52 protein-coding genes and 3 tRNA genes (2 of these 55 only partly in view) are annotated in these 55,059 nt (G+C 71.9%); 30 read left to right on the top strand and 25 right to left on the bottom strand.

The features are described from left to right. Positions 1-277, bottom strand: partial view of a glycosyltransferase family 4 protein gene (locus QSJ33_RS07540; RefSeq protein ID WP_285724165.1) — the 5' portion only. The gene continues 2,006 nt to the left of window position 1, outside the view; only the first 277 of its 2,283 coding nucleotides appear in the window; it begins with the start codon at positions 275-277; its stop codon lies off the left edge, out of view. Between the two features lie 113 nt (positions 278-390). Beyond that, positions 391-1,329 (bottom strand): methylmalonyl Co-A mutase-associated GTPase MeaB, encoded by a 939-nt coding sequence (gene meaB / locus QSJ33_RS07545; protein ID WP_285724167.1) that lies wholly within the window; start codon positions 1,327-1,329, stop codon positions 391-393. Positions 1,330-1,521: 192 nt separating this feature from the next. Here meaB and QSJ33_RS07550 point away from each other — a divergent pair, with 192 nt between their 5' ends. Then, positions 1,522-1,920 (top strand): hypothetical protein, encoded by a 399-nt coding sequence (locus QSJ33_RS07550; protein WP_285724169.1) that lies wholly within the window; start codon positions 1,522-1,524, stop codon positions 1,918-1,920. 12 nt (positions 1,921-1,932) lie between these two features. After that, positions 1,933-3,012 carry a hypothetical protein gene (locus QSJ33_RS07555; RefSeq protein WP_285724171.1) on the top strand — a complete coding sequence of 360 codons (1,080 nt, stop codon included), beginning with the start codon at positions 1,933-1,935 and terminating at the stop codon, positions 3,010-3,012. On the opposite strand, the gene QSJ33_RS07560 is transcribed toward QSJ33_RS07555, so the two are convergent. Further along, on the bottom strand, positions 3,013-3,330 hold the full coding sequence (locus QSJ33_RS07560) for a hypothetical protein (RefSeq protein WP_285724172.1): 318 nt from the start codon (positions 3,328-3,330) through the stop codon (positions 3,013-3,015). Between the two features lie 96 nt (positions 3,331-3,426). Between QSJ33_RS07560 and QSJ33_RS07565 the strand changes: the two genes are divergently transcribed. Next, positions 3,427-3,503 (top strand) — tRNA-Pro (locus tag QSJ33_RS07565). Between the two features lie 654 nt (positions 3,504-4,157). Here QSJ33_RS07565 and QSJ33_RS07570 read toward each other — a convergent pair. Further along, positions 4,158-4,892, bottom strand: a complete 735-nt coding sequence (locus QSJ33_RS07570) for a hypothetical protein (RefSeq protein WP_285724174.1) — start codon at positions 4,890-4,892, stop codon at positions 4,158-4,160. A 151-nt stretch (positions 4,893-5,043) separates the two neighbouring features. Here QSJ33_RS07570 and QSJ33_RS07575 point away from each other — a divergent pair, with 151 nt between their 5' ends. From QSJ33_RS07575 to QSJ33_RS07590, 4 genes are all read left to right on the top strand, one after another. Then, positions 5,044-5,916, top strand: a complete 873-nt coding sequence (locus tag QSJ33_RS07575; protein ID WP_285724176.1) for a hypothetical protein — start codon at positions 5,044-5,046, stop codon at positions 5,914-5,916. After that, complete coding sequence (locus QSJ33_RS07580; protein ID WP_285724178.1) at positions 5,913-6,770, top strand: phosphatase PAP2 family protein; 858 nt, start codon at positions 5,913-5,915, stop codon at positions 6,768-6,770. Before QSJ33_RS07575 ends, QSJ33_RS07580 begins: the two co-directional genes overlap by 4 nt. 80 nt (positions 6,771-6,850) lie before the next feature. Next, positions 6,851-7,375, top strand: a complete 525-nt coding sequence (locus QSJ33_RS07585; protein ID WP_285724180.1) for a DUF2155 domain-containing protein — start codon at positions 6,851-6,853, stop codon at positions 7,373-7,375. Positions 7,376-7,424: 49 nt separating this feature from the next. Then, a tRNA-Arg gene (locus QSJ33_RS07590) sits at positions 7,425-7,501 on the top strand. Between the two features lie 184 nt (positions 7,502-7,685). Here QSJ33_RS07590 and QSJ33_RS07595 read toward each other — a convergent pair. From QSJ33_RS07595 to QSJ33_RS07610, 4 genes are all read right to left on the bottom strand, one after another. Continuing rightward, on the bottom strand, positions 7,686-8,819 hold the full coding sequence (locus tag QSJ33_RS07595) for a hybrid sensor histidine kinase/response regulator (protein ID WP_285724183.1): 1,134 nt from the start codon (positions 8,817-8,819) through the stop codon (positions 7,686-7,688). 15 nt (positions 8,820-8,834) lie between these two features. Next, on the bottom strand, positions 8,835-11,411 hold the full coding sequence (locus tag QSJ33_RS07600) for an ATP-binding protein (protein ID WP_285724185.1): 2,577 nt from the start codon (positions 11,409-11,411) through the stop codon (positions 8,835-8,837). 64 nt (positions 11,412-11,475) lie between these two features. Then, positions 11,476-12,954, bottom strand: a complete 1,479-nt coding sequence (locus QSJ33_RS07605; RefSeq protein WP_285724187.1) for an aminotransferase-like domain-containing protein — start codon at positions 12,952-12,954, stop codon at positions 11,476-11,478. 63 nt (positions 12,955-13,017) lie between these two features. Next, positions 13,018-14,172 (bottom strand): TIGR03118 family protein, encoded by a 1,155-nt coding sequence (locus QSJ33_RS07610; RefSeq protein WP_285724189.1) that lies wholly within the window; start codon positions 14,170-14,172, stop codon positions 13,018-13,020. A 214-nt stretch (positions 14,173-14,386) separates the two neighbouring features. Here QSJ33_RS07610 and QSJ33_RS07615 point away from each other — a divergent pair, with 214 nt between their 5' ends. Continuing rightward, positions 14,387-15,445: a hypothetical protein gene (locus tag QSJ33_RS07615; RefSeq protein WP_285724191.1), complete on the top strand. Its 1,059-nt coding sequence runs from the start codon at positions 14,387-14,389 to the stop codon at positions 15,443-15,445. 2 nt (positions 15,446-15,447) lie between these two features. On the opposite strand, the gene QSJ33_RS07620 is transcribed toward QSJ33_RS07615, so the two are convergent. Next, positions 15,448-16,128: a cupredoxin domain-containing protein gene (locus QSJ33_RS07620; RefSeq protein WP_285724193.1), complete on the bottom strand. Its 681-nt coding sequence runs from the start codon at positions 16,126-16,128 to the stop codon at positions 15,448-15,450. A 55-nt stretch (positions 16,129-16,183) separates the two neighbouring features. On the opposite strand from QSJ33_RS07620, the gene QSJ33_RS07625 reads away from it, so the two are divergent. The 3 genes from QSJ33_RS07625 (at position 16,184) to QSJ33_RS07635 (ending at position 19,857) form a co-directional block, all read left to right on the top strand. Beyond that, positions 16,184-18,343 carry a serine/threonine-protein kinase gene (locus QSJ33_RS07625; RefSeq protein WP_285724195.1) on the top strand — a complete coding sequence of 720 codons (2,160 nt, stop codon included), beginning with the start codon at positions 16,184-16,186 and terminating at the stop codon, positions 18,341-18,343. A gap of 173 nt (positions 18,344-18,516) precedes the next feature. Then, positions 18,517-19,065: a QcrA and Rieske domain-containing protein gene (locus tag QSJ33_RS07630; protein ID WP_285724197.1), complete on the top strand. Its 549-nt coding sequence runs from the start codon at positions 18,517-18,519 to the stop codon at positions 19,063-19,065. Positions 19,066-19,080: 15 nt separating this feature from the next. Next, complete coding sequence (locus QSJ33_RS07635; protein WP_285724199.1) at positions 19,081-19,857, top strand: DUF5777 family beta-barrel protein; 777 nt, start codon at positions 19,081-19,083, stop codon at positions 19,855-19,857. A 504-nt stretch (positions 19,858-20,361) separates the two neighbouring features. Here the strand turns inward: QSJ33_RS07635 and QSJ33_RS07640 are convergent. Then, positions 20,362-20,438 (bottom strand) — tRNA-His (locus QSJ33_RS07640). 109 nt (positions 20,439-20,547) lie between these two features. Here QSJ33_RS07640 and QSJ33_RS07645 point away from each other — a divergent pair. From QSJ33_RS07645 to QSJ33_RS07675, 7 genes are all read left to right on the top strand, one after another. Then, entirely contained in the window at positions 20,548-22,077 is a 1,530-nt protein-coding gene (locus tag QSJ33_RS07645) for a trypsin-like peptidase domain-containing protein (protein WP_285724201.1), read from the top strand. A 96-nt stretch (positions 22,078-22,173) separates the two neighbouring features. After that, complete coding sequence (locus QSJ33_RS07650) at positions 22,174-23,805, top strand: hypothetical protein (RefSeq protein ID WP_285724203.1); 1,632 nt, start codon at positions 22,174-22,176, stop codon at positions 23,803-23,805. Positions 23,806-23,817: 12 nt separating this feature from the next. Continuing rightward, positions 23,818-25,131, top strand: a complete 1,314-nt coding sequence (locus QSJ33_RS07655; RefSeq protein WP_285724205.1) for a hemolysin family protein — start codon at positions 23,818-23,820, stop codon at positions 25,129-25,131. Next, on the top strand, positions 25,115-25,945 hold the full coding sequence (locus tag QSJ33_RS07660; RefSeq protein ID WP_285724207.1) for an NTP transferase domain-containing protein: 831 nt from the start codon (positions 25,115-25,117) through the stop codon (positions 25,943-25,945). The genes QSJ33_RS07655 and QSJ33_RS07660 overlap by 17 nt, the downstream gene beginning before the upstream one ends. A gap of 41 nt (positions 25,946-25,986) precedes the next feature. After that, positions 25,987-26,970, top strand: a complete 984-nt coding sequence (locus tag QSJ33_RS07665; protein WP_285724209.1) for a phosphotransferase — start codon at positions 25,987-25,989, stop codon at positions 26,968-26,970. A 105-nt stretch (positions 26,971-27,075) separates the two neighbouring features. Beyond that, positions 27,076-27,432, top strand: a complete 357-nt coding sequence (locus QSJ33_RS07670) for a DUF1304 domain-containing protein (RefSeq protein ID WP_285724211.1) — start codon at positions 27,076-27,078, stop codon at positions 27,430-27,432. 132 nt (positions 27,433-27,564) lie between these two features. Continuing rightward, entirely contained in the window at positions 27,565-28,515 is a 951-nt protein-coding gene (locus QSJ33_RS07675) for a hypothetical protein (RefSeq protein ID WP_285724213.1), read from the top strand. On the opposite strand, the gene QSJ33_RS07680 is transcribed toward QSJ33_RS07675, so the two are convergent. Further along, positions 28,512-29,441 (bottom strand): MBL fold metallo-hydrolase, encoded by a 930-nt coding sequence (locus QSJ33_RS07680; protein ID WP_285724214.1) that lies wholly within the window; start codon positions 29,439-29,441, stop codon positions 28,512-28,514. The genes QSJ33_RS07675 and QSJ33_RS07680 overlap by 4 nt on opposite strands. Positions 29,442-29,452: 11 nt before the next feature. Then, positions 29,453-30,019, bottom strand: a complete 567-nt coding sequence (locus QSJ33_RS07685) for a TetR/AcrR family transcriptional regulator (RefSeq protein WP_285724216.1) — start codon at positions 30,017-30,019, stop codon at positions 29,453-29,455. A gap of 122 nt (positions 30,020-30,141) precedes the next feature. On the opposite strand from QSJ33_RS07685, the gene QSJ33_RS07690 reads away from it, so the two are divergent. The 3 genes from QSJ33_RS07690 to QSJ33_RS07700 are packed head-to-tail and all read left to right on the top strand — an operon-like array spanning position 30,142 to position 34,418. After that, positions 30,142-31,443, top strand: a complete 1,302-nt coding sequence (locus QSJ33_RS07690) for a hypothetical protein (protein ID WP_285724218.1) — start codon at positions 30,142-30,144, stop codon at positions 31,441-31,443. Between the two features lie 52 nt (positions 31,444-31,495). Next, positions 31,496-33,418 (top strand): CocE/NonD family hydrolase, encoded by a 1,923-nt coding sequence (locus QSJ33_RS07695; RefSeq protein ID WP_285724220.1) that lies wholly within the window; start codon positions 31,496-31,498, stop codon positions 33,416-33,418. Between the two features lie 37 nt (positions 33,419-33,455). Continuing rightward, a complete protein-coding gene (locus QSJ33_RS07700; protein WP_285724222.1) occupies positions 33,456-34,418 on the top strand; it encodes a hypothetical protein in 963 nt (320 codons plus the stop codon). Positions 34,419-34,438: 20 nt separating this feature from the next. Here the strand turns inward: QSJ33_RS07700 and cobB are convergent, their stop codons facing one another. Genes cobB through QSJ33_RS07730 form a run of 6 tightly spaced genes read right to left on the bottom strand, consistent with a single transcriptional unit; the run spans position 34,439 to position 38,834 of the window. Beyond that, positions 34,439-35,143: a Sir2 family NAD+-dependent deacetylase gene (gene cobB, locus QSJ33_RS07705; protein WP_285724224.1), complete on the bottom strand. Its 705-nt coding sequence runs from the start codon at positions 35,141-35,143 to the stop codon at positions 34,439-34,441. Further along, positions 35,140-36,768, bottom strand: a complete 1,629-nt coding sequence (locus QSJ33_RS07710; protein WP_285724226.1) for an alkaline phosphatase family protein — start codon at positions 36,766-36,768, stop codon at positions 35,140-35,142. The genes cobB and QSJ33_RS07710 overlap by 4 nt, the downstream gene beginning before the upstream one ends. Beyond that, complete coding sequence (locus tag QSJ33_RS07715; protein ID WP_285724228.1) at positions 36,768-37,430, bottom strand: hypothetical protein; 663 nt, start codon at positions 37,428-37,430, stop codon at positions 36,768-36,770. The genes QSJ33_RS07710 and QSJ33_RS07715 overlap by 1 nt, the downstream gene beginning before the upstream one ends. Positions 37,431-37,454: 24 nt before the next feature. Further along, the gene (gene thpR, locus QSJ33_RS07720; RefSeq protein ID WP_285724230.1) at positions 37,455-37,976 is read right to left on the bottom strand and encodes an RNA 2',3'-cyclic phosphodiesterase; all 522 of its coding nucleotides are present in this window, start codon (positions 37,974-37,976) and stop codon (positions 37,455-37,457) included. 8 nt (positions 37,977-37,984) lie between these two features. Continuing rightward, on the bottom strand, positions 37,985-38,263 hold the full coding sequence (locus QSJ33_RS07725) for a hypothetical protein (protein ID WP_285724232.1): 279 nt from the start codon (positions 38,261-38,263) through the stop codon (positions 37,985-37,987). A 19-nt stretch (positions 38,264-38,282) separates the two neighbouring features. Next, positions 38,283-38,834: a thioredoxin family protein gene (locus QSJ33_RS07730; RefSeq protein ID WP_285724234.1), complete on the bottom strand. Its 552-nt coding sequence runs from the start codon at positions 38,832-38,834 to the stop codon at positions 38,283-38,285. Positions 38,835-38,953: 119 nt separating this feature from the next. Here QSJ33_RS07730 and QSJ33_RS07735 point away from each other — a divergent pair, with 119 nt between their 5' ends. The 6 genes from QSJ33_RS07735 to murI all read left to right on the top strand — a co-directional run bounded on the left by QSJ33_RS07735 (position 38,954) and on the right by murI (position 45,758). Continuing rightward, positions 38,954-40,417: a sigma-54 interaction domain-containing protein gene (locus QSJ33_RS07735; RefSeq protein WP_285724236.1), complete on the top strand. Its 1,464-nt coding sequence runs from the start codon at positions 38,954-38,956 to the stop codon at positions 40,415-40,417. A 263-nt stretch (positions 40,418-40,680) separates the two neighbouring features. Further along, positions 40,681-42,798 carry an Ig-like domain-containing protein gene (locus tag QSJ33_RS07740; protein ID WP_285724238.1) on the top strand — a complete coding sequence of 706 codons (2,118 nt, stop codon included), beginning with the start codon at positions 40,681-40,683 and terminating at the stop codon, positions 42,796-42,798. Between the two features lie 26 nt (positions 42,799-42,824). Then, positions 42,825-43,526 (top strand): hypothetical protein, encoded by a 702-nt coding sequence (locus QSJ33_RS07745; RefSeq protein ID WP_285724240.1) that lies wholly within the window; start codon positions 42,825-42,827, stop codon positions 43,524-43,526. Next, complete coding sequence (locus QSJ33_RS07750) at positions 43,513-43,947, top strand: hypothetical protein (protein ID WP_285724241.1); 435 nt, start codon at positions 43,513-43,515, stop codon at positions 43,945-43,947. Before QSJ33_RS07745 ends, QSJ33_RS07750 begins: the two co-directional genes overlap by 14 nt. Positions 43,948-44,100: 153 nt before the next feature. After that, positions 44,101-44,970 (top strand): 50S ribosomal protein L11 methyltransferase, encoded by an 870-nt coding sequence (locus tag QSJ33_RS07755; RefSeq protein WP_285724243.1) that lies wholly within the window; start codon positions 44,101-44,103, stop codon positions 44,968-44,970. Then, positions 44,934-45,758: a glutamate racemase gene (murI, locus tag QSJ33_RS07760; RefSeq protein ID WP_285724245.1), complete on the top strand. Its 825-nt coding sequence runs from the start codon at positions 44,934-44,936 to the stop codon at positions 45,756-45,758. The genes QSJ33_RS07755 and murI overlap by 37 nt, the downstream gene beginning before the upstream one ends. On the opposite strand, the gene QSJ33_RS07765 is transcribed toward murI, so the two are convergent. Both QSJ33_RS07765 and QSJ33_RS07770 read right to left on the bottom strand, forming a co-directional pair. Next, positions 45,755-47,389: a sensor histidine kinase gene (locus tag QSJ33_RS07765; RefSeq protein ID WP_285724247.1), complete on the bottom strand. Its 1,635-nt coding sequence runs from the start codon at positions 47,387-47,389 to the stop codon at positions 45,755-45,757. The genes murI and QSJ33_RS07765 overlap by 4 nt on opposite strands. Beyond that, positions 47,386-48,297, bottom strand: a complete 912-nt coding sequence (locus QSJ33_RS07770) for a CHAD domain-containing protein (protein ID WP_285724248.1) — start codon at positions 48,295-48,297, stop codon at positions 47,386-47,388. The genes QSJ33_RS07765 and QSJ33_RS07770 overlap by 4 nt, the downstream gene beginning before the upstream one ends. Before the next feature lie 184 nt (positions 48,298-48,481). Here QSJ33_RS07770 and uvrA point away from each other — a divergent pair, with 184 nt between their 5' ends. Next, positions 48,482-51,358 carry an excinuclease ABC subunit UvrA gene (gene uvrA / locus QSJ33_RS07775; protein ID WP_285724250.1) on the top strand — a complete coding sequence of 959 codons (2,877 nt, stop codon included), beginning with the start codon at positions 48,482-48,484 and terminating at the stop codon, positions 51,356-51,358. Positions 51,359-51,361: 3 nt separating this feature from the next. Here uvrA and QSJ33_RS07780 read toward each other — a convergent pair whose 3' ends face one another. Genes QSJ33_RS07780 through QSJ33_RS07795 form a run of 4 tightly spaced genes read right to left on the bottom strand, consistent with a single transcriptional unit; the run spans position 51,362 to position 53,223 of the window. After that, on the bottom strand, positions 51,362-51,550 hold the full coding sequence (locus tag QSJ33_RS07780) for a YjfB family protein (RefSeq protein ID WP_285724252.1): 189 nt from the start codon (positions 51,548-51,550) through the stop codon (positions 51,362-51,364). A gap of 18 nt (positions 51,551-51,568) precedes the next feature. Further along, on the bottom strand, positions 51,569-51,847 hold the full coding sequence (gene csrA, locus QSJ33_RS07785) for a carbon storage regulator CsrA (protein WP_285724255.1): 279 nt from the start codon (positions 51,845-51,847) through the stop codon (positions 51,569-51,571). A 24-nt stretch (positions 51,848-51,871) separates the two neighbouring features. Further along, a complete protein-coding gene (gene fliW / locus QSJ33_RS07790; protein WP_285724256.1) occupies positions 51,872-52,279 on the bottom strand; it encodes a flagellar assembly protein FliW in 408 nt (135 codons plus the stop codon). Beyond that, positions 52,276-53,223 carry a ribonuclease D gene (locus QSJ33_RS07795; protein WP_285724258.1) on the bottom strand — a complete coding sequence of 316 codons (948 nt, stop codon included), beginning with the start codon at positions 53,221-53,223 and terminating at the stop codon, positions 52,276-52,278. The genes fliW and QSJ33_RS07795 overlap by 4 nt, the downstream gene beginning before the upstream one ends. Before the next feature lie 60 nt (positions 53,224-53,283). Here QSJ33_RS07795 and QSJ33_RS07800 point away from each other — a divergent pair, with 60 nt between their 5' ends. Together QSJ33_RS07800 and QSJ33_RS07805 are read left to right on the top strand one after the other, a co-directional pair. Beyond that, complete coding sequence (locus QSJ33_RS07800) at positions 53,284-53,553, top strand: TMEM165/GDT1 family protein (protein WP_285724260.1); 270 nt, start codon at positions 53,284-53,286, stop codon at positions 53,551-53,553. After that, on the top strand, positions 53,532-53,954 hold the full coding sequence (locus QSJ33_RS07805; protein ID WP_285724262.1) for a thiol-disulfide oxidoreductase DCC family protein: 423 nt from the start codon (positions 53,532-53,534) through the stop codon (positions 53,952-53,954). Before QSJ33_RS07800 ends, QSJ33_RS07805 begins: the two co-directional genes overlap by 22 nt. On the opposite strand, the gene QSJ33_RS07810 is transcribed toward QSJ33_RS07805, so the two are convergent. Continuing rightward, positions 53,930-55,059, bottom strand: partial view of a metallophosphoesterase gene (locus QSJ33_RS07810; protein ID WP_285724264.1) — the 3' portion only. The gene runs 79 nt beyond the window's last position; the window shows 1,130 of its 1,209 coding nt (coding positions 80-1,209); its start codon lies off the right edge, out of view; its stop codon occupies positions 53,930-53,932. The two genes, QSJ33_RS07805 and QSJ33_RS07810, sit on opposite strands and share 25 nt — an antisense overlap.

Below are 55,059 nucleotides of genomic sequence, written 5' to 3' on the forward strand. Positions count from 1 at the left end.
ATTCGTGCTGGACGCACAGCACGTCCGCATTCTCGAAGTTCAGGAAGTCCGCCGCACGCCGGTAGGAGTCGAGATCCTTTTCCGCCAGTTCGAAGCGGACGCGAGGGGGGTAGTCGTAGTCCTCGAGGCGGTCGTTCACGGCACAGGCGTAGCAGTGCGAGGCCGGGGCAGCCTCGGCCACGGCCTCGCAGAGATCGTGGGTGAAGGTGGCGATGCCACAGAGCCTCGGCAGGTATCCGCCCAGGAAGGCAATGCGATCCGGCAGCGTGGATTCCATCGGGAGGTTCCCCTCGATCCCTGTGCCACGTTCAACGCGCCCAGTTGTCAGAAACAGATTACCACTGCCGGGAATGTCGGAAGGTGCGGATGCGCCAGGATCCCCCGCCAGGGTCATCCCTCTCCGAGAATCCCCGCCACGGCGGCATAGGGATCGGCCTGGCCCTCGGCGATGGCCCGGACGGCGGCCTCGATGCGGGCCGGACCCGCCTGGGCCTTGGCCCGCCGCACGGCGGCCTCGGCCAGCAGCGACTCGAAGCGCAGCCGTGCGCGTTCCCGGGCCTTGCGGGCCAGGCCCCCGTGGGTCCGGAGCCAGGCGCCGTGCGCCCGGACCGCCGCGAGGAGGTCGGCCACGCCCTCGCCCTGGGCGGCCACGGTGCGGAGCACGGGCGGATCCCAGTCCCGGGTGGGCGAGAGGGACTTCATGGCCTCGATCTCCCGTTCCACCTGGTCGGCGCCGTCCCGGTCGGCCTTGTTGATCACGAAGAGGTCGGCCACCTCCATGATGCCGGCCTTGATGGCCTGGATCTCGTCGCCCATGCCGGGCACCAGCACCACGCAGCAGGAATGCACGCAGCTCACCACGTCTACCTCGTCCTGCCCCACGCCCACGGTCTCCACGATCACCGTGTCGAAGTTCGCGGCGTCCAGCAGGTCGATGGCGTCCTGGGTGGCCCGGGCCAGGCCGCCCAGGGCCCCCCGTGTGGCCATGCTGCGGATGAAGATGCCCGGATCCGCGGCGATCCGCTGCATGCGGATGCGGTCGCCCAGGATGGCGCCGCCGCTGAAGGGCGAGGTGGGGTCCACGGCGAGGATCCCCACCCTTTGGCCTTCGGCCCGGAGGGTCCGGGCCAGCTGGTCCGTGAGGGTGCTCTTCCCGGCACCGGGGGAACCCGTCAGCCCGATCACCATGGCGCGGCCCAGGTGGGGCCAGAGGGAGGCCATGAGGGCCCGGGCCTCCGGGTGACCGTTCTCCATCCAGGTGATGGCCCGCGCCAGGGCCCGCGGGTGGCCGCGGCGCAGGGGCTCCAGCAGCTGGTCGGCGGTGTCCATGCCCCCAGCATGGCAGGGCCCTCCCCCGAGCGGGAGCGGTGGCATCCCTGTGACAGAAGCGCGGGTTCACCTGTGACGAAGGCCCGGATTGCCTGGCATCCCGACTCGCCCGGGGGGGGACGATGGGGTACCCTGGACCTTCGGCCGCGGGGCCGAATGGAACCCAACCAGATGATCCGAAGGCCTTCTCCGTTGCCCGATCCGGTCCCCGGGGACCCGGCCCCCGCCGATGCGGCGAAGCCGGTCCCGGCGCCGACCCAGCCGCCCGTCCGGCTCACCAAGCGTGTCGCCGTGGCCCCCCCGGAGCCCTCCGCGCCCCGGGAGAAGATCTGCGCCGAATGCGGGATCAAGTTCCACCTCGAAAGCGGCAAGAAGTTCTTCCTCTGCCCGGACTGCTACCGGCGCTCCTTCGCCCGTCAGCGGGGCGGCAAGGGTGCGGCCCGCATCCTCACCCACATCACCTGCGTCCGCTGCGGCGCGCAGGAGTACCTGCCCTTCGTTCCCGAGGACCCCGAGAAGGCCCTGTGCCGGGCCTGCTTCGCCGCCGAGCGGCCGGAACCCAAGGCCCCTTCCCGGCATCCTCGTCGCTGAACCGGAGTTTCCATGCGCCTGAAGACCCTCCCCCTCCTCCTCGCGACCGGCCTGGTGATGGCCCAGGGCGCCGCGAAGGGTGCCGATGCGGCCCGCCAGGCCTTCCTGCAGGTGCTCGACGCGGTGGACGCCACCTGGTTCGGCCAGCCCTACCAGGGCGTGACGGCGGTGGAGGTCCAGGGCACCCTCGGCATCGCCCTCAGCGGCGCCGCGGTGAACCGGAAGGTGGACCAGCTCAGCCAGGGCGCGGTGAAGGCCGACAGCAAGGGCGGGCAGGCCAACCTTCTGATCAAGGGCACCTATTTCGCCAATGGCGACTTCAAGACGGACATGGCCGGCGATTTCGGCCACCTGCTCTACGCCCGCCGCGGTGACCGGGGCTTCCTCTACAGCAAGGAGCAGAACGCCTACACCACCCGGGTGGACCTGCCCCCCACCGACGCGCCCCTCACCTACATGGCCTGGTTCCGGCAGACCCTCAACGACATCAAGGCCGTGTACCTCGATGGAACGGTCTTCAAGCCCAGCCTCGGCGGGGAGGAGGCCTCCGGCGGCCGCACCCTCCAGCGCATCGTCTTCAACGCCCCCACCCAGCCCTGGGACTCCAAGAAGCGCGAGCAGAGCCTGGCCCAGAGCCTGGGCTTCTGGCGCCGCGGGCACCTGGTGGTGCTGGTGGACAAGGCCACCCACCTCCCCTACCGCATGGACTTCCGCAACGACGAGCAGGGCGTCCAGACCCGGATGGACTTCGCCTACGGCGCGGGAAACCACCTGGAGGCCGTGAACCTCAGCAACAGCAGCCGCGGCTTCGAGGGCCCGGGCTGGCTGCGCATCGGCTACGGCCCCAATGGCCAGATGAGCCACGTGGCCGGCGAGCTCAGCAGCAACGACAAGCGCGTGTCCTTCGCCCTGGACCTGACCTGGTCCCGCTCCCTCACCCCGGCCGCCATCGCGGCCATGCCCCCGGCCGGAGCCACCAAGCGCGGGCGGGAGGAGCTGGAGACCCAGCTGATGATCGGCCTCGCCGGCCAGATCTTCGACCTGCAGCGCCGCGGCCTGAACCTCCGCAGCGTGGCCGTCGGCGCCAAGTAGTCAGGCCTCCAGGTCCAGGCGGGGCTTCTCCGCCTCGGCTGCCACCTGGGGGTTGATCAGTTCCCCGTGCTCGCCGTAGGTCTCCGGCGGGGCCACGTCCGGAACCGCCTCGGGAGCTGCGGCCGCGGCCTCCTCGCCGGCGGCGCCTTCCTCCTGCCGCTGCCGGCGCCGCTGCCAGGCCGCCAGCAGCCCCTGTCCGGCGGGCGGAAGCACCCCCGGCGGAAGCCGGATGGCCTGCGTCCGCTGCCCCCGCTGCACCGCCCCCACCCGGCCCACGGGGTCTAGGTGCGGAAGGGGCAGATCATCGAAGGGCGCCATGCGAGACCTCCCCGCCTCGGCCAGCCATGCACCTCATCGGCAGGACCGCCCTTCCGCCCAACCCCCCGGCCCCTTTGAGGTATCCTGGACCCTCGTCGGAGCGTGGCGCAGCCTGGTAGCGCATCTGCTTTGGGAGCAGAGGGTCGCGAGTTCGAATCTCGCCGCTCCGACCAATGGGTTCCGACCGGCGCCTGTCGGCGAGATTCGAGCTCGCCCCGGCCGCGCAGGCGCGGCCAGGATCCAGCGTCGAGTGGGATTTCGGAGGCAGGACTTGATGTCCTGCCGGAGAAAGACCGGCCCGGCGAAGCCGGGCAGTTCGAATCGGCTCGGGTGGGTCGGCGCGACCATCCGCGCCTGTCGGCGAGATTCGGACTCGCCCCGGCCGCGCAGGCGCGGCCAGGATCCAGCGTCGAGTGGGATCGCGGAGGCGCCACTCTCCGCCCGACGCGCCCTCCCCCGGAGGGCGCTCCCGCGCGTGCCTTGCGGGGGAGGAGCCTCTGTGGCGCTGGAGCGAGACCCGCCCGGCAAAGCCGGGCAGTTCGAATCCGGCAGGGGTGGGTCGGCGCGACCATCCGCGCCTGTCGGCGAGATTCGAACTCGCCCCGGCCGCGCAGGCGCGGCCAGGATCCAGCGTCGAGTGGGATCGCGGAGGCGCCACTCTCCGCCCGACGCGCCCTCCCCCGGAGGGCGCTCCCGCGCGTGCCTTGCGGGGGCGGAGCCTCTGTGGCGACGGAGCGAGACCGGCCCGGCAAAGCCGGGCAGTTCGAATCCGGCAGGGTGGGTCGGCAGGACCGTCGGTGCCTGTCGGCGAGATTCGGAAGCGCGCCTCAGAACCTCCGCCCGATCCCGATCCACACGCAGGGCCCGGTGGAGTCGGTGTCGGCGGTGACGGTGGGGGCGGGGGCGAGGGTCCCGGTGGCGGGGACGGTGTGCTTGAGGCGGGCCCAGGCGTAGCTGGCGCCCAGCTCGGCGTACCAGGTGCGGCGCTCCGACAGGTACACGTCGAGGCCCAGGCCCAGCGTGGCCATGGGGAACCACCCGTCGTTGTCCACCTGCAGCCCCTCATTCAGGTAGGCGTTCTGCAAGGTGAGGCGGGTGCGGTCCTTTTCGTAGGCCAGGCCGGCCCCTGCGAGCAGGAAGGGCACCCAGCGCCCCTCGCCACCCAGGGGGCGGAACTGGGCCACCGCCAGCAGGTCGGCGTAGGTGCTGTACTTCTGCTCGAAGGACAGGACGGCCGGGCCCGCGGGCGTGTCCACGGATTCGGTCCCGCGGATCCGGCCCGAGGAGTAGTCGAACTCGAGGCCCACCTTCCACTGGGGCGCCAGCTCCCGGAAGAGGTGGCCGCCCAGGCTCAGGTTGGCGATGTCATCCCAGGTCTGGAAGTGGGAGCCGAAGGTGCCGTTGATGTCCTGCGTGATCTGGCGGTTCGTCTCGGTCTGCTTGGGCCAGCTCTGCTGGAGGTACACCGTGGCGGACCAGGGCCCGGAGGCCTCCTGCCCCAGCAGGGGGAGGCTGGTCAGCACGCAGGCCAGGGCGAGGGGACGGAGGGCGTCGCGCGTCATGGGTCACCGGGGGTGGAGGCCCCATGGATAAATCCGCGGGACTGGCCTGTCAATCCATACCCGACCCTTTGATCGATTTTTTTCGGAGGGAGGCCCGGAAGAAGGCCGTACCGTCCTTGACACCATCGGAGCCCGTGCCGGACCCTGGGCCATGCCCCTCTTCCGCAGACCCGACGGCGACCTCGTCCAGGGCGAGGCCCCGGTGCGGCGGATCATGCCCTACCTCATGCGGGGCCGGAACGAGAGCTGCGTCACCCAGGAGAGCGTCTACCGCGTGACCGCCGCCCGGGCCTGGCTCAAGGCCTACAACCGGGCCCACCATCCCCGCGCCACGCTCTTCCATCTCGTGGCCTACGCCGTGGCCGCGGCCCTGCAGGAACGGCCCCGCCTGAACCGCTTCGTGTCCGGGGGGCGGATCTACCAGCGCCGGGGGGTCTCCCTCTCCTTCGTGGTGAAGACCGCCTTCACGGATGACGGGCCGGGGGCCACGGTGAAGCTGCTGGCCCGGCCCGGCGAGACCTTCGCCGCCTGGTCCGCCCGGATCGCGGCGGAAGTGGACGAGGCGCGGGACACGGTCCGGCCCGTGGACCAGGAGGTGGCCCTGGTCATGCGGCTGCCCGGCTTCCTCGTGCGCGGCCTGGTGGCCCTCGCGAAGGGCCTGGACCACTGGAACCTCTTCCCGGCCTTCATGATCCGGAACGATCCCATGTACTCGAGCATCTTCCTCGCGAACCTGGGATCGGTCGGCGTCTCCGACGTGTACCACCACCTCTACGAGTACGGCACCACCTCCATCTTCGGGGCCGTCTCCTTCCCCCGCGCGATGGTCTTCCCGGGCCGGGAGGGCGCCGTGGTGGAACCGGGGCTCTCGGTGCGCTGGACCTTCGACGAGCGCATCGACGATGCCTTCTCCTGCGCCCGGTCCCTGGCCCTGGTCCAGAAGATCCTCGAGGATCCGCACCGCTGGCTGGGCCCCCCGGAAGGGAACCCGGCCTGGACGGGCGGGTCCGCGCCCCCGGCATGACCCTGCGGCCGTCGGAACGCCTCACGGGTGGAGCCCTGGCGGGGCTGCTGGGGCTCGCGATCCTCGCCCGGCCGCCCCGCTGGCCGGCGTACACCCTGGCTCTCGCGGCGATGCTCGCGATCCTGGCGTTCCTGGGCCGGGCGCGGCCGGGGCGCGCGTGGCGGCTGGTCCGGGACTTCGCCCCGGGGGCCGTCGTGCTGGGAGTCTTCCTGCTGCTCCAGCCCCTCGTGGCCGCCGTGAACGGCCACCGGTGGGATGCGACCCTGGCCGGGCTGGACACCCGCTGGTTCGGGGCCCTGGCGGACCGCTGGCGGGGGGCCTTCGGACGGCCCACCGCCTTCACGGAGGTCGTCTACCTGGCCTACGCCAGCTTCTACCTCCTGCCGCTGACCGTGGCCGTCCTGGGGCGGCGGCGCCTGGGCCCCGAGGGCTTCGAGCGCCTCGTGTTCACCCTCCTGCTGGGGTTCTACCTGTCCTTCCTGGGCTACTTCCTCTGGCCGGCGGAGGGCCCGAGGGTTCCGCCGGCGCTGGCGTCGGCCCGACTCGGGGGTGGGGCCCTGTCCGCCGCGGTGCGGGCGTTCCTGGACCGGGCCGAACTCACCACCCTCGACGCCTTCCCCAGCGGACACACGGCCCTGTCGCTCCTGGCCGCCGGGTTGGCGACGCGACCCTTCCCGAAGTCGGCGCCCCTGCTTTGGGCCTGGGCCCTGGCCATCGTCTTCGCCACCGTCTACATCTCCGTCCACTACGTCGTGGACGTCGTGGCGGGCCTCGCCCTCGCCCCCCTCACCGTCCTCCTGGCGGCCCCCTTGCACCGTCTCCTGGGGGGAGCGCCGGCACGTCCGGAGGGTTGAGACCCTCGTCCCGAAGCCCCGTGCGACACTCATCCCGCGGCACGCCCCCTCCGGGTCCGTCCGCTGTCGAGGAGCCGTCCATGAAAGCCATGACCGGTCTGCTGTCCGCTTCCCTGCTGCTCCTGGCCCTGCCGGGCTGTCGCCGACGGGAGGCGAAGGACATGGTGGTCGCCGCGCCGACCGCGGCGGCGGCGTCGGATCCCCATGCGGGCCTGGGCGGGGGGGCCGACCCCCACGCCGGGAAGCCCCGGATGGAGGCCGTCGTGAAGGTTCCGGAGGCCGTGCAGGCCAGGTGGAAGCGCATGCGGATCGCGATCCTCGACCTCTCGGCCAAGAAGGAGGCCACCTACGTCGTCACCGCCGGCTCCGACTTCACCATCCCCGGCAGCGACCTCACCCTCCGCACCCTGGCCATCGTCCCCGACTTCACCATGGATGCCGGCGTGATCAGCAGCAAGAGCAACGAGGCCAACAACCCGGCGGCCCAGGTGACGCTCACGGAGGGCGGGCGGCAGATCTTCCGGGGCTGGCTCTTCGCCCGTTTCCCCGAGACGCATCCCTTCGAGCACCCCAGGTACGCCCTGCGCCTCATCGAGGTGCTCTAGCCGCGGCCCATCCCGGTGGGCCCCCGCTAGAATGACCCTAGCCGTCCCCGCGCCCATAGCTCAGGTGGATAGAGCAGCAGCCTTCTAAGCTGCAGGTCGCTGGTTCGAGTCCAGCTGGGCGCACCAGGTACCAGAACGCCGGTGGACTCGGACCAGCGAGAAACACCGGCGGCCCGGTAGGCTCCAGCCGAAGGCCCGACGGGATGTCGGGCCGGAGGCGTCGGAGGCGGGGCCAGCCGGTGGCGGTTCGAGTCCAGCTGGGCGCACCAGGTACCAGAACGCCGGTGGACTCGGACCAGCGACCCGCGCCTCAGCAGGGCAGGTGGAGGGTGAAGCTGGTGCCGAAGCCGGGCTGGCTCTGGGCGCGGATCTGGCCCTGGTGGGCGGCGACGAGGCGCTGGACGATGGCCAGCCCCAGCCCGAAGCCCCGGTCGGCATCGCCGCGTTCGGTCTGGCGGAAGGGATCGAAGACGAAGGGGAGCTTGTCCGGGGGGATGCCGCGCCCGGTGTCGATGACGCCGATGCGGAGGAACCGGAGGCCGGACTCCACGCCGGAGCCGAAGTCCTGGGCCGCCTCCAGGCGGATCGCGCCGCCCCGGGGCGTGAACTTGAGGGCGTTGTCCAGGAGGTTGTGCATGACCCGGTCGAGCTGGGCCCGGTCCCCGCGGATCTCCGGCAGGCCCTCGGGGATGTTGGCCTGGAAGTGGCGGCCGGACTCGGCGGCCCGGAGGTCGTAGGCGGTGGCGAGGCCGCCCAGCCAGTGGGCCGGGTCGATCGGCTGCAGCTCCAGGGGCACCTGGCCGTGCTCGCTGCGGTGGAGCTCCAGCATCTCGTCGAGGAGGCCCCGCACCTGGTTGAAGCTCTGCTCGGCCTGGGCGACCAGGGCGGGTCTCGGGGCCACCCCCTCCTTGAGGGAATCCAGCATCAGGCCCACGCCCGCTAGGGGGGAGCGGATGTCGTGGACGAGCATGGCGGTGAAGTTCGCCTTGAGGGTGTGCACCTCCTTGAGCTTGAGGTTGGCGTCCAGGAGGGCCTGGTTCTGCCGCTCCAGGTCCTTCTGCAGGCGCCCGAGGCTGACGTGGTGCTCCACCCGGGCCAGCACCTCCTCGGTCGAGAAGGGCTTGGTGATGTAGTCGCGCCCGCCCACCTGGAAGGCCTTCACCTTGTCCAGGGGGTCGTCCAGGGCGCTGATGAAGATCACGGGGATGGGGGCCAGGGCCGGCTGCTGGGCCAGGGCCTGGCAGACCTGGTAGCCGTCCATCTCGGGCATGCTCACGTCCAGGAGCATGAGCTCGGGCGGCTGGCGCCGGGCGGCCTCCAGGGCCATGGCGCCGCTGGTGACGGTGCGGACCCGGTGGTGGTTCCCCTTCAGCACCCGGGTGAGCAGATCGAGGTTGGTGGGATTGTCGTCCACCAGCAGGAGGTCGGCGGGGGGGACCAGCATGGGGGCCTCGATGGCTCAGGGGATGTGGTAGAGGAGTTCCTTGAGATGATAGGCCCGCAGGTGCTGCCGCAGCTCGGCCTTCAGGGGGGTGTCCGGCAGTTCGTCCAGCAGGCGCTCGGCGGCTTCCAGATCGCCGACGGTGATCTGGCTGCGGAAGCGCGCGCGCCAGCTGGGATCCAGGTCGGCGGCCCCGTCGAGTCCGGCCGGGGCGGCGGCTTCGGGCGGGGGGGCCTCCGCGAAGGCGAGGCCCAGGAGGGTGGCCAGGGTCTGGAAGAGACTCCCTTCGTCGATGGGCTTCGTCAGGAAGCCGTCGAATCCGCGGGCGGCCAGGTCCCGGGGGTCCACGTCGTAGACGCTGGCGCTGATGGCCACCACGGGCGTGCGCGACCAGGCCCGCTCCGCCTCCTGGCGCCGGAGGGCCTCGATGGCGGCGAACCCGTCCATGACCGGCATCCGCAGGTCCATCAGCACCAGGTCCGGCCGGTCCCGCTCCCAGCGGGCCAGGCCGTCGGCCCCGTCCACGGCCTCGCTGCACCGGAAGCCCACCAGGCGCAGCAGGCCGCAGAGGGTGTCGCGGTTCTCCGGCCGGTCGTCCACCACCAGCAGGTGGGGCTCCCCCTGGCCGGCCGCCAGGTGGCCCACCGCGCGCTCGGGGTGGCGGAGGAGCGGCCCCTCCGCCTCCGGGAGGGGGAGGGCGAAGCTGAAGCGGGAGCCCCGGCCCGGTGCGCTATCCAGCGCCATCCGGCCGCCCAGGAGGCCCACCAGCACCTGGCTGATGTGGAGGCCGAGGCCCGTGCCCCCGGCGCTGGCCCCCAGTTCCGTCTGGCTGAAGGCCTGGAAGAGCCGGGCCTGGTCCTCGGGGGCGATGCCGGGACCCGTGTCCTCCACGGCGAAGGTGGCCCGACCCTCCTGCCAGTGCGCCACCAGGCGCACGTGGCCGGCTTCCGTGAACTTGAGGGCGTTGCCCAGGAGGTTGAGGAGGACCTGCCTCAGCTTGGGGAGATCGCCTTCCACCCGGTCCGGAAAGCCCCCGGCGTCCACCTCCAGCCGGAGTCCCTTCCCCTGGGCGGTGGCCCGGAGGAGCGACTCCAGGTCGCGGAAGAGGGCCGCGGGTTCGAAGCGCACGGGCTTCACCTCCATGCGGCCGGCCTCGATCTTCGACAGGGAGAGCACGTCGTTGATGAGGGAGAGGAGGTGCTCCCCCGCCCGCACCACGTGGGTGAGCCGGATCCGGTCGTCCTCGCTCCGGGCCGGCTCCCGGGCCATGAGACGGGTGTAGCCCAGGATGGCCGTGAGGGGTGTGCGCAGCTCGTGGCTCATGCTGGCGAGGAAGGCGCTCTTGGCCCGCGAGGCCGCCTGGGCCCGGGCCTCGCTGTCCCGGAGCTCCGCCTGGAGACGCTTGATCTCGGTGAGGTCCATGGCCACGCCCATGGTCCCCAGCAGCCTGCCCTCGGGGTTCAGGATCCGGGAGATGACCAGCAGCACCGGGACCAGGTGCCCGTCCCGGTGGCGGTAGTGGCATTCCGTGGAGAAGCCCGGGATGTGCGCCGCGGCCTGGAGGGCCTCCACGCCGGACTGGAGGGGGCGCCGCATGCGGGCGCTGAGCTCCTCGGCCAGGCGCGCGAGCTCCTCCGGCAGCCGCCACAGCAGCGGGGTGGCCTTCCCCAGCACCTCCTCGGCCCGGTAGCCCAGCATCAGCTCCGCGGCGTGGTTGAAGCGGTTCACCTTCCCGTCCAGGTCGAGGCCGATGATGGCGGCCTGGGCCCCGTCCAGGATGGCCCGCTCCAGGGCCTGCTGCTCGCGGAGGGTCTCCATCAGGCGATCGAGCCGGGCCACCGTCCGGTTCAGCTCCCGGTCGGCCACGGCCAGCTCGTCCTCGCCTTCCCGCTCGGGGGCGGGTTCCAGGTTCCCGTCGGCGACCTGGCGGAGGCGGGCCACCAGGTCGCCGACGCCCCGCTGGAGGTGGCGGGCGAAGGCCTGGCTGAGGCCCAGGGCCAGGAGCAGGGCCGCCGCCATCAGGGCGAGGCCGATCCAGGTGGTGTGGCGGGACTGCGCCTGGAGGTTCGCGAGGAGGCTCCGGGCGGTGCGGTCCTGCTCGTCGCGGAGCTCGCCGAGGCCCCGGGAGAGGGCGATGACCTCCGGCAGCCAGTCCCGGTCCCCGAAGGTCCCCAGCTCCGCGGACATCCCCCGGGGCAGGAGGACCTCGAGCTGCCGGGAGAGCGCCCGGAGGTGCTCCAGATGGGACTCCACATGGAGCACCTCCGGCGAGGGCCCGTGGTCCACGCGGTAGTCCCGCCAGGCCGCTTCGGCCCGGTGCATGTCCCGGTGCAGGTCGCGGAGCCCCTCCGCGGGGGCCAGGGCCCCGGAACGGACTGCCCGGAGGCTGCCGGTCATGGCCACGGAGTAGGCCTCGGCCACGGTATTGAGCTGCTGGAGCGGGCGGAGGTGTTCCTGGTAGAGGCGGCTGGCGTTCTCGGCCGCGCGCCGCGCGAGCAGCAGCATGCCCACGGAGCCCAGGGTCATGAGGACCGCGAGCAGGCCCAGGGCCAGGCGGATCTGGCTGGCGATGGATCGGTGGCGGAGGACGGGCACGGGCGACCGGGGCGATGGGTTCCTGATCGGTCGGAGGGGGCCTGGACGTGACTAAGGGGCCGCCTCAGGGGCGTCGGCCCCGGGCCTCCGAGAGGGCCAGGGCCATGCGGGCGCAGGCCTCGTTCTGCTCTTCGAGGGTGTGGGCCGCGAAGCCCAGGCAGATGTAGGGGAGGGGGCGGCGATGGAGGTCGTAGAGGCTGCCGGGGTAGAAGACGACGCCATGGGCGAGGCAGCGCTCCGTCCAGGCCTGCAGGGGCACGTCGTCGGCCACCCGGACCCAGAGGGAGAGCCCCTCCCGGGGGTTCTTCACGGAGATGGCGGGATGCAGGTGGAGGAGGAGGCGGTCCACCATGGTCTCCCTCCGTTCGTCGGTGAGCTTCCGGACCCGGCGCAGGTGGCGGACGATCTCGCCGTCGCGGAGCGTCTCCTCGAGGGTGGCCTCCTGGACCAGGTTGCCGGGCCAGTCCACCAGCTGCCGCTGCTGGGCCAGGGCCTTGATGAGGCCGGCCTCCCCCGCGAGGAACCCCACCTGGAGGCCCGGGGCGAGGATCTGCTCGAAGCTGCTGAAGTAGAGCACCCGGCCATGGCGGTCCTCGCTGGCCAGGGGGAGGCGCGGGTTCTTCTCCCGGTGGAAGCCCAGGCTGGGATCCCCCTCCAGGATCCGGAACCCGTGGGCCACGGACAGCTCCAGCAGGCGCTTGCGACGGGCGGGATCGAGGGCCACCTGGGTGGGGAGCTGGGGACTGGCGGTGACGTAGAGGAGCCGGAGGGGCTCCTGGACCAGCAGGGCCTCCAGCGCCTCCACATCCAGCCCGCGGCTGTCCACGGGCACGGGGAACAGCCGGGCGCCGGCCGACCGGAAGGCCTCGGCGACCCGGAACTGCCCGGGGTTCTCCATGGCCACGGCGTCCCCCGGGGCGAAGAGCACGCGGGAGACCAGGTTCAGGGTGCTCATCAGGCCGCGGGTGAGCAGGAGGTTCCCCGCCTCGACGGACAGGCCCCGCATGTCCCGGAGCATCCTGCCGAGGGAGTTCCGGAGATCCAGGAGGCCCCGCGGATCCCAGCCCGGCTGGAGGAGCCGCTCCGGATGCAGCCGCAGGACCCGGCCGTACGCCCGGTGGATGGCATCCGTGGGCGCGAGCCGCAGGTCCGGCGTGTCGGGGATGAGCTGGAACGATTCGGGCGCCGGGGCCCCGGGCTGGAAGAAGACCTCGTTGGGAGGCGACGCGCGTTTCCAGGAGGCGGAATCCTGGGCCGAGATCCCCGGCGGCACCTCCACCACGATGGGGAGCCGCCGGGCGACGAAGGTGCCGCGGTCGGGGGCCACCTCGATCCAGCCCTCGGCCTCCAGCTCCTTGTAGGCCGCCAGGGTGGTGTTGCGGTTGACGCCCAGCAGGTCCGCCAGGGCCCGGGTCCCGGGGAGGGCATCCCCGGGCTTGAAGCGCCCGTGGCGGATGCCCTCCTCGAGGGCCTTCACCAGCTGGAGGTACAGGGGCTCGGCGTTGGATCGATCCAGCGCGATGGCGAGATCCCAGCTACCCACGGTGGCGCTCCAAGGTTCGGATCAGCATCGAGGGCGGGGAGGGGCGCGTCAAGGCGCCCAGGATCAATATCCGCCGCCGCCGGTGCCGCCGCCGCCGGTGCCCACCGAGCCGTAGCTGATGGTGCCGAACAGCCCGTGGGCCTGGGCCTGCGGGCCCGCGGCGACATAGAGCTGCGTCGACTTGCCGGCCGAGGCGTCGTTCCCGAAGGTCATCCCCCAGAGCCCGCTGATGGCCAGGGGGGCCCCGCCGGCCCCGGAGAGCTGTCCCAGCTGGGTTCCGCTCGCGGCATCGAAGGCCGTGATGCGCCCGTCGCCGAAGTTGCCCACGAGCAGGGCCCCGCTGTAGGGGCCGAAATTGGCCGGCGCGAGGGCCAGGCCCCAGGGCGCGTTGAGCACCCCGCCGGCCGCCACGCGGCGGACGAAGCTGCCGTCCAGGTTGAAGACGTCCACGACGCCGAGTCCCGCCCCGGTCGTCTCGCGCATCGCGGGGGGGTCATGCTTGGCGTAGGTCACGTAGAGCTTGCCGGCCAGCACCTGGACGTTGAAGGGCGCGTAGCCGGCGGGGAGGGTGGGATCCACCCACGCCGCCGCGCCGAGGGTGACGGGGGCATAGGTCGCGTCGAAGACCTCGATGGACCCTCCGTTGAAGTTCGCGGCGAACAGGTAGGTGGCGGTCCCGCTCGAGCCGATGGCGAGGCCGGTGTACACGGCCGCGGAACCCGAGTGGTCCACCCGGCGGACGGCGGTGCTGCCGGCGGTGGCGCTCCAGCCGCTGAGGCAGCCGTCCAGGGAAGCCAGGATGAACTCGTCGCCGGCGAAGCCCGGGGTGCCATTGAAGACCACGCCCGTGGGCCCGCCCATCGGCGCGCCCGCCACGGCGGGATCCGCCACCACCACGGGCACGGTCGGCATGTGGCCCAGCCCGTCGTAGACGGTGGTCGTGGCGGTCCCCTGGTCGGCCACCCAGAAATCGGTGGTCGGTCCGTAGGCCAGGCCCCAGGGGTTCACCAGCTTCGGATCCAGGGTGGTGGCCCCCGCCGCGGCCTGGTCCGCCACGAGGAGGGTCAGCTGGTAGCTGGGCGGAGCGGCCGGGGTGGCCGAACCGCCGGAGGACCCGCCGCCGCACGCGGCGAGCGAGGCGAGCAGGGCCGCGCCGCCGGCCCAGCCAAGGGTCCGGGGGGCCTTCCAGGAGGTGGGTTCGGGGATGGGTCGTGGCATGGGTGCCTCCAGCTCGCCGAGGCGAGCGCGGTACGGGTGGATGGGGTGGGGGGACGGGAAGACGGGATGCAGGCCGGTCTGCCCAGCTTCGGGCCGGGGGGACCCGTCGCCAGATCCGGTTCCGAGATCGGGGGCCCTCCGGTGCCCGCCCTTCGTTGGCCGGCTCCGGCCCGTGGAGTACCATCCACGGGATCCCTCAGGCTCCTGGAGGACGATGGCGATCCCCCGCTGGACCCTCTTCCTGGCCGCCCTGGCCGTCTCCGGCCAGGAGGCGGCGCCCTTCGCGCCGGAGCCGGCGGACCCGTGGCGGCCCAGGTGGGAACTGACGCTCCGGGGCGACCGGCTCTCCGACCCGGGGGATCCCACTGAGGATTTCCGCCGCGCCGGCCTCCAGCTCCGGCTCCGCTGGGCCTGGGACCAGGACGCCCTGCACCTCGAGGCGGGGACGCGGTCGGCCATGGGATCGGACGGGAACCGGTTCAACGCGCCCCGATGGGATCAGCAGCCGTCCAACGGGACCCAGCTGGACCTCGCCCGGGCGGCGGTGGCCTGGACCTCGGAGCGGGCCTTCGCCAGCCTCAGCGCGGGGCTCCAGGAGAACGGCCTCCTGGCCTCCCAGGCCATCTGGGACCGGGACCTGCGCTTCCTCGGCGCGGAAAGCCGGGTGGGGTTCCGGGATGCGGCGGGCCGGGTCCAGGAAGCGGGCTTCCGGGCCGCCGCCGGCCGGGTCCGGACCGTCCAGGGAGGCCGGGTGGACCTGGCCGCGGGGCAGGCCGTGCTGCAGCTCGACACGGGGCCCCTCTCCTGGACCGCCCACGTCGGCCGCTGGACCCTCGCCTGGGATCCGGCGGACGAGCGGCTCCGCCGCCTGCCGGGCCACGATCCCGCCGCCCGGCAGCGCCTGGTGCTGGATGCGGCCGGGGCCTCGGGCACCTGGCATGCGGTCTTCCCCCTGGAGGCCCGGTGGTTCGGCGCCCGCAACCGGGACACCGGGGAGACCAGCGAGGAGCTCCAGGCCCTGGCCGGGAGCCGCGAGCGGACCTGGTGGCCCCAGCTGGCCTTCACCTGGCAGCGCCTCTCCTCCACGGGCACCCTCTACCCCGTGAACGGGGACGAGTGGTGGTTCTACCGCCGGGCCCGGGGGCCCCGGCTCGACCTGTCCCTGCCCCTGCCGGGGAACTGGATCGCCACGTTCGTCTGCCTGCGGCAGACCGCGGAGGGCGAGGACTACCGCGTCACCCGGTCCATGCTGGTCCTGCTGAAGCGGTTCTAGGATCAGTAGTCCCGCTCGTCCGCGGGGGGCGGGTAGTCCTTCCCGAACTTGTTCTTGTGGGGTTCCAGGGCGGGCCGCGAGATGTCGAGGTCCCAGGCCCCCTCGGTGAGGCCGGTCCCGACCGTCAGGACCCAGGCCTTCTCGCCCGTCTCCGGGTGCCAGAGGACGAGCCGGTAGGTGCCCGGGGGCACCCGGTCGAAGGCCACGCCGGCCCGGCCGTCGAGGATCTGCGCGAAGGGGGTGGTGACCACCCACAGGAAGGCATTCATCTGGTGATGGATGTTGCAGTAGAGCTTCACCAGCCCGGGGTTGGCCACCCTCACCCGGGGCGCGTCGCCCGGCCGGTACTGGCCCGTGTCGAACCGGTTCCCCTGGGTCACGCTGAACACGTTGTGCACGAGGTGGTCGAGGTTGGGGAAGGCCACCTCCGTCCCCGGGGTGGCGAGGGCGACGTGGGGAATGAACTGCTTGCCGACCGTGCGGATGGCGACGGGCCTGGAGGGGCCCACGGCCGGAACGGGCGCGTCGAGGGGCTCCAGAAGGGCCACGCAGTCCTTCAGGGAGGGGCGGAAGCGCCCGTCCTTCTCGCGGAGCCGGACGGGACCGCGGACGCTTCCCGCTTGCACGGGCAGGGCCAGGGCCAGGGCGAGGACCGGCAGACCGCGAGCAATCCCTCGAATCATGCTTGGCTTCCGGGGTAGATTCGAGGCCAGTATACCGGTGGACCGAGGAAGGCCCATGCAGCCAACCATGAGGTGGTACCAGACCCTGGCCTGGACCCTGTTCCTCCGCCAGGCCACGGCCGTGCTCGGGCTCCTCGCGATCATCCTCTGGGTGGCCTACGCCGAGGCCGAGCGGGGGGCCCGGGCCACGGCCAGCGCGAGCCTCTCCGCGGGCGGCTACGTCCTCGAGCGGGCCTTCGAGCAGCAGGGCCACTCCCTGGATGCGGGCCTCGATGTCTTCACCCAGTACTCCGGCAATGTCGCGCTGGTGGAGCAGGCCCTGGAAGGGGGCGCCTCCTCCAGCCTGGCCGACACCCTCCTGGACAACCTGCCCCGGCTCAACGCGGAGATCGCCCTCGTGGTGAGGCCGGATGGTTCCCTCCTGGCCTGCAGCGCCCGGGGCGCCCGGCCCACCTTCCCCGACGTGGGGATCCTGCAGATGGCCCTGGCGCCCGAGGAGGCCCAGGCCGCGGGCCACCCGGGCCCCTCGTACCGGGGCTTCCTGCGGGTGGATTGGGGGGACCGGCCCGGCGTCTACCATGCGGTGGCGCGGTCCCTGCGCTCGCCTGGGGGCCGGCCCCTGGGCGCGATGCTCGTGGGCGCCCGGGTGGACGACCGGGTGGCCGGAGACCTCCGCCGGCTGGCCATCGCCGGGCCCCAGCGCGGCGACCCGCCCCCCCATCTCGCCCTCCTCAGCCACTTCCAGACCCTGGGGACCACCCTGCCCGAGGCGCAGACCCTGGACCGCCTCCTGGCCCGGGACCCCGCCCTCCTGGCCGTCCGCTACCGGGTCCTCGACGGCGAGCGCTCTGCCGTCCTGCCCTTCCGCCTGGACGGGCGGACCTACCTCGGGCGGATCTCCCCCCTCCGGGGCGTGAACGCCCTGGATCTGGAAATGGCAGAGGTGCTGCTGATGCCCGTGGATCCGCTGCTGGCCCCCTTCCGCAACCTCCAGCGGGCCATCCTGGCCGTGGGGGCCGCGGGGCTGTTCGTCGCCCTGGGCCTCAGCCTCTGGTCCGCCCGGAAGGTGACCGCCCCGCTCAAGACGCTGGCGGGAGCCGCAGAGGCCCTGGCCGGAGGCCAGTGGCCGGAGACGGTGACCCTGGTGCCGTCCCCCGACGAGGTGGGGGTGCTGACCCGCACCTTCAAGGCGATGCTGGCCGAGCTGCGCGCGAAGGACGACCTGCTCACCCTCCTGGAAACGGCCCGGAAGGGCCCGGCGCCGGACCCCGCGCCCCGGCCGCCCGCCCCGGCCCCATGGTCCCAGGACGAGGCCACCCGGCGCCTGGAACCGGCGGCGGTCCGGCGCACGGAGGAGCCCCTGCCGACCGCGCTCCGGGAGGGCGGGGTCTTCGCCGCCCGCTACCGCGTGGACGGCCTGCTGGGCCGCGGCGGGATGGGCGTGGTCCTGAAGGTCCGGGACCTCCAGCTCGACGAGGAGGTGGCCCTGAAGGTCATCCGGTCGGGCCTCGCCTCCAACCCCGCCTTCCTGGCCCTGCTCAAGCAGGAGATCCGCCTGGCCCGGAAGATCACCCACCGGTACGTCCTCCGGACCCACGACTTCGGGGAATTCGAGGGCATCCCCTACGTGACCATGGAGTACCTGAAGGGCATCACCCTCCGGAGCCTGCTCGATGCGCGGGGACGCCTCCCCCTCCCGCTGGTGCTGCGGGTCGCGCGGCAGGTGGCCGAGGGGCTGGAGGCGGCCCATGCGGTCGGGGTCGTCCACCGGGACATCAAGCCCGCGAACGTCCTGTTCGACGTGCGCGGCGACGCGAAGATCATGGACTTCGGGTTGGCCGCCCCGGTGGCTGCGGCCACGGAGGGAGAGGCCGGCACCCTCATCGGCTCCCCCCGGTACATGTCGCCCGAGCAGATCCGGGGCGAGCGCGCGGACGCGCGGACCGACCTGTACGCCCTGGGCGTGCTGCTGTTCGAGCTCTGCTCGGGCTTCCCGCCCTTCGACAGCCCCCGCATCGATGACCTCCTGGCCCTGCACCTCGACGCCAAGCCCCCTTTCCTGCCCGACCTGGTGCCGGACCTCCCCCCGGACCTCGGCGCCCTGGTGGCCCGGCTGCTGGAGAAGCGGCCGGAACACCGGCCGCAGTCGGCGGCCGAGGTGACCGAGATCCTCAAGATCCTGGCCGCAGGGGACGGAGGCAGCTCCCGGGTGTGAGGGCGCGGCCCCATGGGGGGACCGGTGGGGCGGCTTTCTCGGAACCGGATCTGGGGGGATCCGGGCGGTACCCCCATCCTCGACGCCGACCCATCATCCCCACCCGGCCCCGCGGCCCCGGTTCCCGATGGGGAGCCCGCACGTCGCCGCCAGGCCCCAGCCACGGAGGTCCCATGCCTCGACCCGACGCATCCACGACGATCGAAGCATCCAGCGGGCTCGACCGCCGAGCCTTCTGCGCCTGCGCCCTCGCCCTCGCCGCGGCTGCCGCCGTCGGCTGCGGCGGGGGCGGCGGGGGGACCTCCTCCACCCCGCAGCCCGCCCCGCCCCCGCCCCCCAGTCCCGTGACCACCGCGGAGACGAAGGCCAGCCTGCTGGCCCAGCCCTCCGGCACGGTGCGGGACTACACCACCACCGCGTCCGGCAGCTGCCCCCTGGTCGCCGGGGCCGAGCAGGGCTACTACCTCGTCCGGGACAGTGGCGGCATCTTCGCGATCAGCGCCAGCTGCCTGCACCTCGGCGGCCACATCAACCCCACCCAGGGGGGCGGGTTCGGCTGCCCCTGCCACGGCAGCCAGTACGATCTGAACGGGACCGTGACGGTGGGGCCGGCCCCGGTCGGGGCCGTCCTCCAGCACATCCAGGTGACCGAGTCCACGCCCGGGGGCGTCCTCGTGATCCACCCGGACACCCCCGTGTCCGCCACCCTGCGGCTCGCCTAGCCCCGCGCCTGCGCCATGCGCCTTCGGACTGCACTCGCCCTCCTCTGCCTCGCCTCCGCCCTGGCGGCGCAGGAATCGGAGGTCCCCCTCGGCCTCAACCTGCCCACGGCCGAAGGCCTGCAGGGCTGGCAGCCGGCCCTCCGGTTCACGCACCGCTTCACGGAGCCGGCCCGGGGGCATTCCAGGGACTGGTACGGCCTGGATGGCGGCAACTTCCCGGGGCTCGGGCTCGACCTGGGCATCGGGGCGGTGCGGGGCCTCAATGCGCAGGTCTACCGCACCGCCGATGACAAGACGGTGGTGCTGGCCCTCCAGCAGCAGCTCCTGGCGGGTCCCCACCTCCGCCTGGCCGCCCGGGTCGAGCGGTTCGACGAGGCCGTCCAGCAGGCCACCTACGCCTTCGGCTCCGTGGGCATCACCGGGTCCGCCCTCCAGCTGCCGGTGGACCTGGTGGCCGGGTCCGTGACCCTCGGCCTCGTGCCCACCTGGCTCTCCCGGACCACCACCCGGGACCAGGGGCTCGTCACCGCGGGCGTCGACTTCCGGTGGCGCCTCACCGACAGCCAGATGCTGCTGGGGGAGTACTACCCGCGCCCCGCCCGGCTGGCCGCCACCTACGAGCGGGGGTACGCCTTCGGCTACCGGATCCTGACGAAGGGCCACCGGTTCACCCTGCTGGTCACCAACGTCCAGGGGACGACGGCCCACCAGGTGCTGGGCGGCGATGATGCGGGCGGCCCCAGGCCCCCGGGCCAGTGGGCCCTGGGGTTCAACCTCGTCAGGCTCTTCTGAGCCATTGGGAAGCGGTCCGGGCGGGGACTCGAACCGCATTCCGCGGCGCGGTCTGCCGGTCCCGCTCCCGGCCCTCCCCCGGAGGGCCTCCGCGGTCCCACTCGACGCTGGATCCCGGCCACGTCCGCGTGGCCGGGGTGGGTTCGGGTCCCGCCAGCCGCCCGCTGTCTGAGATTCACGACCCACTCGGCCGGGGACTCGAACCGCATCCCGCGGCGCGGTCTGCCGGTCCCGCTCCCGACAGCGCCCCGCGCTGTCTCCGCGGTCCCACTCGACGCTGGATCCCGGCCACGTCCGCGTGGCCGGGGTGGGTTCGAGTCCCACCAGCCGCCCGCCGACCAGGATTCAAGGCCCACTTGGGCGGGGACTCGAACCGCATCCCGCGGCGCGGTCTGCCGGTCCCGCTCCCGACAGCGCCCCGCGCTGTCTCCGCGGTCCCACTCGTGGGTTCGAGTCCGGGCGTTCCAGATTGAAAAACCCCCCGTTCCGGGGGGCTTTTCAATCTGGGGCGGCTGATGGGACTCGAACCCACGACACCTGGAATCACAATCCAGTACTCTAACCAACTGAGCTACAGCCGCCGTTGGATCATCCAGATTATCCTGGTCGGCCTTTGCTGGCCAGCGGGAACCTTCGGGGGGCTCCGGTCACGCTAGAGCAGGCCGGCTGGTCCGGCGCGTGAGGTTGTCCATGAAGCGTCATGTCAAACAGGTCCTCGGCCTATCGGCCTTCGCTGCGGTCTGCATGGCCCTGGGGATGGGGCTGAGCCATGGCTGGGTGGCCCGGGCCCAGGAGGAGAAACCCGTCACGGTCGATCCCAAGGGGCTGGACCGGATGCCCCCCATCGCGGAGGTGGCCGAGAAGCTCAACCCGACGGTGGTGGCCATCACCAACACCAGCTTCGTCCGCCAGCGGCAGCCGGGGAACCCCTTCGGCGGCGGGGATGACTTCTTCGACTTCTTCTTCGGCCCTGGCGGGCCGGGCCATCCCCGGGTGCCCCGGGGGGGCGGCGACTCGGAGCAGCGGGCCGTCTCCGGCGGCTCGGGCGTCATCATCTCCCCTGACGGCGAGATCCTCACGAACTACCACGTGGTGGCCAGCATGGGCGAGCCCGGCAACGCGCTGGAGGTGAAGACCGTGGACGGCCGCACCTTCAAGGGCACCGTCCTGGGCAAGGACAAGGAGCTGGATGTCGCCCTCGTCAAGATCGACGCCACCCACCTGCCCTTCGCCAAGCTCGGCGACTCCGATTCCCTCAAGATCGGCGAATGGGTCGTGGCCATCGGCAATCCGCTGGGCCTCGAGCACACGGTCACCCAGGGCATCATCAGCGCCAAGGGCCGCAACCTCGATGGCGGGGTGAGCACCTTCCTCCAGACCGACGCCGCCATCAACCGCGGCAACTCCGGCGGCCCCCTGCTCAACCTCCGGGGCGAGGTGGTGGGCATCAACACGGCCATCAACCCGGCCGGCCAGAACATCGGCTTCGCCGTACCCATCAGCATGGTGAACCGCATCCTCAAGGACCTGCGCGCGGGCAAGCCCGTGAGCCGGGGCTACCTCGGCGTCACGCCCCAGGAACTGGATTCCGTCTTCCAGGAGGCCCTGGGCGTGAAGCAGGGCGTGCTGGTGGGCTCCGTGGAGCGGGGGCAGCCGGCGGACAAGGCCGGTCTCCAGCACCAGGATGTCATCACCAGCGTGGACGGCCAGGCCGTGAAGAACCCCGATGACCTGGTGTCCGCCATCTCCAGCCGCCGGGCCGGGGATACGGTGAAGCTGGGCGTGATCCGCAAGGGCAAGGCCATGACCCTCTCGGTCGTCCTGGGCGACCGCAAGGCCATCGAGGAGCTCCGCCGCGGCGAGTCCGGCCGGGGCGAGGAGGGAGAGTCCGGCGGCACCGACCGCGAAGGCTCCAGCACCTTCAGCCTCCAGAAGGCCTACGGCTTCCAGGTGGGCGCCCTGGACCCCGTGAACCGGCACCAGTTCGGCATCGCCGAGGACCGCAAGGGCGTGGTGGTCGTCTCCGTGGACCCCCGCTCCCCCGCCGCGGACCGCAACCTCCAGGTGGGCATGATCATCACCGAGGCGGCCGGCCAGCCCGTCACCAGCGTGGCCGACTTCATGGCTGCGGCCCGCAAGGCCACCGGCCGGCCCCTCCTGCTCTACATCCAGGCCCCGCAAGGCAGCCAGCGGCTCACCCTGGCCATCCCCCCCCGCTGAGGCCCCGCGCCCCGGCCTTTCCGGAGCCCCGCCCTTGGCGGGGCTCCGTTCATTCGGGTTAGACTGGGGGGCTCACCTCCGCCGAAGGACCTACCCATGGGCCAGCGTCTCCTCCTCGTGGACAGCGACCGGAGCTTCCTCAAGGAGCACCAGGTCAGCCTCGAGGCCGCCTTCGACCTGGAGGTCTCCGCTTCCCCGGACGGCGTCATCCCCCGCCTGGAGCACGGCGGCTACGCGGCGGTGCTCATCTGCGTCGAGGTGGCCGAGAACAAGGGCTACGCCCTCTGCTCCACCATCCGCAAGAACGCCAAGCTGGCCGCCCTCAAGGTGGCCCTCATCAGCGCCAAGGCCAGCGAGGAGGAGTACCGGCGGCACCAGAGCCTCAAGGGCCGCGCGGACCTCTACCTGCACAAGCCCATCGCCCCCAGCGCCCTCGTGGCGGCCCTGACCCCCCTGGTGCCGGGCCGGACCCTGGATCCCGACAATCCACTGGGCGAGCTGGTGGACACGGAGCTGGGCGACGACTGGCTGGACGGCCTGAAGAGCGCCCTGGACGAGGGCGCCCCTGCCCCGGCGGCGCCCCCCCCGCACGCGGCCATCACCGGGGCCTTCGAGATCCGGCCCGAGCCGGTGTCCCCCTCCGCGGTCACCCGCAACCTCGACATGAAGGCCACGGCCCCGCCCGACACCACCCGGACCCGGCTCCTCGAGGAGCAGGTGGCGGCCCTCCACGAGGAGCTGCGGGCCAAGGACCACCGGCTCCAGGCCACCGCCGCGGAGCTGCAGCAGCTCCAGCGCCAGCTCAGCTCCGTGACCCAGAACCTGGACGAGATGGAGCGGCGCCACCGGGAGGCCGAGGCCCTGAAGCAGAAACTCGCGGAGTCCGAGGCGGCCCTCCGGCGGGTGGAGGAGAGCGGCAGCCGGGACGGCGAGGCGCTGAAGGCCCAGCTCAAGGAGGCCCTCACCGAGCGCACGGACCTGCTCCACCAGGTGGAGGAGCTCAACCTCCAGCTCAGCGAGAAGACCCAGCGCACCATCGAGCTGCTCAAGGAGCGGGACCGCCTGCAGCACCAGGCCCTGGAACTGGAGACGGCCGTGGAGGCCCGCGACGCGGCCCTCGCCGAGGCCCGGGAGGCCCAGGCCCAGCTCAACGCCACCCTCGAAGGGATGGTGGAGAAGCACACCGCCCTCGAAGAGGTCCACCAGGCCGCCCTGCTCGAGGTGGCGGCCCAGAAGGAGCGGGCCCACACCCTCCAGCTGGAGCTGGCCGGCCTCGAGGCCACCATGCGGGGCCAGGGGCGCGACCTGGCGGAGATCAGCGAGCGGCTGCAGCGGGCCGAGGCGGAGAACGAGGCGCTGCGGGAGGCGGCGGCCGAGCGGGACCAGCGGCTGGCGGCCCTCGGCGAGGAGGCCCAGCGGCTGGAGGAGGCCCTGCGCGAGGCGTCCCAGCAGGCCGCGGAGGCCCGGCAGCGGCTCGACGAGGCCGTCATCCAGCACGAGGGCGAGCGGCTGGAGCTGATGAACGGCGTGGACCAGAAGGAGGCCGAGCTGGGCCGCATGGCCCAGGTGCTCCAGGCCCAGCAGGAGGCCCACGCGGCCCTCGAGGGCGAGAAGCAGGACGTCGAGGCCCGGCTGGTGGAGCACCGCGAGCGCCTGGGCCAGATGGACGAGCTCCTCCAGGAGGTCGTGGAGCGGCTCCGGCGAGGCTCGGACCTCGCCCGCGGCTAGCGGGGGGCGCCGGTGGTCCTGGGCGCGGCCCTGCTCTGCGCTGCCCTTCTGCTCCTCAGCGCCTTCTTCGTCATGGCGGAGTTCGCCGCCGTGCGCGTGCGGGCCACCCAGTTGGAGGCCCTGGTCGACAGCGATCCCCGGGCCGTCCAGGCCCTGGAGGTCCATCGGCGCCTGGGCCACCACCTCTCCGCCGTCCAGGTGGGCATCGTCCTCTGCGCCCTCTCCCTGGGCGCCGTGGGGGAGGACCTCTTCGCCCGGGGGTTCCACCAGGTCTTCGGGCGCATCCCCTGGCCGGGCCTGCGCCTGCCCCTCAGCAGCGGCCTGGCCCTGCTCCTCATGACCACCCTCGACGTGGTGCTGGCGGAGCTGGTGCCCCGCAGCGTGGCCATCCAGGCCGCCACGCCCTGGGCCCTGCGCACGGCCCGGCCCCTGCTGGCCTGGTCGCGCCTGGTCCGGCCCCTCACCTGGGCCCTCACCCAGCTCAGCCACCTGGTGCTGCGCATCTTCGGGATCCGCCCGGGCGATGCCGAGGATGCCCTCCCCTCCGAGGAGGAGTTCAAGCGGATGCTGGAGCACAGCCAGGCCCAGGGCCGCCTGGGGCTGCGCCGCAAGGAGCTCATCGAGAACCTCTTCGACTTCACCCGGCGCACGGTGAAGGAGATCGCCGTGCCCCGGGCCCGGGTGGTCTGCTTCGACCTGCAGCACAGCCTGGCGGACAACCTGGCCCTGGCGCGGCGGTCTCCCCACACCCGGATCCCCCTGGTGGATGGCGACCTCGACCGTGTCGTGGGCGTGGTCCACCTCAAGGAGCTGCTCTGGGCCCTCCACGAGCGGGAGGAGGAGCCCGACCTCCGAACCTTCGCCCGCCCGGCCTTCTTCGTGCCGGAGATGAAGCCCATCCAGGGCCTCCTCCTGGAGTTCCAGCAGCGCAAGCAGCACCTGGCCCTCATGGTGAACGAGCACGGGGGCGTGGACGGCCTCGTCACCCTGGAGGACGTGCTCGAGGAGCTGGTGGGGGAGATCCAGGACGAGTTCGACCGGGAGGCCATCCAGCTCAAGCGCACCCGGGGCGGCGGCTGGCTGGCCCAGGGCAACGTCCTGCTGGAGCAGCTGGAGGACCACCTCCACCTGGACCTCGAGGCGGAGGAGGGCTCCGTGAGCCTGGGCGGCTACCTCCAGGAGCAGCTGGGGCGGGTCCTCCGCCCCGGCGACGAGCTGCGCATCCAGGGCTGGCACATCCGCGTGCTCTCCATGCGCGGCCTGGCCCCCGGCCAGTTCCTGCTGCGACCCCTGCCGCCCGAGGACCCCGATGCCGGAACCCCTTGAGGGCTTCCTCCTGGCCGCGGGGCTGGGCACACGCATGGGCGTCCTGAGCGCCTGCCTGCCCAAGCCCGCCTGGACCCTGCGGGGCCGCCCCCTCCTCCAGTGGGGCGCCGGGGCCCTCCGCGCCGCCGGGGCTGGGCGGATCGGCTGCAACGCCCACCTGCATCCGGAAGGCTTGCGGGCCGTGGCCGGCGGCCTGGAGGTGTTCGACGAGCCCCGGCTCCTGGGGAGCGCCGGGGGCCTGCGCCACGCGCTCGGGCGGGTGGCGGGGGAGCTGCTGGTCTGGAACGCGGACATCTGGGCCGACGCCGTGCCCTTCGACCGGCTGCGCGAACGCCACCGCGCGGCCCGCGCGGCGCTGAGCTGGCTGCTGGTGCCCCACCCGGGCGGCCCCTGGAACCCGGTGTGGCTGGACGCGGAGGACCGCATCCTCCCCAAGGGCGTGGTGGGGGAGCAGGGCCCCTACCACTTCACCGGCGCCGCCGCCTGGTCGCCGGAGGCCCTGGCCCTCCTGCCCGAGGGCCCCAGCGAGATGGACGATCTGCGGCCCCGGCTGCCCCTGCACCTGGGCGTGGTGGCCGAGCCCTTCCCCTGGCGGGAGGTGGGCACGGCGGAGGCCCTCATCGCCGCCGCCGCGGACCTGGCACCGGACCAGGAGGGCCGCCTGCCCGGCTGCTACGTGCATCCCTCGGCCGCCCCCGCCGGCCGCCTCACCCGCTGCGTCCTGGGCCCCGGGGCCCTCCCCCCGCCCTCGATCACGGACGCCGAGGCCCTCTGGTTCGGGGAGGGCGGCCACCAGGTGCGGCTGGGGCTGTAGCGGAGGCTGTCCCTCCCGCGCGATGGGAGTACCCTGGTCGGATGGATCCCCGTCTCGCCCGCGCCCTGGAACGCTGGGACCTGAAGGCGCCCCGGCCCCTGGCGGGGGATGCGGGGGCGCGGCAGTACGTGCGGGTGGACCATCCCCAGGTGGGCACGGCCCTGGTGGTGCTGCATCCCCTCGACACCCCGGAGAAGCCCGACGACAGCTACTTCGAGTTCCGGGCCCTGCAGGCCTTCCTGGATCCCGTCATCCACGTGCCCACCATCCTCCAGTTCCACGACGCCGACCGCTGCCTCCTGGTGGAGGACCTGGGCGACACCACCCTGGAGCAGCGGCTGGTGGAGCATCCCGAGGAGGAGGTGCACTGGGCCGAGCAGACGGGTTGGATGCTGGCCACCCTGGCGGGGCCGCTCACCCTGGGGGCTCCGGGCCACACCTTCTTCATGCAGCGGTCCTTCGACGAGGCCAAGTTCGCCTTCGAGTGGGAGTACTGCCGGGTGAACTTCTTCCGCGACTTCCTGGAGAAGGATCCCCCCCGCTGGCTGGACCGCCTGATGGAGGAGGTCCACGCCAGCCTGGAGACCCGGGCCCGCTTCTTCACCCACCGCGACTTCCACGTGCGCAACCTCATGGTGCACGGCGGGCGGCTCGTGGCGCTGGACTTCCAGGACGCCCGGCGCGGCGCCGCCACCTACGACCTGGCCAGCATCCGCTTCGACGGTTACTGGGACTGGTCCCGGGATGCCGGCCGCCAGCTGATGGCGCCCCTCCAGGAGGAGCTGGGCTGGAGCGCCGAGGCCCTGGGGGAGGAGCTGAACCTCAGCGGCATCCAGCGGAACCTCAAGGCCCTGGGCACCTTCGGCCACCAGCTGGTGCATCGTCACAAGGCCCAGTTCGCCCCCGCCATCCCCCGCACCCTGCGCCACCTGCGCGGCCACTTCCAGCGCATGAACCACCGGGACGGCGTCCTCGCCTGCGAACACCTCCTGCGGCTGGCCGAGGACCGGCTGCTGAAGGGGTAGCGGGCGACCGCGGGCCACGGGGACGGATCCCCGGGGCTCCCCCGCCTCAGGTTCCCCAGGCCCCTGCGGCTCCTTCCGGCCTTCCCAACCCTGTTCCGAGGCGCCATGTCCCTTCTCGCCAATGCTGTGATCGCCCTCGTGGCCCTGCTGCATGTCTGGTTCCTGGTGCTGGAGATGGTCCTCTGGGAGAAGCCGGCCGGCCTGCGGGCCTTCGGGCAGACGCGGGAGGCGGCGGCCGCCTCGAAGGTGCTGGCGGCGAACCAGGGGCTCTACAACGGGTTCCTGGCGGCGGGTCTGGCCTGGGGGCTGTGGCTGGGGCCGGCGGGCTTCGGGGTGAAGGCGTTCTTCCTGGGCTGCGTGCTGGTGGCGGGGGTCTTTGGGGGGCTCACGGCCAGCCGGAAGATCCTGCTCGTCCAGGCCCTCCCCGCGGCCCTGGGGCTGGGCCTGCTGATCCTGGGCTGAGGGCGGGCCGGTCCCCCGCCGGTCCGCGGGGCGGTGTAAACAGACCCTAGCCACCCGGGCGGGCGTTGTGACATGCTTCCCCTTCCGGGGGTCGAAGGGGACCTCTGTGAATGGTTTTTCCAAGAGGTCGGCATGGGTAGCAAGGCCGCTTCGGAGCGTCACCGTCTGCCGCGCGCCGCCAGGGGACACCTGGTGCGGGTGCGCCCGGAGGCCGAGATCCTGGCCACCCTGGATGCGGAGGGGAAGCTGGAGGGCATGCCCTTCATGCCGGAGATGACGCGCTACTTCGGGCAGACCTTCCGGGTGTACCGCCGGGCGGTGAAGACCTGCGTGGAGGGGAACGCCATCCGCCGCCTGACGGATACCGTGATCCTGGAGGGCCTGCGTTGCGACGGCGCCTTCCATGAGGGGTGCCAGCGGAGCTGCCCCTATTTCTGGAAGGAAGCCTGGCTCGAGCCGCTGGCTGGGGACGGGGATCCGCCGCCCCCCGCGCCTCAGCCCCCCTCGGGGTTCTGGCTGGACCGCTTCCCCACGCGGTCGGGTGAGCGGTTCCTCTGCCAGTCCACGGAGCTCCTGGGGGCGACCCAGCGCATCTCCCGGTGGGACCTCACCCACCTCTTGGCGGAGATCCGAGTGGGGGAGCTGTCCGTCCGGATGTTCCTGCAGATCCTCGTGCACACCCTGGCGAACCGGGTGCGCGAGCTGCTGGGGTTCCAGCGCCTCGGCCAGCTGACGGGCTCCCGGGAGGACTTCACCAAGGGGGACCTGGATCTCCGGCCGGGCGAGTGGGTGGAGATCAAGCCCGCCCCGGAGATCCGGCGCACCCTCGATGCCGAGGGGAGGAACCGCGGCCTCTCCTTCGAGCCGACCATGGTGGACTTCGCCGAGGGCTGCTTCCAGGTGGACTACCCCATCCAGCGGATCATCTCGGAGCGGACAGGTCAGATGATCTTCCTGACCCACACCGTGGCCCTGAAGGGCGTGACCTGCACCGGGCTCTGCGCCAAGAACTGCCCCCGCAACAACACCCTCTACTGGCGGGAGGCGTGGCTGCGGCGGGTGGAGCGGAAGGCGGAGGGCTAGGGTCGGGACCGCCGGCGGCGCCAGCGGCGGATCGTCCGCACCACGAGGATTCCGAGCAGCCCCAGGGCGAGCAGGAGCGCGCCCGCCCCGGCCGCCAGGTTGCGGATGGGGTTCTCCACGACGAACCCGTCCCGGGCGGTGTAGAACCCGTTGAAGCGCTGGAGCGCGGCGGGGAGCGCCAGGAGTTCGGCCTTTCCCAGCGGCAGGGGCCGCTCCTCCGGATGGACGGTCGAGGCCCAGGGGAACAGGGCGCCGGTGCGATCCATCTCGATGTGGCCGCCCAGCACGGCCGTGATGGGCCGGTCCTTCGCGAAGGCGGCCACCCGCGCCGCGCTGGCCTGGTAGGCGGCGAGGTCGTCCACGAGGATCCGTCCCGGCAGGAGGAAGTCGCCGGAGAAGAGGAGGCCCGTGGCCCGGTCGTAGAACACGAGCTCGGCCGGGTGGTGCCCGGGGGCGGGCAGCACGTCCACGATCCGGTCGCCGAGGTCCACCTGGGCGAGGCCGTCGGGCCAGGCGGCGAAGCCGAAGAAGCGGCGGACGTGCGCCAGGTCCGAGGGCACCACCTCCACGCCCGGGAGGCCGTGGAACTGGGCGTCGCCGGCCCGGTGGTCGAGGTGCCCGTGGGTGTGCACCACGAGGAGGGGCAGCCTCGCCGGGCCGTCCTTCGGCAGACGCGCGAGGACCTCGGCCGCCAGGGGCATCCGCGCTGGGTCCGCCACATCCCCCGTGTCGATGAGAAGCGCCCGCCGCCGGCCCACCAGGAGGTAGAGGAAGGGCGCCTCCCAGGTGGCCTGCAGATCCTCCCGCAGGATCCAGGTCCGCCCGTCCCAGGGCTGGACGTGCAAGGGCGGAGGGGCGGCCAGGGGAGCCGCGTGGGCCGGGGCCAGCAGGGTCAGGAGGCAGAGGCTCGCAAGGAAAAGTCGCATGGGGGCCCTCATCATCGCCTCCCGCCGGAAGGCGCCGAGGGGGTGGCCATCGTCAGGAAGGCGTCCAGGGCCTGGGTGGTGCGCACCCGGTCGCCGGTGGTCATCAGCTCAAGGAAGAGGCCATCGAAGACCGCCCCCACCAGGGTGGCCTGGGCGGGACTCGCGTCGGGGTCCGACAGGGCCGGCTGGATGAGCGCCAGCCAATCCTGGGCGTGCCGCGCCAGGAGGTTCGACCGGAGGTCGGGATCTCGGGCGGCCAGGACATTCAGCTGGTAGAGCAGGCTCAGGCTGGGGAAGTGCTCGTCCTGGAGGGCCCAGTCCCAGAAGGCCCGTAGCAGGGGGACCCTCCGGGTACCCGGTGGCGCGGACCGCATTTGCCGGAAGGAGTGCTGCAGGCGGCGCTGCATCTCGTCCAGGACCTCGGCCAGCAGCCGTTCCTTGGAGCCGAAGTGGAAGATCAGGAGCCGGGCGCTCGTGCCGATCTCGGCGGCCATGGGCCGCAGGGAGAGGTCCGCGGGCCCGTGGCGGACCAGGTAGGCGATGAGGGGGTCGAGGAGTTCCTGTTTGCGGGAGGCCATGTAACGACTGTTTCATGAAACAGTCGTTACATTCAAGACCCGGACCCGGCCCTGCGAGTCCCCAGGGTGGGCGCTAGGATGGTCGGAACGTCCCCCTGTCGTTCCGCCCCGGGAGGGTCCCCATGTCCCTGCGCACGCTGCTGAATCGGCTGCTTCCCGGCCAGCCGGCCCCCGCGGCCGGCACCTGGGGGGCGCCGCGGCCGCTGGACCGGGGGCAGGTGGGCCGGCCCCAGATCGCCATGGACGACCACGGCAACGCCATCGCCGCCTGGCACCACCGCGGCCAGGACCACGAAGGGGTCTACATCTGCCGGTTCCACGCGGACCAGCGGTCCTGGGACCTGGTGCCCCGCCGGCTGGACAGCGCCCGCACCCAGGCCCAGGCGCCGGAGATCGCCATGAACGTGCGGGGCGAGATGGCGGTGGTGTGGCAGGAGCGGGAGGGCGACCAGACCCGGGTGTGCGCCCGGCACATGCTGGGGTCGGCGGAGACCTGGGTGCCCTACCCCATGACGTTGCAGGTCGCGCCCGGCGAGGTGGTGAGCCTGCACACGGCCATGGATCCCGCAGGCAACATCCACACCGTGTGGTGCCAGGGCACGCGGGGGGCCTACCGGGTCTACACCAGCGGCTATGCGGCCGAGGAGGGCGCCTGGGATCCCCAGCCCACGGCCCTGGGCGAGCCGTCCCCCGTGCCCGTCTTCCCCCAGCTGGCCGTGAACCGCGCCGGCCATGGCCTGGTGGTCTGGAGCGAGGAGGCCGCGGGCGCCGGCAACCGCCTGGTGGCCTGCCACTACGAGCCCGCCGGGCGGGCCTGGAGCGACCGGCCCACCACGGTGGCCCGGGGCCGCGCCACCTACCTACGGCTGGGGGTCGACCCCCGGGGGGCGGCCGTGGTGCTCTGGGTGGAAGTGGGCGAGGGTGGCGTGCAGAACCTCCACGCCAGCCACCTGGATCCCCGCAGCCTCGAGTGGACGCCGGCCCCCCTGCTTGCCAGCGGGCGGGCCATCCACTGGCCCCAGGTGGGCCTCGACGGCCAGGGCCGGGCCCATGCCGTGTGGCGCCAGGAGGCCGCCGGCTCGGTGAAGCTGTTCGCCCGGCGCTACGCCGGCGGACACTGGGAGGAGGCCCGGACGCTGCTGGGGGACGACCTGGGCCCGAACCAGGCCCATGGCCTCTCGGTGAATGCCGAGGGCCAGGCCCTGGCCATCTGGTCCCAGCACCAGGGCGGCCAGACCGCCGTCTGCGTGCGGCGCTTCGATGGCACGACCTGGAGCGCTCGTCCCCTGCTGCTGGGGGCCCCGGGCCGCCGGGAGGTCCAGACCCCCGGCGCCGTCTTCGCCACCGGCGGCCATGTGGCCGCCATCTGGCGCCAGGGCGAACCCCGCGACGGCCTCATCGTCAGCGCGGTCGGGGAGGCGTAGCCTTCCCGCGCTAGACTGGCCGCCATCCATCCCCCGGGGACAGGAGGCGGTCATGGCGATGCGACGGACGCTGGGTCTGGTGACGGCGCTGCTGGCGACGGGGATCCCGGCGGGCGCCCAGGGCCTGCCCGGCGAGATCCCGGCGGCCTTCAGGCCCGTGACGGAGCGCTGGGACTACGAGCGCCGCGAGGCGATGGTCCCCATGCGGGACGGCGTGAAGCTCCACACGGTGATCCTCGTGCCGAAGGGCGCGAAGGAGGCGCCGATCCTGCTGACCCGCACGCCCTACAGCGCCGACAAGCTGACGGGCCACGCCGAGAGCGCCCACCTGGGGCCCGTGCTCCAGGGCTACGACAACGCCACGGACGTGATCCTGGCCGGGGGCTACATCCGCGTGGTGCAGGACGTGCGGGGCAAGTACGGCTCCGAGGGCGACTACGTCATGAACCGGCCCTTCCGCGGGCCCCTGAACCCCACGGCGGTGGACCACGCCACGGACACCTGGGACACCGTCGACTGGCTGGTGAAGCACGTGCCGGAAGGCAACGGCCGCGTGGGCATCCTGGGCATTTCGTACGACGGCTTCCTCGCCCTCGCCGCCCTGGCGGACCCCCATCCGGCCCTGAAGGTGGCCGTGCCCATGAACCCCATGGTGGACGGCTGGCGGGGAGACGACTGGTTCCACCACGGCGCCTTCCGCCAGCAGAACCTCGCCTACATCTATGAACAGGAGGCGGCCCGCGCCGGCGGACTCGGCTGGTGGAGCACCCACTTCGACGACTACGAGGCGTTCATGGCGGCGGGCTCCGCGGGCGCCATGGCCCGGAGCCACGGCCTGGACGCGCTGGGCTTCTGGCGGAAGCTCTCCGCCCACCCGGCCTACGACGCCTTCTGGCAGGACCAGGCCATGGACCGCCTGCTGGCCGCGCGGCCCCTGAAGGTACCCGTGCTCCTGGTCCACAGCCTCTACGACGCCGAGGACATCTACGGCGCCATCGCCGTGTGGAAGGCCCTGCATCCGAAGGACCCCGCCGGGGAGAAGGTCCACCTGGTCCTGGGCCCCTGGTGCCACGGCGGCGGGATCCAGGAGGGCAGCGGACTCGGCTCCCTGAAGTTCGGCCAGGACACGGCCCACGCCTTCCGCTGGGAGATGCTGAAGCCCTTCCTGGACCAGTACCTGCGTCCCGGCGCGCCGGAGGCGGACCTGGCCCCGGTGACGGCCTTCGAGACGGGCACGAACCGCTGGGAGCGGCTGCCCGGCTGGCCCCGGGCGGGCGCAGGCACGGCCACCGCCGCCACGCCCTTCTACCTCGACGCCGGATTGACGGTGTCGCCGGCACCGCCCCGGGCGGGGGACGCGGCCTTCGACGAGTACGTGTCCGACCCCGCCAAGCCCGTGCCCTACCGGGCCCGACCGGTGATGCCCATGGGCTACGAGGGGCTGCGCACCTGGCCCCAGTGGCTCACGGACGACCAGCGGGAGGCCTCGGGCCGCACGGACGTGGTGGCCTACCTCTCCGCGCCGCTGACCGCGCCCCTGCGCATCGCGGGCGAGCCCGAGGTGAACCTGGTGGCCTCCACCAGCGGCAGCGATTCGGACTGGGTGGTGAAGGTGATCGACGTCTACCCCGACGAGGTGCCCGCCCAGCCCGCCCTGGGCGGCTACCAGCTCATGGTGTCGGCGGACATCTTCCGGGGCCGCTACCGGGAGGACCCCGCCAGGCCGGCGGCGCTGGCGCCCAACGTCCCGCTCACCTACCGCTTCGCCCTGCCCACGGCGAACCATGTCTTCCTGCCGGGCCACCGGATCATGGTGCAGGTGCAGTCCAGCTGGTTCCCCCTCTACGACCGCAACCCCCAGACCTTCGTGCCGAACATCCTCTTCGCGCAGCCCGCGGACTACCGCCGCGCCACCCAGCGCATCTGGCACGAGCCCGGGAAGGCCAGCTTCGTGGCGCTGCCGGTGGTGCCGTGAGAGAGGGCCTCTCCCTGCTTGGGAAGGCGGTGTGTCAATGAAGCGATGGGTCGGGTCCCTCTGCCTCGGTCTGCTTTCGTGGGGAATCTGCCTCGCCGCGCACCCCTTCAAGGGGCATCGCTGGGTCCAAACGGCTCGCCAGGCGATGATGGAATTCCTCGATGTGGCAAGCACCTGCGGCAACCCGGAGCTCGCAAAACGTGCCGTTGCCGTCCGTCATGCCCTGGAATCGAACCGTATCCACATTCAGATCCCGCCGGACGATCCCGGAACCCCCCTCTCGGGGGCGGAATTCTTCCTTGATCGAGAACAAAGGCCGACCTTCCTGCTGAAGACGCGGTTTCTGGCGCTCTATCCGGGCCATCGGGCATTCGTCTTCGCCGTCCTCATGCACGAGACGACCCACGCCAATGCGTACCTCGATTCGCCTACGAAATTCTTTTCCCAACGCGAGCAGGGTGTCGAACGGTACCTCTACGAAATGGATGCCGCCTACCTTGAAGCGAGTTTCCTCCGGGATGTCGCCCGACCGAAAGGATGGAAGCTCTCACCATTCGAGAGCTATCTCCTAGAGAGCCTGGATCATGACAACTTGGCGTCCTACTCCACCGCGTTCCAGGTGACTGACATGGAATTCGTCTACACCTTTGTCAGGGCAAGAAAAGGACCCGAATCTCTGGCCGCGTTGGCTTCCGAATTCGTGGCCCAGGGGCGGGCCATGAAAGCTGCGTTTCTCCAGTGCAATCGGGATGACGCCTGGGGGCGCTACAAGGCGCTTGTCTCAATTCGCACCTTCGTGGCCTTCGGGTCGGAGCTCGCTGCGACCCTGGTGGCACACAAGCGTCCTGGAACAGATCCACACGATACGATCGACCAGCATATACCTGGATTCGATGCCGTCATCCTTGACCTGCAGGCAACACTCGATAAGGAACGGGATGCGCTTGGATTCCGGGATCGCCTGATGAAGCGCATGAACACCGCCCTGGAGACGCCATAGGCCCCGCTGGCGACTTTTGATCATTCCGCCAGCAGCTCCGCCAAGAAGGCCGGCACCAGCTCGGTGGCCCGGCCGGTGCGGTGCTCGAGGAAGGCGTCCACCACCTGGCTGGGCTCGAGGTTGAGCTCCAGGGTGTGGGCCCGGGGGTGGACGGCCGCCACGAAGCCCGCGGCGGGATACACATGGCCGCTGGTGCCGATGGCCACGAAGAGGCCGCAGGTGTCCAGGGCCTCGAAGATGCGCTCCATCTCCAGGGGGCGCTCGCCGAACCACACGATGTGGGGGCGCAGGCGACCGTGGCGGCAGGTCGGGCAGCGGTCGTCAGCGTCCAGGTCGCCGGGCCAGGGCCGCACGGCCCGGCAGGCCAGGCAGCGGGCCTTCAGCAGCTCCCCGTGCATGTGCAGCAGGCTCCGCGATCCGGCCCGGTCGTGGAGGTCGTCCACGTTCTGGGTGACCAGGAGGAAGTCGCCGGGCCAGGCCGCCTCCAGCCGCGCCAGGGCGGCGTGGGCGGCGTTGGGCCGGACGCCCGCCAGGCCCCGCCGGCGCTCGTTGTAGAAGCGGTACACCAGGGCGGAGTTCCGGGCGAAGGCCTCCGGCGTGGCCACGTCCTCCACCCGGTGGTTCTCCCAGAGCCCATCCGCGTCGCGGAAGGTGCGCAGCCCGCTCTCCGCCGAGATCCCCGCCCCCGTGAGGACCACGATCCCGGCGTCGCGGGGGAGCTTCATTTCGCCGGGCCCAGGTCCAGGACCTTCCCGTCCACCGCCCCGGGCTTGAGCCCCAGTTCGTGCGCCAGGGTGGGCGCCAGGTCCACCGTGCGGACGGGCTCGGGGCGCGCGCCGCCCTTCCAGGGGCCCCAGAAGACCAGGGGCACGCGGCGATCGTAGGCCCAGGGCGAGCCGTGGCCGGCGAGGTATTCCCGGGGCGGCTCGCCGAAGAGGGTGAAGGGCTGGAAGGCCACCATCAGGTCCCCGCTGCGGCCCGCCAGGAAGCTGCGTCGCATCAGCACGTCCAGGCGGCTGTCCCGGGGGCTCCCGGTCGCGGCGGGGTCCACGGCCCCGAGCTCCTCCGCGGTGAAGGCGGCGGCCACCTCGGGTCGGGCCCGCAGCCAGGCCGCGGCCTCGCGCAGCACGGTGTCGCGGTCGAGGTGGCCGGCCTGCACGGCGCCCGCCTCCAGGTAGAACTCCGTGGGCTCGGGAGGCGCGGTGAACAGGTCCGCGGCCACCTTGAAGCGGTCCCTCATCGTGGCGTTCAGCCCGGCCAGGAAGGGCGCCTGGTCCACGCGCCGGGCGGGGAATCCCTCGGACTGGAGCGCCTCCACGGCATCCATGCCGCCGTGGTCGGCGCTGAGCACCACCCACACGGCAGGATCGCGGCGCTTCAGGAAGGCGAGGAAGCGGCCCAGGGTGGCGTCCAGCCGGTGGAGCTGGTCCCGCATCTCCGTGCCCAGGTTGCCGTAGTTGTGGCCCACGTAGTCCGTGGCGGAGAAGCTGACGGTGAGCAGGTCCGTGGCGGGGCCGCGACCCAGGTGCTCACCCTCGATGAGGGCTTCGGCGCCCTCCTCCGTGACCTCGTCCAGGAAGGGCGACTTGGTGAACCGGGTGGTGAAGCCCTTGTCCAGGGGCATGCCCGCGCCCTGGATGAGGCGGGGCAGGGCGCCGTTGCGGACCACGGTCTGGCCGAAGGTCCACTGGGCCACCCGCCCCTCGGGGGTGCCGGGAGCCTTGGTCCAGAGCCAGCTCCGGGTGGCGAACCGGGTGGCGAGGTCGTGGTCGAAGCGCACCAGCCAGGGCGGCAGCTCGGGCTGGTAGGCGGTGGAGCTGCCGAAGCCCGAGGGGCCCGTGAACCAGAAGACACCGCTCGGACGGCGTCCCGCCATGAGGATGGCCGCCCGGTCCTTGCCGGAGATGGAGAAGGCGCGGGCCCCGGGCACCTGGGCCTGCAGCCAGTCGCCCAGGGTGTCCCCCAGGAACCGGCCATTGGAGGCGGCGTGGACCCGGTCCCCGTCGAGGGGCTTCGCGGCCTCGTCCGCCACGCAGTAGATCAGCTTGCCGGAGGCGCGATCCAGCCACTGGTTCTCCACGATGCCGGTGTGGGCGGGAAAGCGCCCGCTGAGCAGCACCGAGTGGCCGGGGCCCGTCTCCGTGATGCCGTGGTCCTGGTAGGCCTCGGTGAACTGGACACCGTCTGTCAACAGGCGATGGAGGCCCCCCGTCAGCTCGGGACCGTAGGTCTGGATGAGTTCCGCGGAGCACTGGTCGATGGAGATGACGACCACCAGCCTCGGCCGGGCCGGGGCCGCGGCGGCGAGGAGGGCGGGGACGGCGAGGGGAAGGGCGCGGCGGAAGTCCATCAGAACGCCACGCCCACGCCGAAGGTCCACATGCGCTCGAACTCCTGGCCGTTGCCCTGGGCGGTGAAGTAGCTGGCCAGGTCCGCGGCCGTGTTCAGCCGCACGGGCTTGTCCTTGGTGATGGGCTGCTGGTAGCTGGCGGCCAGGTAGGGGTGCACCACCGGCAGGGGCAGGCGCCAGCGCGCGCCCACGCGGAGCCAGGTACGGCTGAGGTCCCGGGCGTTGGAGAGGCCGTTGGCGTCGAAGGTGTAGCGCTGGAAGCGCTGGATCACGCCGATCTCCCCCGCCAGGCCCGTGAAGGGCACCCACACCTGGGCGTTGAGGCCCACGCCCGCGCCCTGCTGCTTCAGGGCCGTGCCCTGGACGGAACTGCCCTGCGCGAGGGTGCCGTCGGCCTTCCACTGGGAGTACTCCAGGCCCGCCTCCATGCGGAAGAGGGGGCCGACCTGGAAGAGGCGCCGGTTCACGGAGGCGATGAAGCCGCGGCCCGTATCGAGGCCGCCGGAGGCCAGCTGGCCCGTGCCGCTGATGAGGGTCTGCGGCAGGTTCTGGCCGCTGGGTCGCGGCACCTCCAGACGCAGGTCCCACTGGGCGGCAAGGGGCAGGGCCGCCAGGCCCAGCGACAGGCCCGCGAGGCGGAGAGGGGGGACGATACGGCGCATCGGGACTCCGGCGGAAAGCTCCGATCATACCCCCCGGAAGGGCCACGTCCGCAGGGGCGTGTAACATCCCTGCGGCGCGCTCTCGAAGAGCACGAGCCGGTCCGCCGCGAAGGCCGCGGCGGGCGGGTCCGCGAAGGCCGCCACGGGCCGGGCCCGGCGGAAGCGGGCCAGGGTGAGGTGGGCGCGGAAGGGCTTGGCGTCGAAGGCCTCGCCGGCCGCCGCCAGGGCGCTCCGCAGGTCCCCGGCCAGGGCCTCCAGGGCCGCGCTGGGCGCCACGCCCAGCCAGAGCACGCGCGCCCGGTCCGCTGCGGGGAAGCCGCCCAGGTGGGTCGTGGCGAGTTCGAAGGGCCGCTGCCGCACGGCCACCGCCGCGCCCAGGCGCGCGAGGGCATCCAGGTCCTCCGGCGCGCGGGCCCCCAGGAAGGCGAGCGTCAGGTGCAGGCCCCCGGGCCGGGACCACCCCTCGATCCCGGGATGGCTCCGCTGCCAGCGGTCCAGGGTTTCGCATGGATCCGGCGGCAGGGGCAGCGCGAGGAAGAGGCGCACGCCGACCTTCAGGCCCCGGTGGCACTGCGCCGGGCGACCCAGAGATAGAAGAGCCCCCGGGCCTGGACGCCCAGCACCATGAGGGGGAGGACGATCACGAGGACCAGGAGGAGGTTCAGCTTGTGGGCCAGGGCCGGGAGGAGGAAGGCGGCGGGGATGAACAGCCCGATCCACTGGCCCAGGATGAAGACGAGGCCAGCCTTCCAGCGGCTGGAGACCCCGAGCCGATCCTGGAAATCCGGGGGCATGGCGAGGGGCGTCTTCACGAACTCGGTCAGGGTCGGCATGGTGCATCCTGGCGTGGGGTCACGGCTTCATCTTCCACTTGATGCTGCAGCCCATGCTCGGATGCTGGGTCTTCTCGGGGGGGCGACCCTCCACCATGGCCTCGATGGCGGCCCGCAGCTCCTGCCGTGTGACGCGCCCGGGCTCCTTCCAGTTGTCGTCCAGGCGGCCCCGGTAGGCCAGGTGCCGGTGCGACCCGTACAGGAAGAAGTCCGGCGTGCAGACCGCGCCCAGGGCCCGGGCCACGGACTGGTCCTCGTCCCAGAGGTAGGGGAAGACGTAGCCCTTGGCCTGGGCCCGGGCGCGCATGGCCTCGAAGCTGTCCTCGGGGTAGGCCACCGCATCGTTGGAATTGATGGCCACCACATCGCAGCGCCCGGCGAAGTCCCGGGCCAGGGCGTTGAGGCGGTCATCCACCGACTGCACGTAGGGGCAGTGGTTGCACATGACCACCACCAGGAGGGCCGGGGTGTGGAAGTCATCCCGGGACCAGAGCCGCCCGTCCACCCCCGGCAGCGTGAAGTCGGGGCAGGGGGTTCCGATGGGAACCATGGTGGATTCCATCAGGGCCATGGGACCTCCGGGGTACCCCTCCATCGTACGCCCGGGAGCAAGGCTGAATTTTTTCTCAGTCATTTTTTTGACTTGACCCGCAGGGCCCTGCATCTAGGCTTGTTCCAACCTAGGAGCCCATGACCCAGCTGCCGCGCCTTCACTGGTCCACCCTCGGGGACGACACCGGGGGGCTGGAGCATCGGTGGGCTTCCCTCTGGGATGTGACCGTGGATCGCGGCGCGTCGCCGGCCCTGGCCCCGCGGGACGTCGATCTCTGGGTGATCAGCGCCAAGGGCGCCTGGCCGCCGCCGGAGCTGAACCGCATGATGGCCGAGGTGGGGGCCCTGCCCATCCTCCTGGGCCTGAAGCCGGAGGCTGCGCCCATGGACGCGAAGGCCCTGGCGGAGTGGGGCTCCCTCGGCTCCGTGCGCTGGGGCATCCTCGGCCTCGAGCCGCCCATGCCGGGCCTGCGCCCGCGTTCCGGCACCACCACCCAGCTCAGCGCGTCGCAGGCCCTGGCCTTCGGCCTGGTGGGGGCCAGTCCCGCCATGCAGGACGTGCTGGCCCGCGCCCGGGCCGCCGCCGCCACCCGGGCCACGGTGCTGCTGCTGGGGGAGAGCGGCACGGGCAAGGAGGTCATCGCCCGGGCCATCCACCGCATGAGCGGCGATGCCGCCCAACCCTTCGTGGCCGTGCACTGCGGCGCCATCCCCGAGAACCTGCTGGAGTCCGAGCTCTTCGGCTACAACAAGGGCGCCTTCACCGACGCCCGGAAGGACACGCCGGGCAAGTTCCGCGAAGCCCACGGCGGCACGATCTTCCTGGACGAGGTCGGCACCATGCCCCTGGGGGCCCAGGTGCGCCTCCTCCGGGTCCTGCAGGAGCGCGAGGTGCAGCCCCTGGGCGGCGGCGCCCCCGTGAAGGTGGAGGTCCGCGTGGTGACGGCTTCCAACGTGGACCTGTGGAAGAAGGTGCAGGAGGGCGCCTTCCGGGAGGATCTCTTCTACCGGCTGGAGGTGGTGCCCATCACCCTGCCGCCCCTGCGGGCGCGGCGGGAGGAGATCCCCTTCCTGGCCCAGCACTTCCTCAACCGCAAGGCCCGCGAGCACGGCCTGTATCCCAAGGCCCTGCATCCCAGCGTGGATCCCCTGCTCATGGCCCTGCCCTGGCCCGGCAACGTGCGCCAGCTGGAGAACGCCATCGAGCGGGCCATCGTGCTCTCGGGCACCCGGCCCGTGCTCACCCGGGAGGACTTCGCCTTCCTGGCCGAACGCATGGGCGACGCCCCTCCCCAGCCGGAGGCGTCCCTCCGCCCGGCCCCCGGGATGCCGGAGGTCCCGGCGTCCGCCCCGTCCCCCTTCGGCCAGACGGCCCCGACGCCCGCGCCGGCCTTCGGCCTGGACCTGCCCCCCGAGGGCCTGGACCTGAACCAGGTCGTCTCCGACATGGAGAAGACGCTGATGCTGCAGAGCCTGGCCATCACCCGCGGCAACAAGAAGCGGGCCGCCGACCTGCTGGGCCTGAAGCGGACCACCTTCCTGGAGAAGATGAAGCGGCTGGACCTCGAGGAGAGCGAATCCGCCACGGCCGACGAGGATTAGCCCTGGGGGCGGGACCCGAGGCCTGAGTCCGCAGGGCGAAGCGGATGACGCGGCTGGGCCTCGGGGACGGCGCGGGCCCGGTGGCCTTCGAGCAGGTCCTTCCGGGTGCCAGCCAGGAAGATCGGGGATCCCGGATCGCCCCGGGCCTGATCCTGTCTGGACACGCTGAAAATTAACAAGAATTAACCGGACTCGCCGCGCCGCCGGCCTACCCTGAACAGAGATTCTAGGACTGAGTCTCGATTAATTCATGGGAGGCGCCGATGGTGCGGTTGCGTGTGCGGGGAGCCGCCAGCCTCGTGGCGGCGTTCTTGGCCCTGGTCCCGGTCGGGGCCCGGGCGCAGTCCTGCGGCGTGGAGCGCTGGTCCGTGAAGACCGGCACGGATGCGGACGCCGGGCTGATCAACGTGGGCGCGACGCAGACCAACACCATCGCGACCCTGCGCAGCTGGCCCGCGCCCAGTCCCATCCCGGCGAACAACCGCGTGGCGCCCTACGAGACGACGGTCTGGGTGCTGAATGCCACCCTCACGGAGTTCAAGCTCGAGACCGACTCGGACATCCACCTCGTCCTCCAGGACGCCAGCGGGCTGACCATGATCGCGGAGATCCCCTCGCCGGGCTGCGTGGGTGCCTCGAGCCCCCTGGCGGCCGGGATCACGAACGCCCGGAACCAGTTCCAGGCGGTCTACACGCCCACCTCCAGCTTCCAGACGGTGAACGTGCCCGTGCGGGTCACCGGCGTGGGCATGTTCGACTTCCTCCATGGCCAGACGGGCGTGGCTCCCAACGGCATCGAGCTGCACCCTGTCATCGACATCCAGTTCAACCCGGGCGCCTCCAACACCGTCTCCGCCAGCATCACCACCCCCTCGTCGAACGCGACGGTGGCCAGCGGCACGGCCGTCTCCTTCGCCGGGAGCGCCACGGACAGCAGCAGCTCCGCCACCCTCGGCTACGCGTGGACCTTCGGGGACGGCGGCACGGCCTCGGGTGCCTCGGCCAGCCACACCTACACCAACACGGGCAGCGCCAACGCGACCTACACCGTGACCTTCACGGCCACGGACAACACGGGCGCCAGCGGCAGCGCCACGCGCACGGTGACCGTCACCCCGGCCACCTCCGGGGGCGGGGGCACCACGACGCAGATCCTCGGCAATCCGGGCTTCGAGACCGGCGCGGCCAGCCCCTGGGTCGCCTCGGTCAGCGTGGTGGACAACAGCACCTCCGAGCCGGCCCACAGCGGAAGCTGGAAGGCCTGGCTGGACGGCTACGGCAGCAGCCACACCGACACGCTCATCCAGCAGGTGGCCATCGATCCCACGGCCACGGCCGCCGCGCTGACCTTCTGGCTGCACATCGACACGGCGGAGACCAGCACCACCGCCGCCAACGACACGCTGAAGGTGCAGCTCCGCAACAGCTCGGGCACGGTCCTGGCCACCCTGGCCACCTACTCCAACCTGAACGCCAATACTGGTTACGCCCAGAAGAGCTTCGACCTCACGGCCTACAAGGGACAGACCCTGCAGGTCTACCTGGTGGGCACGGAGAACAGCTCCAACCAGACGAGCTTCGTGGTGGATGACTTCGCCCTGAACGTGACCACCTCGGGCGGCGGCGGCGGCTCCGACACCACGCCGCCCACCGTCTCCGCCACGGAGACCGGCACCAGCGGCCCGATCACGTTCTCGGCCACGGCCTCGGACAACGTGGGCGTGACGAAGGTGGAGTTCTACGTGGACGGCGCCCTCAAGGGCACGGACACGGCCGCGCCCTACACGATGGGCCTGGACAGCACCACCCTGGCCAACGGGAGCCACAGCCTCATGGCCAAGGCCTACGATGCGGCGGGCAACGCGGGAACGTCCTCGACCGTGACGTTCTCGGTGAGCAACAGCAGCACGATGCCGACGGACCTCATCACCAACGGGGGCTTCGAGGGCGGGACGACGGGCTGGACGGGCACGACGGCCGACATCGGCAGCTTCAGCGGAGAGAGCGCCCACAGCGGGAGCGCCTGCTGCTGGCTGCTCGGCACCGGGAGCACGGCCACGGAAACCCTCGCCCAGACGGTGACGCTGCCGAGCAGCCTGGCGAGCGCCAGCTTGTCGTTCTGGATCCACATCGACACCGCGGAGACCACCACGACCACGGCCTACGACACGCTGAAGGTGCAGGTGCGCAACAGCTCGGGCACGGTGCTGGCGACGCTGGCCGCCTACTCCAACCTGAACGCGGCCGCGGGGTACGTGCAGAAGGCCTTCGACCTCTCCGCCTACCGGGGGCAGACTATCCAGATCTACTTCCTCGGCAGCGAAGACAGCTCCAACCAGACGTCCTTCGTCCTGGATGACGTCAGCCTCGACGTCCAGTAGCGAACCCTCCCACCATGGATTCCGCCATGACCTTTCGATTCAACGCATCCCTGATGTTCCCCTGCGTCCTGGCGCTGCCGCTGGCCGCCCAGTCCGGGCGCATGCCCCTGCAGGACGCCCCTGCCCACACCGTGCTGGTGGATGACGACGACGGCCGCGTGGAGATCGTGCCGCCCGCGGCCCCAGCCACGGCGCCCGCCCGGACCTTCCATGGCGGGTCCGTGGTGAAGGCCCCCCGGGTGTCCACCCTGTTCCTGGGCACCGCCTGGTCCGCCCGCGCCCACGCGGGCGTCATGCGCGACCTCAACGGCGCCCTGGTGGCCTTCGGGGTCTCCGAGCGCTTCGCCGCGATGAAGTCCTTCAGCCTCACTGCCTACAGCTTCCCCGTGGCGGAGGAAGGGGTGGTTCCCTTCCTGCCCCAGGGACCCACCGTGACCGACCTGGCCCTCCAGCACTTCCTCCACGCGGCCCTGGCCCAGGGCCGACTCGGCCGGCCCAGCCCGGAGTCCCTGGTCGTGGTCTTCCTGGCCCCCGGCCAGAACCTCACCCTGGGGGGCAAGGCCGCCGGCGAGGCCTTCCTGGCCTACCACTCCGCCTACCACGACGAGGCCGGGCTGATGCGCTACGTGGTGGTGCCCTTCGGCGCTTCGGTGACGGCCACGGCCCACGCGGCGGAACAGGCCCTCGCGGCGGCCATCCTCAACCCGGACGGGGATGGCTGGTACTAGCCTGCTCGCGCCCCTGGCGGCCGCGATCCTCGCGGTGGGCCCGGCCGCCGGCCTGCCCTTCGACCGGGTGGTGCCGGGTACGGATCACGTCGTGTTCTACCGGGTGGAGGGCGACCACCAGTTCCTGTTCGTCTACCGGATGCCCGGTCGGACGCTGCAGGCCCTGGAAATCGACCGGCGGGAGCGCGACGGGGACGAGGACGGGGAGGAGGCCGCCGAGGTGGTGCATCACCTGCCCATCTCCCGGCTGGCCGGCCGGATCCAGTACCTCGAGCTGGATCGCCTGCCGGGTTCCCGGAGGGCCCTGCTGGCCTTGACGCGGAAGCGCGCCGCCGTGGTCGAGGGCGTGCGGCTCGAGGCGACGGGATCCACACCCGACCACTGGCTCGGTCTGGCGCCTGATGGGCCACCCCGGCCCTGAGGCCCGGAACAAGAGCGGGGGGGGACAGCCGTCCCCCCCCGCCGTTCCCCCCGGAACGTTTCCCGCGAACCGCGGTCGTGCTGGAGCGCGCCGCACCTCTCCAGTGCATCCCCGGAGGGAAAGGTTCCAGGGGGTGCCTGCTACCCTGGGCCCATGGCGAATGCGATGCACCTGCGGTGGCGGCTGGCGGTCCCGGACCCCCAGGAAGAGGCCCTCTGTGCCTGGCTGGAGGCCCGGGGCTCCTCGGCCTTCTACCGGGAGGCCGACCCCCCCCGGGCCTGCTACGCCTACTTCCCGCCGGACCAGGAGGCTCCCGACCCGGCGGGTCTCGCGGCCTTCCCGGGGGTGGATCTGCTGGAAGCGGAACCCTTCGGTGACGAGGACTGGCTGGCCAAGAGCCGGGAGGGTTTCGGGGCCTTCGAGGTGGGTGCCCGCTTCCATGTGCGGCCCCTCTGGGATGGGACGCCGGGTCCGGCGGACCGCCTGGACCTGGTGGTGAACCCCGGCCTGGCCTTCGGCACCGGCGGCCACGAGACCACCCGGCTCTGCATGGCGCTGCTGGAGGAGCTGGCCACGGCGGGTCGCCTGGGGGGCCCCATCCTGGACATCGGGGCGGGCACCGGCATCCTCTCCCTGGCGGCCCACCTGCTGGGCGGCCGGGCCCTCACCGCCTTCGACATCGACCCCGACTGCGGCCCCGCCATGGAGGAGCTCATCCAGCTGAACGCCCACCTCCTGAAGGGCGCGAAGCCCTACGAATCCTTCGTGGGCACCCTGGACCACCCGCGGGTGCAGGGCCCCTACGCGGGCCTGTTGGCCAACATCCTGCTGGAGACCATCCAGGAGCTGCTGCCCCGCATGGCGGAGGTCGCCGCGCCGGGGGCCTGGCTGGTGGCCAGCGGCATCCTGGCCGAGCGCACGGACGAGGCCCTGGTGAGCCTCGTCTCCCACGGCTTCAAACCCGTGAAGGTGCTGAAGGAGGGCGAGTGGATCGCCGTGCTGGCGGAGCGGGTGGCGGCATGAGCCGGGCGGACCGTCCCATCGGGGTGTTCGACTCGGGCATCGGCGGACTCACGGTCATCCACGCCCTGCGCCAGCTGGTGCCCCAGGAGGAGCTGATCTACCTGGGCGACACCGCGCGCCTGCCCTACGGCAGCAAGAGCCACCACACCATCGAGCGCTACACCCTCCAGATGGGCGAGCTGCTCCAGCGGCACGACCCCAAGCTCATCGTGATCGCCTGCAACACCGCCAGCGCCCATGGCCTGCCCGCGCTCCAGGCCGTGAGCCCCTGCCCGGTGATCGGCGTCATCGAGCCCGGCGCCGAGGCCGCCGCGTCGGTGCCCGGCCCCGTGGGCATCATCGGGACCCTGGCCACCGTGGGCAGCGCGGCCTACGAGGCGGCCATCCACCGCCGCGATCCCGCCAAGGTCATCCACAGCGTGGCCTGCCCCCTGCTGGTGCCCCTGGCGGAGGAGGGCTGGTTCGACGATCCGGTCACCGACAGCATCTGCCGCCGCTACCTGAACCAGCTGCCCTACGAGGTGAAGACGGTGGTGCTGGGCTGCACCCACTACCCGACGCTCCTGGAGAGCCTCGAGCGCAGCCGCCCGGGCACCCGCTGGATCGACAGCGGCCGCGTCACCGCCCAGGCCGTGGACCGCCTGCTCCAGGGCCGGCTCGGCTACCGCACGGCCGGGGCCCGGGGCTCCCTCCGCGTCCAGCTCACCGACGCCAGCAGCCGCCTGAAGGAGGTGGGCAGCCGCTTCCTGGAGGAGGAGCTCGGCGACGTCGAGGTGGTGGACATCTAGGTCGCGTCCGTTTCCGTTGCCACCTGCGCCGCCGCCGCGCCCGGCAGGGTGAAGATGACGCTGGTGCCCTGGCCCTCCGCGCTCTCGATGCGGATGTCCCCGCCGTGCCCCCGGACGATCTCCCGGCAGATGCTGAGGCCGAGGCCCGTGCCCTTTCCCTCGGGCTTGGTGGTGAACATGGGGCGGAACACCTGGGGCAGCAGGTCGGCGGGAATGCCCTGGCCGGAGTCGCGGAAGGCGAGGCGCCACCAGGGGGCCTCGGGCGTGGAGCCCTCGGCGGGCTCGGCCTCCAGCCGCACGGTACCGCCCTCGGACATCGCGTCCACCGCGTTGTTCATGAGGTTCAGGAAGAGCTGCTCCATCTGCTTGCGGTCCACGTCGAGCCGACATTCCGCCGGGACCTCGGCCTCCACCCGAACGCCGTGGGCGGCCATCATGGGCGCCCAGAGCTGGCGCAGGTCCGCCAGGAGGGCGGGCATGGCCAGCGCCTGGCGATGGAGCTGGGGGCGCCGGGTGAGGTCCAGCATGCGGCGCACGATGTCGCCCACGCGCTGGATCTGGGCGTGGATGACCCCCAGCCGCTCCCGGGTGCGCTCGGGCAGCTCCGACTGGCCGGCGAGGAGCTGGAGGTGCCCGTTCACCAGGTTGAGGGGCGTGCCCACCTCGTGGGCGAAGGTGGCGGTGAGCTGGCCCGCCACGGCGAGGCGCTCCTGGGCGCCCAGCTCCTCGCGCAGCAGCGCGTTGCGCTCGGCCATCTGCGCCAGCTCGGCGTTCTTGGCCTGCAGCTCCCCCAGGGCGGCATCGATCCGGTCCTGCAGCGAGGCGTTCAGCCCCTGGATCTCGTGGATGAGGGCCTCCCGCTCGTCGCCGGCCCGCTGCAGCCGCGCGGCCATGTCGTTGAAGCGGGTGGCGATGAGGCCCAGCTCGTCGCTGCGCCGGAGGGGGATGCGGGCCGCGGGATCGCCCTGCTCCAGCTGCTGCATGGCGCGCACGGTGGCGGCCACCGGATCGCTGATGAGGAGGCGCAGGATGAGCCAGAGGAGGATGAACTCGCCGAGGAGGACGCCGGGGAGCGTGTGGAGGGTCTTCCGGAAATTCTGGTTCCAGACCACCTCCCATCGCTCCAGGTCGCAGTAGGCCCGGATGAGCCCCAGCGGCGGCTGTCCGGGGCGGGGGTTGCGGATGGGGAGGTAGACCTTCCAGGCCTTGTTCCCCGTGGTCAGGTCCACCAGCTCCGTCTGGGGGCCGGCCAGGCTGAGGTAGCTGCCGAGATCGGGGCCCCAGTCCACGCTGTCCTCGTCGCCGGAGGAGCGCAGGAGCTGGACCTCGTTGCGGCCGACCCGGCGGAAGACGTCGATCTGGAAGACGCTGCGGTCGGGGCCGGCGATGCTGGAGAGGAGCTGGTCCAGCTTGTCGGGATCGTGGAAGTTGGGATCCCGCTCCCGCACGTCCGTCTCCACCGTCTGGGCGGCCTCGATGGTGAGGTTGCGGGAGTACGTCTCGATCTCGCGGCGGCTGTTCCGGATGATGGAGTAGGCCACGGCCACCGTGAGGATGCTGGTGACGAGGCCCAGCAGGATGAAGAGCTTGGCGTGCAGGCTGAGCAGCCACTCCAGGGGGCGGAACCTCATCGGGGGACGCCCGGGCCGGCGGGCAGGCCCAGGGCGGGGCGGACCACCTGCGCGAAGGCCGCCGCGTCCAGGCCCCGCACCCGGTCCGTGAAGGCCACGAAGGCGGCGCGGCGGGCCTCGGCCACATCGCCCAGCACCTCCAGGATGCCGCCGCAGAGCACCACCCGGTCGTGGCTGCGGAGGCGGGCCTCCTCGGCCCAGAGCAGGGCCTCGAGGGCTGCCAGGTCGTGGTGCTCGCCCAGGGCGGACTGGAGGCCCTTCAGCCGGTCCAGCAGCGCCTCCGGCGGAACCGGGAAGGCCCCCTCCAGGGCCTCCAGCGCGTAGCGGAGCTTCTTCAGGCGCACCCGGCCCTTGTGGAGGGCGGCGGGATCCTCGCGCTCGACCAGGGCGGGGATGGGATCGAGGGCGGCGGCGGCCCGGGCCTCGAGGGCCGCCCAGGCCGCCTCCTGCAGGCTGGTGGACTGGAAGGGCGCGGGCAGGCTGGGCACGTCCAGAAGGCGGCCGAGGTCCGGCAGCCGGAGCCGGTCGAGTTCCCGGTGCATGGCCTTGCGGGTCTTGGCCCGCTCGCGGTCGACCCGTTCCTGCAGGTGCTCGATCACGGCCGTCTGGCAGGGGGTCCGGGCTTCGGCATGCCGCTCCCGCAGGTGGAGGGCATGCACATCCAGCTCCCGGGTCAGGCCCAGGACGTCCACCAGATCCTTCAGCGCCCGGCGGCGCCCCTTGTGGGCGGGGTAGGCCTCGGGATCCACCAGGTCCAGGACGGCCCCCAGGCGCCGGGCGGCCACCCGCACCTGGTGCAGCGGCTCGTCCTGCTCGGTCCAGTCCGGGGCCGCCAGCAGCTCCTGCAGGCGCGCCAGGCGGACCTCCAGGGCCCGGTGCAGCAGGATCGCCAGTTCGGCCGGATGCATGTCCGCCATTCTAGACACTTTTTCGGAAGGCGAAAAATTGGCGTATGCTGGTGGACCCATGGAACACATCCACATCAAAGGTGCCCGCGAGCACAACCGAGGCTCCATCTCCGCAAGCGAGCGGAGCGAGCGAGTGGGAGTGCGCGACTAGATGTCGCGCACGATAGATGGAGAGAGCCGAAGGATGGAACACATCCACATCAAAGGTGCCCGCGAGCACAACCTGAAGAACCTGGACCTCAGCCTGCCGCGGAACCAGCTGGTGGTGATCACGGGGCTCTCCGGCTCCGGCAAGTCCAGCCTGGCCTTCGACACCCTCTACGCCGAGGGCCAGCGGCGCTACGTGGAGAGCCTGTCGGCCTATGCCCGCCAGTTCCTGGACCAGATGGAAAAGCCGGACGTGGACAGCATCGAGGGGCTGTCCCCCGCCATCTCCATCGAGCAGAAGACCACCAGCAAGAACCCCCGGTCCACGGTGGCCACCGTCACGGAGATCTACGACTACCTGCGCCTGCTCTTCGCCCGCACGGGGAAGCCCACCTGCGTGGCCTGCGGCCTCCCCATCGCCAGCCAGACCATCCAGGAGATGGCCGACCAGATCCTGGCCCAGCCCGAGGGGGCGAAGCTGCAGATCCTGGCCCCGGTCGTGCGGGGCCGCAAGGGCGAGTACAAGAAGCTGCTCCAGGACCTCATGAAGCGGGGCTACATCCGGGCCCGGGTGAACGGCCAGATGCTGGACTTCACCGACGGCGTGCCGGACCTGGACAAGCAGAAGAAGCACACCATCGAGGTGGTCATCGATCGCCTGAAGGTGGGCCCGGCCATCCAGTCCCGGCTGGCGGACAGCCTGGAGATCGCCTGCAACCTGGCTGAGGGCTCGGCCCTGATCATCCTCGAGGCCGAGGCAGGCGCGGAGGCCCGGCGTTCGAAGGGGGGGGTGGACGGCCACGAGCAGCTCTTCTCCACCAAGCTGGCCTGCAACAACCCCAAGTGCGGTCGCTTCGGCCAGGGCCTGCCGGAGCTGGAGCCGCGCTCCTTCTCCTTCAACAGCCCCTACGGCGCCTGCCCCACCTGCGACGGCCTGGGCTTCAAGCGGCAGTTCGCGGAGGAGCTGATCGTCCCCAACCCGGAGCTGAGCATCAACGAGGGCGCCATCCAGGCCAGCGGCTGGAAGAGCGTCAGCGAGGACGGCTGGCGGTCCCAGATGATGGAGCAGCTGTCCCGGAAGCTGAAGTTCAGCCTGGACACGCCCTGGAAGAAGCTCGGCTCGGACATCCGGCGCCTGCTCCTGCACGGCACCGAGAAGGAGATGCGCTTCACCTACGAGAGCAAGCGCAACCGCTACGACTTCATGCACTCCTTCGAGGGCATCATCGGGAACCTCGAGCGGCGCTACCACGAGACCACCAGCGAGGAGATCCAGGCCGAGCTCGAGGAGTCGATGCGGGTGATCCCCTGCGAGGCCTGTGGCGGCCAGCGGCTCAAGCCCGAGGTGCTGGCGGTCTACGTGGGCGGCCTGCACATCGCCCAGGTGGCCGCCCAGAGCGTGCGCGACGCCCGGAAGTGGTTCGGGGACCTGGCGCTCGAGGGCAAGGACGCCGTCATCGCCGAGAAGGTGCTCAAGGAGATCCGCGAGCGCCTGGGCTTCCTGGACGACGTGGGCCTGGGCTACCTCACCCTGGACCGGAGCGCGGCCACGCTGTCGGGCGGGGAGGGCCAGCGCATCCGCCTGGCCACGCAGATCGGCAGCAAGCTCCAGGGCGTGCTCTACGTGCTGGACGAGCCCAGCATCGGCCTCCACCAGCGGGACAACCTGCAGCTCATCCGCACCCTCAAGGAGATGCGCGACCTCGGCAACACCGTGCTGGTGGTGGAGCATGACCTGGAGACCATCCTCGCCGCGGACCACGTGGTGGACATGGGGCCGGGCGCCGGCGAGCACGGCGGCTTCGTGGTGGCGCAGGGCACGCCGGAGGAGATCGGCCGCACCCCGGGCTCCGTCACCGGCGACTTCCTCTCGGGCCGCGACGCGATCCCCGTGCCCCGCACCCGCCGCAAGGCCAAGCGCGGCTACCTGGAGGTGCGCGGCGCGGAGGAGAACAACCTGAAGAAGGTGGATGCCGAATTCCCCATCGGCCTGTTCACCTGCGTCACGGGCGTCTCGGGCTCGGGCAAGAGCACCCTCGTGAACGAGATCCTCTACAAGGCCCTGGCCAACCAGCTCCACCAGGGCGTGCACATCGTGGGGAAGCACAAGACCATCAAGGGCCTGGAGCACGTGGACAAGGTCATCGACATCGACCAGGCCCCCATCGGCCGCACGCCCCGGAGCAACCCCGCCACCTACACCGGGCTCTTCACCCCCCTGCGGGAGCTCTTCGCCCAGCTGCCCGAGAGCAAGGCCCGCGGCTACGCGCCGGGACGGTACAGCTTCAACGTGAAGGGCGGACGCTGCGAGAAATGCGAGGGCGATGGCGTCCTCAAGATCGAGATGCACTTCCTGCCGGACGTCTACGTCACCTGCGAGCAGTGCAAGGGCAAGCGCTACAACCGCGAGACGCTGGAGATCCACTACAAGGGGAAGAGCATCTCCGATGTGCTGAACATGACCGTGGAGGAGGCGCTGGCGCTCTTCGCGCCCATCCCGGTGCTGGCCAACAAGCTGCAGACCCTCGTGGATGTGGGCCTGGCCTACGTCCGCCTGGGCCAGAGCGCCACGACGCTCTCCGGGGGCGAGGCCCAGCGGGTGAAGCTGGCCAAGGAGCTGAGCAAGCGGGCCACCGGGCGCACCGTCTACATCCTGGACGAGCCCACCACGGGCCTCCACCTGAAGGACATCCAGAAGCTGCTGGAAGTCGTCAACCGCCTGGTGGAGACGGGCAACACCGTCATCGTCATCGAGCACAACCTCGACGTGATCAAGACCGCCGACTGGATCCTGGACCTGGGGCCGGAGGGCGGCGGCGAAGGCGGCCGGATCATCGCCACCGGCACCCCCGAACAGGTGGCCACCCGGAAGACCAGCGTGACGGGGCGGTACCTGGCGCCGTACCTGAAGTAGACCCTAGGCCTGCAGGTTGATGTTCTGTCCCACGCCCGGCGTCGGGGGGACGCCGGTCTGGTCGATCATGGCCACGAGGGCGGCGCCCTGCTGGCTGGTGAGGTCCAGGGACTTCCGCAGCATGGCGATGGAGGCCTGGTTCTGGACCTGGCTCATGGACTGGACGGCGCTGGTGGCGGCGGAGATCTGCATGGAACCCTCGATGGGTTCCTATCGGCCCTTGGGGGGCTTGGCTTGAGGGGGCGGTTTTGTCCCAGGGGCCAGGCTGGCCCGCAGGAGGGCGGCGGCGTCCTGGACGGGCACCTTGGCGGCGGCGGCGGCCCGGTTCTCCGCGGCGATGGCCTCGAAGACCTCCCGGCGGTGGACCTGCACCTCCCGGGGGGCCTTGATGCCCAGGCGCACCCCATCCTTGGTGATGCCGAGGACGATCACCTCCACCTCGCCGCCGATGATGAGGGACTGTTCCGGCTTCCGTGTGATGACGAGCATGGCCCGAGGGTAGCAGGGCCCCGATCAGGCCTGGGGGAAGACGGGGAATTTCAGCGGGTAGCGATCCGAGGGCAGGGCCACCTGCAGGCCGATGCGGGTGCGGGTGTTCACCACCAGGGGACCGGCCAGGTTGGTGGTCATGCGCCGGGGATCCTCCGGGATCACCACCAGGGTCAGGATCAGGGCTTCCGAGAGGGTCTGCAGGCCCAGCATCTCGGCCTCGCTGTCGCCGAGGGGCACGGCGTAGTCGGGCTTGAGGCCCACGGGATCCATGCAGACGAAGGAGACCTCGGGCTGGTCCACGGCCTGGAGGAACTTCAGGGGGTAGCCGTCCGAGGGTTCGAAGAGGCGGTAGCTGGTCAGGTGGGGGAACCCCAGCAGGCCCTTGGGGAGGGTCAGGAGGATGCCGTCGTCGGTCGCGGGTTGGGTCATGGCTGTCCGGAGTTGTTCCAGATCAGCTCATCGGGTTGCTCCGGCTCCCCGTTAGTTTGGTGCGCGCCCTCCCGGAACACCTCCCAGAGCGCCTCGATCCGCTTGCGGCGGAAGCGCGGATTGGGAATGGTGCGCTCCAGGGCCTCCTGGCTGACGGGGGGGTGGGCCAGCCGGGCCATGAGCCAGCGGTTGCCCAGCTCCATCACGGCGGCCACGTCACCCTCGTTGCCCCAGGCCCAGCGGTAGGCCGTGAGCTTGCGGGCCCGCTCCACGGCCAGGTCCCCCAGGTGCTTCACCTTCTCCACCACCGGGTCGTGGGCGGGGGCCTTGTAGGCGCGAACGCGGCGCAGGAGGTGGCGCAGCTCCAGGGGCAGGGCCGCCAGCCGGGGACCGACCTCGGGATCCTCCCGGCGGGCCTCGGCCTCGTCGGCCAGGGTGCGCAGCAGGGGCAGCAGCAGGGCCGCGTCCCGGCTGGCGTAGCTGATCTGCGATTCGCGGAGGGGCCGCAGCATCCAGTTGGAGTCCTGCTCCTCCTTGGGGATGTCGAGGCCCAGCTTGAGACGCGCCATGGTCTTCAGGCCCGGCTGCGGGTAGCCCAGGGCGCGGCTCAGCAGCATGGTGTCAAAGACGCTGGTGGGCACCACGTCGTAGAGGCGCTTGAAGACGATGCCGTCGCCGGAGAAGTCGTGGACGATCCAGGGCACCTGGGCCATGGCCTCCAGGGTGGGCTTCATGAGCTCCTGCAGGGGGATGGGGTCCACCAGCCAGGCCTGGTCGTGGGTGGCCACCTGCAGCAGGGCCAGCACGCAGTGGTGCACGCCCGTGAGGCTGCATTCGATGTCCACGGCCAGCAGGCCCGCCTCGAACCAGTGGGGCAGCGCTTCGCGCAGTCCCTCGGGCGAATCCACGTAGGTCGTGGGCAGGTCGAAGCGGTCCGAAACCATCCCACCAGTGTGCCTCAACCCCGGTCACGGGTACGCTGGGGATTGCAGGAGATTCCAAGGATGAACCGCTCGCTCTTCTGGACCACGTTCTTCACGGTGTTCCTCGCCGAGGTGGGCGACAAGACCCAGCTGGCCGCCATGACCGCCACGGTGCGCAGCGGCGCCCTGTGGACGGTGTTCCTCGCCGCCAGCGCGGCGCTGGTCTGCGCCACGGCCATCGGCGTGGCCCTGGGCGGCGTGCTGTTCCGCGTCATCCCCGAGGCGGCCATCAAGTGGGCGGCGGGGCTGGCCTTCATCGGGGTGGGCCTGTGGGTGCTGGCCAGGGGCTGAGTCCCGAGTGGATCTTCTACGACGGGGCCTGCGGCCTCTGCCATGGGGCCGTGCGCTTCCTCGTCAGGCATGACCGCCGGGGGGCCTTCCGGTTCGCACCGCTAGGGGGCGAGACCTTCCTGCGGGAGGTGCGGCCGGAATCGCGCGGGGAGCTGCCGGACAGCCTGGTGGTGCTGGCGGCGGGGGGCCCCCCCCTCGTGCGCACTGCGGCGCTCATCCACCTCCTCCGGCGCCTGGGTGGGGGCTGGTCCCTGCTGGCCGGGTTGGTCGGGATCCTGCCCCGGGCCTGGATGGACGGCTGCTACGACACCGTGGCCCGACGGCGCCGGCATTGGTTCCGGCCGCCAGGTGCGACCTGCCCTGCCCTCCCACCCGATCAGCGGGCCCGCTTCGATCCCTGATCCGGCTCGCGCCGCAGCTCGATGACCACGAGCTCCGGCGGGGCCTGGATCCGCATGGGCAGGCCCACCACGCCGAGGCCTCGACTCACGTAGAGCAGGTCCTGGTCGCGGCGGTAGAGGCCGTCCGTGTAGGGGCCGATGAGGCGGGCACTGGAGACGCCGGGGATGAGGTTGATCTGTCCGCCGTGGGTGTGGCCGGAGAGGGTGAGGCGGGCGCCGGCCGCCAGGGCCGCGTCCCACTCGCTGGGCCGGTGGTTCAGGCAGAGGCGGAAGGCCTCATCCGGCAGGCCCCGGGTGGCCTCGGAGGGCCGGGGGCCCGGGCCGAAGACCTTGTGCATGAAGCGGCCGTTGCGGGCCATGGGGTCCTGCAGGCCCACCAGGGCCAGGAGGCTCCCGCGGCGGGCCACGAGGGCGGCGCGGTTCTCCAGGCAGGGGATCCCCTCGGCCTCGAGGTCCCGCCAGAGGGGCCGGGGATCGTCGAAGTAGTCGTGGTTGCCCAGCACGGCGAAGGTGCCCAGGGCCGGGCGGAACCCGCGGAAGGCCGCCAGGAGCGGCGCCAGCTCCTCGGCCCGGCTGTCCACCAGGTCGCCCGTGAAGAGCAGCAGCTCCGGTTTCTCGCGTTCGGCCAGGTCGCGCCAGCGGCGGAGGATGGTGGGGCCGATGAGGGGCCCGGCGTGGAGGTCGCTGAGCTGCACCAGCCGCAGGCCGTCCAGGCCCGGGGGCAGGTCGGGGAAGAAGAGCTGCTGGCGGGTGATCTGAGGATCGCCGTAGGCCTCCCGCTCCCCACCCACGGCCAGGGCGGTGGCCGCGCCCGCGCTGGCCAGGGCCGCCGAGCGGAGGAAGGCCCGTCGCGAGGGATCCACGCCCTCCTCGGGCTCGGGGCGGTCTTCCGAGCGCTGCCAGACGCGCCAGGTCCCCTCCGCCACCATGGCGAGGAACAGGTGCACCACCGTGAGGGCCTGGAAGTAGAAGCCCATCCGGGCCAGGAGCCGGACGAAGTCCGGCAGGAGGGGCGTCCCCGGCGCGACGAAGCGGAGGGCGGCGAAGAAGGCCACCGGAAGGTGCAGCAGGACCAGCACCCAGGGGATCCAGCGCTGGACGCGGT

The sequence above is a fragment of the Geothrix rubra genome (assembly GCF_030268065.1).
Taxonomy (GTDB): domain Bacteria; phylum Acidobacteriota; class Holophagae; order Holophagales; family Holophagaceae; genus Geothrix; species Geothrix rubra.

Coding starts and splice junctions, on each gene's coding strand:
- meaB (WP_285724167.1), bottom strand. CDS start 1,329: ATGGACACCGCCGACCAGCTGCTGGAGCCCCTGCGCCGCGGCCACCCG.
- QSJ33_RS07555 (WP_285724171.1), top strand. CDS start 1,933: ATGCGCCTGAAGACCCTCCCCCTCCTCCTCGCGACCGGCCTGGTGATG.
- QSJ33_RS07560 (WP_285724172.1), bottom strand. CDS start 3,330: ATGGCGCCCTTCGATGATCTGCCCCTTCCGCACCTAGACCCCGTGGGC.
- QSJ33_RS07570 (WP_285724174.1), bottom strand. CDS start 4,892: ATGACGCGCGACGCCCTCCGTCCCCTCGCCCTGGCCTGCGTGCTGACC.
- QSJ33_RS07575 (WP_285724176.1), top strand. CDS start 5,044: ATGCCCCTCTTCCGCAGACCCGACGGCGACCTCGTCCAGGGCGAGGCC.
- QSJ33_RS07580 (WP_285724178.1), top strand. CDS start 5,913: ATGACCCTGCGGCCGTCGGAACGCCTCACGGGTGGAGCCCTGGCGGGG.
- QSJ33_RS07585 (WP_285724180.1), top strand. CDS start 6,851: ATGAAAGCCATGACCGGTCTGCTGTCCGCTTCCCTGCTGCTCCTGGCC.
- QSJ33_RS07595 (WP_285724183.1), bottom strand. CDS start 8,819: ATGCTGGTCCCCCCCGCCGACCTCCTGCTGGTGGACGACAATCCCACC.
- QSJ33_RS07610 (WP_285724189.1), bottom strand. CDS start 14,172: ATGCCACGACCCATCCCCGAACCCACCTCCTGGAAGGCCCCCCGGACC.
- QSJ33_RS07615 (WP_285724191.1), top strand. CDS start 14,387: ATGGCGATCCCCCGCTGGACCCTCTTCCTGGCCGCCCTGGCCGTCTCC.
- QSJ33_RS07620 (WP_285724193.1), bottom strand. CDS start 16,128: ATGATTCGAGGGATTGCTCGCGGTCTGCCGGTCCTCGCCCTGGCCCTG.
- QSJ33_RS07625 (WP_285724195.1), top strand. CDS start 16,184: ATGCAGCCAACCATGAGGTGGTACCAGACCCTGGCCTGGACCCTGTTC.
- QSJ33_RS07630 (WP_285724197.1), top strand. CDS start 18,517: ATGCCTCGACCCGACGCATCCACGACGATCGAAGCATCCAGCGGGCTC.
- QSJ33_RS07635 (WP_285724199.1), top strand. CDS start 19,081: ATGCGCCTTCGGACTGCACTCGCCCTCCTCTGCCTCGCCTCCGCCCTG.
- QSJ33_RS07645 (WP_285724201.1), top strand. CDS start 20,548: ATGAAGCGTCATGTCAAACAGGTCCTCGGCCTATCGGCCTTCGCTGCG.
- QSJ33_RS07650 (WP_285724203.1), top strand. CDS start 22,174: ATGGGCCAGCGTCTCCTCCTCGTGGACAGCGACCGGAGCTTCCTCAAG.
- QSJ33_RS07660 (WP_285724207.1), top strand. CDS start 25,115: ATGCCGGAACCCCTTGAGGGCTTCCTCCTGGCCGCGGGGCTGGGCACA.
- QSJ33_RS07665 (WP_285724209.1), top strand. CDS start 25,987: ATGGATCCCCGTCTCGCCCGCGCCCTGGAACGCTGGGACCTGAAGGCG.
- QSJ33_RS07670 (WP_285724211.1), top strand. CDS start 27,076: ATGTCCCTTCTCGCCAATGCTGTGATCGCCCTCGTGGCCCTGCTGCAT.
- QSJ33_RS07675 (WP_285724213.1), top strand. CDS start 27,565: ATGGGTAGCAAGGCCGCTTCGGAGCGTCACCGTCTGCCGCGCGCCGCC.
- QSJ33_RS07680 (WP_285724214.1), bottom strand. CDS start 29,441: ATGCGACTTTTCCTTGCGAGCCTCTGCCTCCTGACCCTGCTGGCCCCG.
- QSJ33_RS07685 (WP_285724216.1), bottom strand. CDS start 30,019: ATGGCCTCCCGCAAACAGGAACTCCTCGACCCCCTCATCGCCTACCTG.
- QSJ33_RS07690 (WP_285724218.1), top strand. CDS start 30,142: ATGTCCCTGCGCACGCTGCTGAATCGGCTGCTTCCCGGCCAGCCGGCC.
- QSJ33_RS07695 (WP_285724220.1), top strand. CDS start 31,496: ATGGCGATGCGACGGACGCTGGGTCTGGTGACGGCGCTGCTGGCGACG.
- QSJ33_RS07700 (WP_285724222.1), top strand. CDS start 33,456: ATGAAGCGATGGGTCGGGTCCCTCTGCCTCGGTCTGCTTTCGTGGGGA.
- cobB (WP_285724224.1), bottom strand. CDS start 35,143: ATGAAGCTCCCCCGCGACGCCGGGATCGTGGTCCTCACGGGGGCGGGG.
- QSJ33_RS07710 (WP_285724226.1), bottom strand. CDS start 36,768: ATGGACTTCCGCCGCGCCCTTCCCCTCGCCGTCCCCGCCCTCCTCGCC.
- QSJ33_RS07715 (WP_285724228.1), bottom strand. CDS start 37,430: ATGCGCCGTATCGTCCCCCCTCTCCGCCTCGCGGGCCTGTCGCTGGGC.
- QSJ33_RS07725 (WP_285724232.1), bottom strand. CDS start 38,263: ATGCCGACCCTGACCGAGTTCGTGAAGACGCCCCTCGCCATGCCCCCG.
- QSJ33_RS07730 (WP_285724234.1), bottom strand. CDS start 38,834: ATGGCCCTGATGGAATCCACCATGGTTCCCATCGGAACCCCCTGCCCC.
- QSJ33_RS07735 (WP_285724236.1), top strand. CDS start 38,954: ATGACCCAGCTGCCGCGCCTTCACTGGTCCACCCTCGGGGACGACACC.
- QSJ33_RS07740 (WP_285724238.1), top strand. CDS start 40,681: ATGGTGCGGTTGCGTGTGCGGGGAGCCGCCAGCCTCGTGGCGGCGTTC.
- QSJ33_RS07745 (WP_285724240.1), top strand. CDS start 42,825: ATGACCTTTCGATTCAACGCATCCCTGATGTTCCCCTGCGTCCTGGCG.
- QSJ33_RS07750 (WP_285724241.1), top strand. CDS start 43,513: ATGGCTGGTACTAGCCTGCTCGCGCCCCTGGCGGCCGCGATCCTCGCG.
- QSJ33_RS07755 (WP_285724243.1), top strand. CDS start 44,101: ATGGCGAATGCGATGCACCTGCGGTGGCGGCTGGCGGTCCCGGACCCC.
- QSJ33_RS07765 (WP_285724247.1), bottom strand. CDS start 47,389: ATGAGGTTCCGCCCCCTGGAGTGGCTGCTCAGCCTGCACGCCAAGCTC.
- QSJ33_RS07770 (WP_285724248.1), bottom strand. CDS start 48,297: ATGCATCCGGCCGAACTGGCGATCCTGCTGCACCGGGCCCTGGAGGTC.
- uvrA (WP_285724250.1), top strand. CDS start 48,482: ATGGAACACATCCACATCAAAGGTGCCCGCGAGCACAACCTGAAGAAC.
- QSJ33_RS07780 (WP_285724252.1), bottom strand. CDS start 51,550: ATGCAGATCTCCGCCGCCACCAGCGCCGTCCAGTCCATGAGCCAGGTC.
- csrA (WP_285724255.1), bottom strand. CDS start 51,847: ATGCTCGTCATCACACGGAAGCCGGAACAGTCCCTCATCATCGGCGGC.
- fliW (WP_285724256.1), bottom strand. CDS start 52,279: ATGACCCAACCCGCGACCGACGACGGCATCCTCCTGACCCTCCCCAAG.
- QSJ33_RS07795 (WP_285724258.1), bottom strand. CDS start 53,223: ATGGTTTCGGACCGCTTCGACCTGCCCACGACCTACGTGGATTCGCCC.
- QSJ33_RS07800 (WP_285724260.1), top strand. CDS start 53,284: ATGAACCGCTCGCTCTTCTGGACCACGTTCTTCACGGTGTTCCTCGCC.